The sequence below is a fragment of the Streptomyces axinellae genome, from assembly GCF_039532135.1.
Taxonomy (GTDB): domain Bacteria; phylum Actinomycetota; class Actinomycetes; order Streptomycetales; family Streptomycetaceae; genus Streptomyces; species Streptomyces axinellae.
This window is the reverse complement of the sequence record NZ_BAAARJ010000014.1, coordinates 1-57,202: the sequence shown is the minus strand read 5'-3', so window position 1 is coordinate 57,202 and position 57,202 is coordinate 1. Positions and strand designations below refer to the sequence as shown.

Below are 57,202 nucleotides of genomic sequence, written 5' to 3'. Positions count from 1 at the left end.
GCCGCTGATGATCGACGAACGCCGGTACGGGCCGGAGGGCGGCGCACTTCGTCCATGCCCTCGGCATGGCCGGACGCACGTATGCACGTATGCACGCGCATACGCAGGTAATGACGCACCATCCGACCGAGAGAAACGGCTCTTCATGCATTTGACTCCGCATGAGCAGGAGCGCTTGCTGATCCATGTCGCGGCGGACGTGGCCCAGCGGCGTCGGGATCGCGGACTGGCGCTCAACTACCCCGAGGCGATGGCCCTGTTGACGGTGCACGTCTTCGAGGCGGCACGTGAGGGAAAAACCGTCAGCGACATCATGGACTCGGGGCGGCAGCTGCTCAGCCGTGCCGAGGTGATGGACGGCGTCCCAGAGATGATCAAGAACGTCCAAGTGGAGGCCACCTTCCCGGACGGCACCAAACTCGTCACCATCCACGACCCGTTCCCGGAGGCCGCCAAGGAGCCCGAGGTCCACCCGGGCAAGGTCGAACACCCCCGGCCACCGCGCGAACCGGGCTGCCCGGCCGTCAGCGACGGCAACAGCGGTGACGGCAGCAACGGAAGCAACGGCTCGGCCTGCTGCTGCGGCGGCGAGTGCGAGGACACGGCGTCCTTCCACGAGGCGATCGAGTTCAACAGGGAGTTGCAGCAGGACGCCACCAGCCCGAGCGGTACCGGCAGGACGCGGATCAGGGTGAAGAACGTCTCCGACCGCCCCATCCAGGTCGGCTCCCACTATCACTTCGCCGAGGTCAACCCGGAGCTGAAGGTCCTCAAGGTCGAGGTGCCGGCCGGCCCGCGGTCGTCGGATCAGGGATCCGGCCGGGCAACGGGCCAGGACACGGACCGGGGGGCGCACCAGGAACTGGTGAGCTGCGCGGCGGCGAGGAACCGGCGGCTGAACATCGCCGCGGGCACCTCCGTACGCTTCGAGCCGGGCGACGAGTGCTGCGTCGAACTGGTGGAGATCCAGGGCCAGAAGCAGATCAAGGGACTGCGTGAGGTGGACCAGCCGTGAGCGACGCCACGAACTCCCCGGCGAGCACCGGACCGGACTCGAAAGCGGGCCCGAAGACGGGCCCGAAGACGGGCCCGAACGCGGACCGGAAGCCGGGTTCGAAGACAAGTCCGGGGCCGGGTCCGAGGCCGGGCAACGTGCTCAAGCGAGCCGACTACGCGGCCTTGTACGGGCCCACCACCCTGGACCGCGTCCGGCTGGCGGACACCGCCCTGACCATCGAGGTCGAGGCCGACTGGAGCGGCGGCCCCGCGCACAGCGGCAACGAGATGATCTTCGGCGGCGGCAAGGTGATCCGCGAGTCGATGGGCATGTCCCACATCTCCAGGGACGGCGACGGCAACCCGGCGCACGAGCCCGTGGACACGGTCATCACGGGTGCGCTCGTCCTCGACTGGTGGGGCGTGGTCAAGGCCGACGTCGGTATCCGCGACGGCCGGATCGCCGCCCTGGGCAAGGCGTACAACCCCGAGACGATGGACGAGATCGCGTCCTTCGAGACGCCGGCCCGCGCGCGGACAGATCACCCCGTGCCGGTCACGCCGACCAGCTTCGTCGTCGGCCCGGACACCGAGGTCATCTCCGGCAACGGCCGGATCCTCACCGCGGGGGGCGTGGACACCCACGTGCACTTCATCTGCCCCGAGGAGATCAGCGAGGCGCTCGCCTCGGGCGTGACCACCCTCATCGGCGGCGGCACAGGGCCCGCCGAGGGCAGCACCGCCACCACCGTCACCCCGGGCGCGTGGCACATCACCCGGGTCTTCGAGTCGCTGGACGCTTTCCCGGTCAACATCGGCCTGCTCGGCAAGGGCAGCACGGTGAACAAGAAAGCCCTGAACGCGCAGGTGGACGCCGGTGCCTTCGGCTTCAAGATCCACGAGGACTGGGGCGCGACGCCCGCCGTGATCGACGCGGCGCTTCAGGTCTGCGAGGACCGCGGGGTCCAAGTGGCCCTGCACGCCGACTCGCTCAACGAATCCGGCTTCCTGGAGAGCACAAAGGCGGCGTTCAAGAACCGCTCCATCCACATCTTCCACGTCGAAGGCGCCGGCGGCGGCCACGCTCCGGACATGATCGAGCTGGTCAAGGAGGCGAACGTCCTTCCCGCCTCGACCAACCCGACCCGCCCCCTGACCCTGAACACGGTCAAGGAACACATCGACATGATGGTGGTCTGCCACCACCTCAACCCGGACATCCCGGCGGACATGGCCTTCGCGGACTCCCGCATCCGGCCCTCGACCATGGCGGCCGAGGACCTTCTGCACGACATGGGCGCCATCTCGATGATGTCCTCGGACGCTCAGGCGATGGGCCGCATCGGCGAGATGATCATGCGCACCTGGCAGACCGCGCACGTCATGAAGTGCCGCTACGGCCCGCTGAAGGAGGACCTGGCCGACGCGGGCGTCCGCCCCGTCACCGGCGACACGGACCACTCGCACCACCCCGCCCGCCAAGAGCCCAACGACAACCACCGGGCCCGCCGGTACGTCGCCAAGTACACGGTGAATCCGGCGATCACGCACGGCATCGACGATCACGTCGGCTCCGTCGAGCCCGGGAAGCTCGCCGATCTGGTGCTGTGGGAGCCGAAGTTCTTCGGTGTGAGGATGCACATGGTCCTCAAGGGCGGGCAGCTCGCGTACGCGCAGGTCGGCGACGCGAACGCGTCGATCACCACGCCCCAGCCCTATCTGCCCCGCGCGGTGTGGGGCTCCACCGGACGCGGCCCGGCCGGCAACTCGGTCAACTTCGTGGCCGACGCCGCCGTAGCCGCCCGCCTCAACGGCGACCCCGACCCGGACCCCGACCCGGACCCCGGCACCGGCACCGGCACCGGCACTGAGACCGGCACCGGTCTCGGCCTCGGCCTCGGCCTCGGCAAGAAGTTCGTGGAGATCAAGAGCACCCGGGGCATCACCAAGGCCGACATGAAGATGAACGACACGATCCCCGAGAGCCTTGAGGTCGATCACAACAGCTTCGAGGTCACCATCGGCGGTGCGACCACCTCGGACGCCCGTACCGAACTCAACGGGGCGACCGTGCCGCGCACCTTCGTCACCGAAGTGCCCCTGGCGCAACGGTACTTCCTGTTCTGAAGGCCCTTGATCGCCTCTGCCCGCCTCCGACCGCCTCCGACCGCCCCTGGCCGCCTCTGACCGGCCCTCGGCCCACCGGTACGTACGTCCGAGGCGGGCGTGGCCCGGACGAGCACCCGCGCGTCCGGGCCACGGCCCCTCACCACCGGCCCTCGGGCCCTTCGGGCCCCTCGTGAAACCTCTCGTGCCCCTTCGTGAAAGCTCGTGCCCCCTCATGAAAGGCAGCCTCGCCCATGAGCCGTGCAGCCCTGCTCCTGCTGGCCGACGGCCGCTTCCCCGCCGGCGGGCACGCCCACTCCGGCGGCGTCGAGGCCGCGGTCGCGCACAAAGCCGTACATGACGCCGACAGCCTGGCGGACTTCTGCCGCGGACGCCTGCACACCACCGGCCTGACCGCGGCCGGGCTGGCCGCCGCCGCAGCCGCCGGATGCGACCCGCTGCCGCTGGACGGGGCCGCCGACGCACGCACCCCCGCCCCCGCGCTCCGCGCCGTCAGCCGCCGGCTCGGGCGGCAGCTGACGCGGGCGGCCCGCGCCACCTTCCCGTCCGACGCGCTCGACCGCCTGGCGGCCGACCGGCCCCAGGGCGCCCATCAGGCCATCGTCCAGGGCCTTGTCGCCCGCGCCGCCGGACTCGCCCCGGCGGACGCCGCCTACCTGGCCGCGTACGAAAGCGCCGGCGGACCGGCCACCGCCGCGGTACGCCTGCTGAGCCTCGACCCGCTCGACGCCTCCCGCGTCCTGGCCCGCCTCGGTACCGAGATCGACGAAGTGGCCGGGGCCGCCGCCGACGCGGCGGCCCGCGTCCCGGCCGAGGGCCTCGGCGCCCTGCCGTCGGCCTCCGCGCCGCTCCTGGACCTCACCGCGGAACAGCACGCCGCCTGGAACGTACGGCTCTTCGCCTCCTGACCACCGACGGCCCGCCGCTTTCCCCTCTCGCCCCGCCCGTCCCTCTCACCCCGCCTCACCTGGAACGGAACCGCCATGCACCTCGACCATTCCCTGCCTTCCCTCCCCCACCAGCACACCAGCGCCGGGCACATCCGGCCCGACGGCAGCCGCCGCGCCCTGCGCATCGGCCTGGGCGGCCCGGTCGGATCCGGCAAGACCGCGAGCGTCGCCGCGCTCTGCCGCACCCTGCGCGACCGTTGGTCCATCGCCGTCGTCACCAATGACATCTACACCCGCGAGGACGCCGAATACCTTCGCCGCGAGGCCGTGCTGCCGCCCGAACGGATCACCGCCGTCGAGACCGGCGCCTGCCCGCACACCGCCATCCGGGACGACATCTCCGCGAACCTGGAGGCCGTCGAACAGCTGGAGGACGCCCTCCACCCCCTCGACCTGGTGCTCGTCGAGTCCGGCGGCGACAACCTGACCGCCACCTTCTCCAAGGGGCTCGTGGACGCGCAGATCTTCGTCATCGACGTCGCCAGCGGCGACGACATCCCCCGCAAGGGCGGCCCCGGCATCACCACCGCCGACCTCCTCCTCGTCAACAAGACGGACCTGGCCCCGCACGTCGGCGCCGACCTCGCCACCATGGCCGCCGACGCCAAGCGGCAACGCGGCGCCCTTCCCGTCATCTTCACCAGCCTCACCTCGGACGAGGGCATCCGAGAGGTCGCGGACTGGGTCACGGCCCACCTCTCCCGGTGGCGCGCCGAGGCCGCCGTATGAGCCCCGCAACCGGTGCCGCCCGGCCGCGGCACGCGCCGGGACCGCCGATGTCCTCCCCCCGGCCCGAAGACCGCGCCACCACCGGTCACCCGGACGGTGTGACGGCCACCGCACGCCTGCGCGCCGCGCACAACGGGCGCGTCACCACGCTTCCGGAACTGCACAGTGACGGCCCGTTCCACCTGCGGCGCATGCGTACCGGCGACCACACCGCCAAGGTCGGCATCATCGGCGCCATGAGCGCCCCCCTCGGCGGCGACCGGCTGACGATCGACGTCACGGCCGAGGACCGGGCCGAACTGGACGTCACCACAGCCGCCGCCACCCTCGCCCTGCGCGGCCCCACCACCGACGCGGCCACCTACCACGTACGGCTCACGGCGGGGGAACACGCCACCTTGCGCTGGCTGCCGCAACCGCTGATCAGCGCAGCCGCCAGCAACCTGCGCCAGACCTACACCGTCGAACTCGCCGCCACCGCACGGCTGGTCCTGCGCGAGGAACAGCTCCTGGGCCGGGCCGGCGAGGAGCCCGGCCACCTCGTCAGCCACCTCCGCGTCCGCCGCGCCGGACAGCCGCTCCTGGACCAGCACACCGCCTTCGGCGCCCCCGAGCCCGGCTGGGACGGGCCGGCCGTCCTCGACGGATACCGCGCCGTCGGCCAACTCCTGCTCGTAGGCCCGCAGATGACCGCGCCGGACACCCCCGTCCTGCTCGGCGGCGACCCCGGCCAGGGGCACGCCGTCCTCGCGCCACTGGCCGACCCACGAGCGCTGCTGGCCACCGCCGTCGCCCCCACCTCCTCAGCCCTGCGGCACCTGCTGGACCAGGCTCACTCATCGCTCCCGGCCATTCAGGCCGGTATCCGGAGCCGCGGCGGATAGCGGCAACGGACGACTGCGACGGCAGCGCACGGGCAGCACATCGCCCCCGGCCTCACGCGAGGCCGGGGGCGATGTGCCGAACGGAATCCGAGGCGCGGGCCTCAGCCGACGGTCGCCGGGGTGCGGGCGGCGGCGGGCTCCCCGGCCGGCGCCTGGGCCGGCGCGGCGTCCTCGGCGTCCTCGCTGTTCCAGCCGTCCAGGCTGAAGCTGCGGGCGTTGGCGAACGCCTCCCGGTCCAGGATCTTCTCCTTGGCCGAGACGAGGACGGGTATGACGACCTGCCCCGCCACATTCGTCGCGGTGCGCATCATGTCGAGGATCGGGTCTATCGCCAGCAGCAGCCCGACGCCCTCCAGGGGCAGGCCCAGCGTGGAGAGGGTGAGCGTCAGCATCACCGTCGCGCCGGTCAGACCGGCGGTGGCGGCGGAGCCGATGACCGACACGAAGACGATCAGCAGGTACTCCTTGATGCCCATGTCCACATGGAAGAACTCGCCGACGAAGATCGCCGCGATGGCCGGGTAGATCGAGGCGCAGCCGTCCATCTTCGTCGTCGAGCCGAACGGCACGGCGAAGGAGGCGTACTCCTTCGGCACACCCAGGCGCTCGGTGACCTTCTGGGTCAGCGGCATGGTGCCCACCGAGGAGCGCGAGACGAAGGCCAGCTGGATGGCGGGCCAGGCGCCCTTGAAGAACTGGAGCGGGTTGACCTTGGCGACGGTGCCCAGCAGCAGCGGGTAGACGCCGAACAGGACGATGGCGCAGCCGATGTAGATGTCGGCGGTGAAGGTCGCGTAGCTGCCGATCAGGTTCCAGCCGTAGTCCTTGATGGCGGTGCCGATCAGGCCGATGGTGCCGATCGGGGCCAGCCGGATGATCCACCACAGCGCCTTCTGGAGCAGTGCCAGCACGGACTCGCCGAGCTTGAGGATCGGCTCGGCCTTCGCGCCGAGCTTGAGCGCGGCGATGCCGACGACCACGGCCATGAAGACGATCTGGAGGACCTGGAGTTCGGTGAACGGCGTGATGATGTCGGTCGGGATGATCCCGGTGAGGAAGTCCAGCCACGAACCGCTGGTCTCCGGCTTGGCGGCGTCCTTGGCGGACAGCCCGGTGCCGGAGCCGGGGCTGGTGAGCAGGCCGATGACCAGGCCGAGCGCGACGGCTATCAGCGAGGTCGCCATGAACCACAGCAGCGTCCTGGTGGCCAGGCGCGCGGCGTTGCTGACGTTGCGCAGGTTGGTGATCGAGATGGTGATCGCGAAGAAGACCAGCGGCGCGACGGCCAGCTTCAGCAGCTGGACGAAGATCTCACCGACCTTGGTGAGCGTGGTGCCGAGCCAGGCCACATCCCAGTTGCGTGCCACCCAGCCGAGGAGCACACCGAGCACGAGGCCGAGCAGGATCTGCGCCCAGAAGGGGATCTTGGGTATGCGCGAGCGGGTCGCGGACGCGCCGGTATCGGACGATACGGCGGTCCCGGACGACGAAGACGACGAAGACGGCGAGGACGACGAAGGCACGGACAGACTCCGGAAGCGTCGGAGAGCGGACTCTCAGGGGGTGGGGAGGGGGACGTCGCGGACGGGCGACAGACGGTCGCGCCGGAGGGTGGTCCGGCCGCGCGTTCAGCGACAGGTCGCCGACATGCAGCGGCAGAGATCGACGTGCAGCCGCTCCACGAGCGCGACACCGGGCAGGGCCGGGTGCGCTTCGGGTGAGGTGACTGCGGAGATCATGGCCGTCACGTTAACACTCCGTGTTTGACTTACCCAAAGCATTCCTTTGGGGTGCGGTTACGGAAAAAGTCAACGCCCCACCGGAGGAAGGGGATTCCCGGTGGGGCGCTGCTGACGATGTGACGAGGGTTACAGAGGGCGGTGCGGTGCACGGCCGCGCCGCGCACCGGGGCGGGAGGCGCCCGGTCGAGTACGCCCGATATCAGGCGTCACCAGGGCACGGGCGTCCCGTCCCAGGAGAAGAAGCCTCCCGTGGGGCCGTCGTCCGGCAGCAGGGCCAGGTGGACGGCCCCACGGGCGGCCTCGGCCGGATCGCCGCCGCCAGCGGCGGCCAGGGGGTTGAGGTCGGTGGCCCGCATGCCGGGGGCGAGCGCGTTGACCTTGAATCCGTCCTCGGCCAGCGTCTGGGCGTAGAGAACGGTGAGGGCGTTGAGGGCGGCCTTGGACGACCGGTAGGCGGCGGCGCCACCGCTTCCCGGGGTGAACTGGGGATTGGGGTTCGTGCTCCAGGTCAGCGACGCGGTGCCGCTGGAGACGTTGACGATGCGCGGATGCGGGGACCGGCGCAGGGCGGGCAGGAAGGCGTTGGTCACCGCCACCACCCCGAACACGTTGGTCTCGTACGTGCGCCGGAACTCCTCGACACCGGCGTCGGACGGCGGGGCGAGTGACGGCGAGGTCCCGGCATTGTTGACCAGCACGTCCAGGCGGTCCACCTGAGCCGCGGCCTGTGCGAGACCCTCCGGATCCGTCACGTCGAGGACCAGCGGGCGGGCGCCGTCGCCGAGTTCCCCGACGGTCCGCTGTCCGCGCCCGGGATCACGGGAGCCCACGTACACGGTGAGGCCCTCGGCCGCGAGCAGCCGGGCGATGTGCTTGCCGATGCCCTTGTTGGCACCGGTGACCAAAGCTGTGCGATCGTTCATGACACCTACCGTTCCCCGGCCGTGAGCGCTCTGCCAGGGACAGCCTGTACCAGGCAGTGGGAGACAGCTTGTCCCGGGCAGTGGGAGACAGCTTGTCCCGGGCAGTGGGAGACAGCTTGTCCCGGGCAGTGGGAGGAGGAGGCATGGCACGCCAGGAGCTGGCCCGCTTCCTGCGGGACCGCCGGGCGGGCCTGCGTCCGCACGAGGCCGGCCTGACGGCGACGGGCACCGATCGCCGTACACCGGGCCTGCGCCGCGAAGAGGTGGCCGAACTCGCCCACATGTCGGTCGACTACTACACGCGACTGGAGCAGGCCCGGGGCCCGCGGCCGTCGGCCCGGATCCTGGAAGCGCTGTCCCAGGCGCTGCGGCTCACCCCGGCCGAGCGAAGTCACCTGTTCCGCCTGGCGGGATCGAGTACGCCGCCCGGCCTCAGCGCCGTACGCCGGGTACGCCCGCATGTGGCCCGGATGCTGGAGCGGTTGCCCGAGACCGGTGCCGTCGTCACCGACGCGGCGTACGGCGTCGTCGCCTGGAACCCCCTGGCCCGGGAACTGCTCGGTGGCGATCTCGGGGGCGGGGCGGCGAACCTGGCCCGGCGCCGCTTCTTGGGCCAGGGGCGGATGTACGAGAGCTCCAGCGCTGAGGAGTTCGGGCACATCGTGGTGGCGCGGCTGCGCCGGGCCGCCGACCGCTACCCGCACGACCCGCGGTTGTCGGCCCTGCTGGCCGAACTGCACGTCGGCAGCGAGGAGTTCCGGCAAGTCTGGCGGACGCGTCCCGTCCACGCCCCGGGGCACCGCACCAAGACCCTCCACCACCCGGACGCCGGCAAGCTTCGCCTGAACTGCGATGTCCTGCTCGTACCCGAGGACGACCAGGAAGTCGTCCTGATCACGGCCGACCCCGGGTCATCTGCCGCGAAGACCCTGTACAGGCTGGCCAGGCGGGCGGCCTGAACAGCGGCCCGGCGGCGCGGGTCCCGCAGAAAGCCAGCGGGCTCAGCCGAAGCGGGCGAAGCTCAGGCGGAGCCGGTGCGGGGGCTGCCGCCGCGCGGGGCGCTCTGCGGTTGCGCCCCGTCCTCCTGGGCCTGGTTGGCCGCCAGCCGCTCCTTGGCCTTGCCCACGCCATCGACGATCTGCTCCGACATCGCGTCGCGCTGCTTGCGCAGCAGCACATAGCTGAGCGGGGCCGAAATGATCAGCGCGACCAGCACCACCCAGATCCCGTTGGAAGCACCGACCCCGGCGGGGATCACCCCGAAGTGCGCCAGCACCCCGGCGACGAGGAGACAGCCGACGAAGACGCCGATCCGCAGGGTGGTGTAACGGAGCGTCGCGTGCGATGTGGAGGTGCTCACGGTGTCTTCTCCGTGCTTCTTCGGCGTTCGGGGGCGTTTGGGCGATTCGCGATGTCTTCCAGTCAAGCACAGCCGCCACAGCGATCATCAGGCCCCCGGGCCGGAAGGGGTCTCCCGGCCCGGAACCGGTCACCCGGACCGGTACCGGTCACCCGGACCCGTACCGGTCACCCGGGCCGAGGCTCCGCGCGGCGCTGCCCCTGCCGGCGCGCTACACCCGCATCGGCTGCGGGGCCTCGCGCCGCTCGGGGTCCGGGCCCGGGTACTCGTTGAGGATCTCGTAGCGGGTGTTGCGCTCGACGGGCCGGAAGCCGGCGTCGCGGATCAGGTCGAGCAGATCGTCGCGGGTGAGCTTGGCGGGGGTGCCGAAGTCGTCCGCGTCGTGCGTGATCTTGTACTCGACGACCGAGCCGTCCATGTCGTCGGCCCCGTGCTGGAGCGCGAGCTGCGCGGTGTTCACCCCGTGCATCACCCAGAACACCTTGACGTGCGGCACGTTGTCGAACAGCAGCCGCGAGACCGCGAAGGTCTTCAGCGCCTCGATGCCGGTCGCCATCTGCGTGCGCGCCTGAAGGGTGTTGCGGACCTTGCCGTCCTTCATGTCGGTGAAGTCGTGCTGGTAGCGCAGCGGGATGAAGACCTGGAAGCCGCCGGTCTCATCCTGCAGTTCGCGCAGCCGCAGCACGTGGTCCACCCGGTGCCGGGGCTCCTCGATGTGCCCGTACAGCATCGTGCAGGGGGTCTTGAGGCCCTTTTGGTGGGCGAGGCGGTGGATGCGCGACCAGTCCTCCCAGTGGGTGTCGTGGTCGACGATGTGCTGCCGCACCTCCCAGTCGAAGATCTCCGCGCCGCCGCCGGTCAGCGACTCCAGGCCCGCGTCGATCAGCTCGTCCAGGATGTCGCTCGCGTCGAGCCCGGAGATCTTCTCGAAGTGGTGGATCTCGGTCGCGGTGAACGCCTTGAGGGAGACCGTCTCCGGCAGCGCCGCCTTCAGCTCGCGCAGCGAGCGCGGGTAGTAGCGCCAGGGCAGGTTGGGGTGGAGCCCGTTGACGATGTGCAGCTCGGTGAGGTTGTCCGCCTCCATCTCCTTCGCGAGCCGGACGGCCTCCTCGATGCGCATCGTGTACGCGTCCTTCTCGCCCGGCTTGCGCTGGAACGAGCAGTACGCGCAGGAGGCGGTGCACACGTTCGTCATGTTCAGGTGGCGGTTGATGTTGAAGTGCGTGACATCGCCGTTCTTGCGCGTCCGCACCTCGTGCGCGAGGCCGCCGAGCCAGGCGAGGTCGTCACATTCGTAGAGGTCGAGGCCGTCCTGCCGGGTCAGCCGCTCGCCGGAACGGACCTTCGTCTCGATCTCTTCGAGCCGCTCCCGCAGTCCCGCGTCCATACCTCGCGCCACCTGCCTCATCTGTCTGCTGCTCTGCTGTCTGCCGCGTGAACCCCGGCGAGCTGCGTCGTCCCGGCGAGGGGCCCGATCCGGCCGGCTCCGCGAGGGGGAAATCCGCGTTCCGAGTGCCGCGTACGAGCGTACGCCACCACTTTTCGCACCATTCGCCGGGCCGCCGGGGCCCGCGCGCCCTCGGCGGGCCGCACCCCCGGCACGTCGCGCTCACCGCCGGAGGCGCCCTCAGAGCGGGTCTTCGTCGGGCAGCTGGCCGACCCTGTTCTCCCATTTGGTGGACAGCACGATCGTGGTGCGGGTGCGCGAGACGCCCTTGGTGCCCGAGAGGCGCCGGATGGTGCGCTCCAGGTCGTCCACATCGCCGGCCCGCACCTTGAGCATGTACGAGTCGTCCCCGGCGATGAACCAGCAGTCCTCGACCTCCTGGAGGTCACGCAGCCTGGTGGCCACATCCTCGTGATCGGTCGCGTCCGAGAGCTGGATACCGATCAGCGCGGTCACCCCGAGGCCGAGGGAGGGGGCATCGACGGTGGCGCGGTATCCGGTGATCACCCCGGCCGCCTCCAGCCGGTTGATGCGGTCGGTGACGCTGGGGCCCGAGAGGCCGACGAGCCGGCCGAGTTCGGCGTAGGAGGCTCTCCCGTTCTCGCGCAGGGCCTGGATGAGCTGCCTGTCCACCGCGTCCATGGATGCCGCTGCCTCCCGTACGTAGTAAGTCGGACCACGAATCTGAAGTCCGGACCACGAATCTAAGGCATGGGGCCGGAACTCCCCCGACCAAGCTCCCCTTCCCAGCGGCGGTAGAGCGTGTGCGGCACATCCACCGCGTCCAGCACGCGGCCGGCCACGAAGTCCACCAGGTCCTGGATGTGCCGGGCGCCCGCGTAGAACGCCGGGGAGGCCGGGAGCACCACGGCGCCCGCCTCGTCCAGCGTGACCAGATGGCGCAGCGTGTGGCCGTTCAGCGGGGTCTCGCGCACGGCCATCACCAGGGGGCGCCGCTCCTTGAGCATCACGTCCGCGGCGCGCTGGAGCAGGTCCTTCGAGAGCCCCAGCGCCACCCCGGCCACGCACGCCGTACTCGCGGGAACGACCAGCATCCCCTTGACCTGGTACGACCCGGACGCCGGTCCGGCCGACAAATCCCCCGGCGACCAGTGGCGCACCCGCGCGGGATCGACGTCGAACGCGTCGGGCCGCCCGTCGGCGCCGCGCGCCAGCCAGCGGCGCAGATCGCTCTCGGCATGTGCGTCGCGGAAGGGGTGGCCGTTCTCGTCCAGGATCGTCAGCCGGGAGGCGCGGCTCACCACGAGGTCGATGTCCTCGCCCGCCGCCAGCAGCCCGCGGATGACCGCCGCCGCGTACGGCGTGCCCGAAGCGCCGGAAACCCCCACGACCCATGGCCGCCGTCCCTGATCTGTCACATTGTCGAGCCTAGTGCCCCTCCCGGCACTAGATCCCGCTGAAGCCCGGCTCGTCGCCTGCCGGGGCCCGGCTCGTACCAGGGCTGGGGCGGGGGGCCCGGGCGGGCCAGGGCGGCAGCCGGGGCCGGGAGGGGCGGGGTGGTCCGGGGCACCCGCCGCGTACCCTCGACGCATGCGTGTCACCCGAGTCCCCGCGCGCCTGACCGCCGCAGCCGCGTGCGCGACAGCGCTCGCCCTCGCCGTCGCCGGGTGCAGCGCGACGGAGAAACTCACCACCGGTCTCAAGGTGAAGCACGCCTTCGAGAAGCTCGGCGAGCAGCCCTCAGCCAGCGTGCTGGTGTCGGTGGACGGCACGGCCACCGACGCCGACGCCTTCCTGCGCGCGGCGGGCGCTCCCAAGGGCCCGAAGACCGAGCGGACGGCCAGGCTCCTCTCCCGCGGTGAGCTGACCTTCGCGGTGGGCTCGGACCGCGAGAAGACCCCGCTGAAGGACCTCAGCCGCTCCGAGCGCCTCCGCTTCGCGACGGCCCTCAACTTCGGCACCACGGACGTCCTGTCCGCCAAGTCCGTGGAGGAGAAGCTCTACGTGCGCGTCCGCCTGCGCTCCCTGGTGGCGCAGCTGAGCGACTCGGAGACCGACCGGCAGCGCGCCCGCCGGCTCGTCGCGCTCGCCAAGGACCTCCCGACCACGCTCGCCTCGGCCAAGGACGCGCTGCGGGGCGAGTGGGTCGAGGCCGACCCCGAGTCCTTCGACGACTTCGCGCGCGCGGCGCGGGAGATCACCCGGGACGAGAAGAACGGCGAGTTGGACAAGGCGCCGGGCCACACGTCCGGCAAGGCATCCGGCAAGACGTCCGACAGGGCATCCGGCGGGACATCCGGCAAGCACGGCGAATCCGTCTCCGCGCAGAACGACGAGACCAGCAAGCGCGTGGGCCGGGCCACCGCCGCCGGCCGGGCGCTCAACGGCGAATCGGAGCGGGAGTTCCTGGAGGGCCTGGAGAAGACCCTCGGCAAGTACGCGGAGTTCAAGAAGGCGGGCGAGTACGGCGGCGCCGAGCACGTCACCGTCTCCATGCCGGCGCGGCGGGCGGCCCCCGACCTGTCCCGCGCGCTGGCGGCGGTGGGCGCGCACCTGGACCCCTCCACGGTGCCGGACCGGAAGGTCAGTGCCGACCTCCAGATCCGCCGCGGCCAGCTCACCGGGCTGACGCTGGACCTGGAGCAGTTCCTGAGCGACAAGGCACAGGCCAAGGGCGTGCACCTGCCGCTGCGGATGGACTTCGGCGGCGGCGACGCCGTCCCGGTCATGGCCCCGGACGGCGCGCGCGAGCTGAAGCCGCAGGACCTGCTGGCCGCGATGATGTACGGCGCCCTGGGCACGGGCGGCATCTGACGCCATCCTGGAGGCCGGCGGGGCACGGCTCCGGAGGACGGCGGGGCACGGCGGGGGCGGGAACCAGCGGCATACCGTGTGCCGTTGTACGTCCTGACGGGTGGGGCCCCTCGCACGGGAGGCGGGCAAGCATGACGGACGGCTCGGGCGCCAAGGCCATGGCGGCGGGAAAGCTGATAGTGGGCTGGGTCGCGCTGCTGTGGGTGCTGGAGGTGGTGGACCAGGCGTCGGGGAACGCGCTGGACACCTTCGGCGTCCAGCCCCGCCGGGTGGACGAACTGGTGGATGTGATCCCCAGCTCCTTCATGCACTTCGGCTTCGAGCACCTGATGGCCAACACCCTGCCGCTGCTGATCCTCGGCTTCCTGGCCGCCCTGCGCGGCACCGGCCGCTTCCTGGCGACGGCGCTGATCATCATCGTGACCAGCGGGCTCGGGGTGTGGCTGACCGCCCCGGAGAGCAGCAACACGGCGGGCGCCTCGGGCCTGATCTTCGGCCTCTTCGGCTATCTGCTGGCGCGCGGCTTCGTGGACCGCCGGATAACCGACCTCGCCGTCGGCACGGTTGTCGCCGTGCTCTACGGCTCGACGTTCTTCTGGGGCGTGCTGCCCAGCGACTCCGGCATCTCCTGGCAGGGCCACCTCTTCGGCCTGATCGGCGGCGTCCTGGCGGCCCGCCTGACCGCCGAGCCCCGCGCGATAGGTGGGGGCAAGCCCGCCTGGCATTAGGCCCTGTCGGGTACCGCCTAGCCGACGAGGCCGCGGACGAGCAGATCGAGCAGGGCGCAGACGAAGAACGCGATGCCGATGAAGCTGTTGACCTGGAAGAACGCCCGGTTCAGCCGCGACAGGTCGTGCGGGCGCACGATGGTGTGCTCGTAGCCGAACGCGGCCGTCGCGATCAGCAGCCCCAGCCAGTAGAAGACTCCGGCGTCCGTCATCAGCCCGAAGGCCACCAGCAGCGCCACGGTCACCACGTGTGCTGCCCGGGTGGCGTGGATGGCCGCCGCCGTACCGAAGCGCGCCGGTACGGACTTCACGCCGCCCGCGCGGTCGGCGGCCACGTCCTGGCAGGCGTAGATCAGGTCGAAGCCGCCGATCCAGATGCCCACGGCCAGCCCGAGCACGACCGCCTCCCACGACCAGCTGCCGGTGACCGCGAGCCACGCGCCGATGGGGCCGATGGCCTGGGCGAGGCCCAGGATCGCGTGCGGGAGGTTGGTGAAGCGCTTCCCGTAGGGATAGACGACCATCGGGATCACCGCGACCGGCGCGAGTGCCAGGCACAGCGGGTTGAGCAGCGCGCAGGCGCCCAGGAAGACCACCACGGCGACGGCGGCGCCGGTCCAGGCCGTCCGTACGGACACCGCGCCGGTCACCAGCTCCCGGCCCGCCGTGCGCGGGTTGCGGGCGTCGATCTCGCGGTCGATGATCCGGTTCGCGGCCATCGCGAAGGTCCGCATGCCGACCATGGCCACGGTCACCAGGAACAGCTGCCACCAGTGGATGCTGCGGCTGTCGCGGAACATCGCGGTGAGCGCCGCGGTGTAGGCGAACGGCAGCGCGAAGACCGAGTGTTCGATGACGACGAGCCGCAGGAAGGCCCGTACCCGTCCGGCGTCGGCACCGCCCGGCCCCGGGCCCGGTCCGACGACTCCCTCCGCCGCGCTGCTCACAGGCCGTACTCCGTCCACCTGCGGCTCACCAGGTCGGCGATCCGGGGATCGGACTCGACCATGTGCGGCCATCCGCCGTCGCGGGTGTAGCCCTCCTCGGGCAGTTTGCGGGTCGCGTCGATGCCCGCCTTGCCGCCCCAGAACTGCTGGTAGGAGGCGTGGTCCAGGTGGTCCACGGGGCCCTCGACCACGGTGAGGTCCCGGGCGTAGTCCACGTTGCCGAGGGCCCGCCAGGACACCTCGTGCATGTTCCGCACGTCGCAGTCCTTGTCCACGATCACGATCAGCTTGGTCAGGGACATCATGTGCGCCCCCCAGATGGCGTGCATCACCTTCTGCGCGTGCTTGGGGTAACGCTTGTCGATGGCGACGATCGCGCAGTTGTGGAAGCCGCCGGACTCGGGCAGGTGGTAGTCCACGATGTCCGGGACGACGATCTTGAGCAGCGGCAGGAAGAACCGCTCGGTGGCCCGCCCCAGCGGTCCGTCCTCGGTGGGCGGCCGGCCGACGACGATGGACTGGAGCAGCGGGCGCTTCCGCGTCGTCACACAGTCGATCCGCAGCGCGGGGAAGGGCTCCTGGGGGGTGTAGAACCCGGTGTGGTCGCCGAACGGGCCCTCCGGCAGCATCTCGCCGGGCTCCAGCCAGCCCTCCAGCACGACCTCGGCGGCGGCGGGCACCTGGAGCGGCACGGTCTTGCAGTCCACCATCTCGACGCGCTTGCCCTGGAGGAAGCCCGCCAGCAGGTACTCGTCGATGTCGCCGGGCAGTGGGGCGGTGGAGGCGTAGGTGACGGCGGGCGGGGCGCCGAAGGCGATGGCGACCGGCAGCTTCTCGCCGCGCCGCGCCGCGACCTGGTAGTGGTTGCGGCTGTCCTTGTGGATCTGCCAGTGCATCCCGATGGTGCGCCGGTCGTGGCGCTGGAGCCGGTAGAGGCCCAGGTTGCGCACGCCGCTTTCGGGGTCCTTGGTGTGGGTGAGGCCGAGGTTGAAGAAGGAGCCGCCGTCCTCGGGCCAGGTGAACAGCGCGGGCAGCTCGTCGAGGTTGACGTCCTCGCCCTCGTACACGATCTCCTGGACGGGTGCTTCCTTGACCTTCTTCGGCGGCACGTGCGCCATCGCGCCGAGCTTCCCGAACGCCTCCCGGAAGCCGACGAAGCCCTGCGGCAGCTCCGGCCTGAGCAGTCCGCCGATCTTTTCGGTGATCTCGTCGTAGGAGGCCAGGCCCAGCGCCTTGAGCAGGCGGCGGTCGGTGCCGAAGACGTTCATCGCCAGCGGCATCGAGGAGCCCTTGACGTTCTCGAACAGCAGCGCGGGCCCGCCGGCCTTGTTGACCCGGTCGACGATCTCCCCGACTTCCAGGTGCGGGTCCACCTCGGCCTTGACGCGCTTGAGGTCACGGTCTCGCTCCAGCGCCCGCAGGAGCGAGCGGAGATCGTCGTATGCCATACGCCCCAGTATCCTCTCCGATGCCCGCGCCCTGAGCGCGGGGGCCGCCACGCGGCCCACTACGCTGGGCCCGTGGGCACTCGCGCGCCGGGGCCCGCACCCCACCAGTCCGGCGGCATCTCGCACCCAGGGGGCGTTCCGCGTGATCAGGTATCTGCCGATCCTTTTGATCCTGGCCGTGTGGATCTACGCGTTCATCGACTGCCTCAATACGCCCGAGAACGAGGCCCGCAAGCTGCCCAAGGTGGTGTGGGTCATCATCATCCTGCTGTTCGGGCAGGTGCTGCTCGGGCCCGTGGCCTGGTTCGCGGTCGGCCGCCCGCGCCGCAACGCGCCCTACGGCGCGACCCGCCCCCAGGAGCGGCGCTGGGTCGCCCCGGACGACAACCCCGAGTTCCTGAAGTCCCTGAAGAAGGACGAGGTTCCGGAGGCGTCGGCTCCGCAACCGGCCCCGGAGTCGGAGCCGGCACCCGAGCCCGACCCGGCCCCGGAGCCGCCCCGCCAGAAGGACGAACGCCCCCGCCCGGAGGACGAGCTTCCGCGCCGGGACCGCGACGAGGGCTGAGAGCTGAACGAGCGCTGACGGCCGAGGACCGACGGCGACGGTCCCACCTCGCGCGGCCCCTGTTCCCACCGCCGCCCCGACCCCCGACGGCGGCGGCCGGGGCGGCGATCCGGAGGCGGTGTTACGGGAGCCGCCCGGCGTACTCCGCGCGCAGCGCGCTGAAACGGTCCGGGGCCCAGACTCCGGCGGGCGAGGAGTGGCCCGGCGGCCCCGCGCGGCCCTCCAGCTCTTCCTTGAGCAGTTCGAAGTGGTGGTGCCATCCGGCGAGGCGGTCCAGCAGACATGCCGCGTCGCCGGTGAAGTCGTTGCGGAAGCGGACCCGTGTGCGGTCGTCGTCCGCGGTGCCCTTCAGGGTGAAGCCGAAGGAACCACGGTTTCCGACGGTGTACTCCGCGAGCCGCCGCCGCGACCAGGCAGTGATCCGCCCGGCGGCCGCCGCCCCTCCGGCACCGGCATCGGGACCGGAGGTGGCGCCCGCGCCCGGCCCGGAGCCCGCGTCCTCTCCCCCGTCCAGCCAGCGCAGCGCCACCGCTCCGCCGGGGCCGGGCTCGAAAGGGTGGGCCGAGGCCAGCCAGCTCCGCAGACCCTCGGGGGTGGCGACGGCCTCCCACACGGTCTCCACCGGACGCGGGAACGCCAGCTCGAAGCTGATCGTGTGCGCGTCGCCGCCCGGGCTGCTGCGTGCCGTGCCGTACGGGATCCCGTACGACTGAGAGGGGGCCTGGCTGTCGGTGCTCATAGCTCCACCTTCACCCCGCACGCACAAGTCTGCCGCCTCAGATCCCCGCGTACGAGTGTTTGCCGTTGAAGAAGACGTTCACACCGTAGTAGTTGAAGAGGAAACAGGCGAAGGCGAGAAGTGCGAGATATGCCGCTTTCCGGCCCTTCCAGCCTGCCGTGGCCCGCGCGTGCAGGTAGCTGGCGTAGGCGACCCAGGTGATGAACGACCAGACCTCCTTGGGGTCCCAGCCCCAGTAGCGGCCCCAGGCGTCGCCCGCCCAGATCGCGCCCGCCACGATGGTGAAGGTCCAGAAGGGGAAGACGGCGGCGTTGATGCGGTAGGCGAACTTGTCGAGCGAGTTCGCCGAGGGCAGCCGCTCCATGATCGAAGCGGCGGCCTTGCTGGGCTTGCCGCCGCGCAGCAGCTTGCTCTCGTAGGAGTCCCGGAACAGGTAGAGCAGGGAGCCGACGAAGCCGAGGTAGAACAGCGCACCGCAGATGATGGCCAGCGAGACGTGGATCCACAGCCAGTAGGAGTGCAGCGCGGGCACCAGCTGGTCGCTGTCGGTGTAGAAGACGGTGACCGCCAGACCCAGGTCCAGCAGGACTGTGGTGACCAGCGGCAGTCCGATCCAGCGGACCTTCTTCTTGGCGAGCAGGAAGCACAGGTAGGCGCCGACGGCGACCATCGAGAAGGCCGTCGAGAACTCGTACATGTTGCCCCAGGGGGCCCGCTGCACCGAGAGCGAGCGGCTCAGCACCCCGCCGGTGTGGAGCAGGAAGGCCAGCACGGTCAGCGAGATCGCGATCCGCCCGTACATGTCGCCCTGCTCATCGCCCCCGGCCGCGCCGGGACCGTCGGGCAGCTCGCCGCGCTTGCCCGCGCTGGAGCGGGTGACGATCTTGGGGCCGCCGCCCGCCTTCCCCGCCGCCGGCTTCTCCAGGACCGCCGTGCCGCCCTGGGACTTCACCTGGACGGAGACGCCGCCCTGCGCGGGGACGGCGGAGGCTTTCGCCGCGCTCTCCTCGCCGCCCTCGGCAGTGCGCGCGTGGCCGGTGAGCGCCGCCGCCGTGCGCGCGACCTTGCTGCGCCCGCCGAACGTCCACTCGGCGATATAGGCGAAGAAGGCCAGGACATAGACGGCCATCGCCGAATAGATCAGATAGTTGCTGATCTGGGCGAGCTGCTCGTTGGGTTCGGCTGCGAGGAAGGTCACTTGCCTGCTCCTTCGGAGGCTTCAGCAGGATCGGCGGATTCCGAGGGTTCCGCGGAGTCCGAGGATGGGGCGGGTACGGCGGGTTCACCGGCGCTCTCCGCTGTGGACGCGCCGGTCGCAGGGGTGTTGTCGGCCGCCGGGGCGCCGGCCGCGGGGGTGTCGGCCGCCGCGGGGGCCGCCTCCTGCATGTCCGTGGCGAGCGAGGCGATTTCCTCGGGCAGCCTGGCGGACTCGCTGCGTCCGAGCCCGGCCATCTCGATGACCGTACGCCCGTCGCCTCCGGTACTCGCACGCACCCACACCCTGCGGCGCTGGATGAAGAGCGAGCCGGCCAGGCCGAAGATGGCGGCCAGGGCGCCGCCGAGGGCCCAGCCGCTGCCGACCTGGTGGGTGACCTGGAAGTTGGCCCACTTCTTGACGCCCTCGAACTTGAGGCTGCCCGCGCCGTTGGGCAGCGTCATCGTCTGGCCGGGCACCAGCTTCTTGGCGAAGGGACCGCCGTCCTTGTCCTTGAACTTCGTCATGTTCTTGGTGTCGAGCTGGTACACGTTCTGCGCCGGCCCGCCATCGACGCCCAGGTTGCCGTGGTAGGCGGTCAGGAACATCGCGGGATTCTTCAAGGAGGGCGACTGGGAGAACATCGTGCCGCTCTTGGGCGCGAAGTCGGGCACGAAGAAGCCCTGGAAGCCGAGCTGGTCCTTGCGGCCCTTGGCGTTCACGTAGTCGGTGACCTTCACCACGCCGCTGGAGGTCTGGTTGTTGTCCTGCTGGAGGAAGGGGACCGGGCCCTTGTAGGCGGTGTTGCCCTTGCCGTCCTTGACGCTGACGACCGGCGCGAAGCCGTTGGCCAGCAGGTAGACCTTCGAATCCCCCATCTTCAGCGGGTGGTTCACCTTGATGGTGGTGTTCTTCTCCTTGCCGTCCGCGCCCTGCCAGAAGGCGATGTCGGCGCGGAAGTCGGTGGCCGTTCCCTTGTTGGGGCCGCTCTCCTGGTAGGAGGCGTGGAAGTCCTTGAGCCGGAAACCGAAGGGGTCGAGCTGGTCGGCGGTGAACAGCGAGCCCGACTTGAAGTCGTCGTACTGCGTGAGGGTGTTGGAGAAGCCGTCACCCTGCACGATCAGCTTGCCGCCCTCGGCCTTCCACAGCTGCCCCGCGGCGAACGCCAGCAGCAGCACGATCAGGGCGATGTGGAAGAGCAGGTTGCCCGCCTCGCGCAGATAGCCCTTCTCGGACGCGACCGCGTCGCCCTGCCGGTGCGTACGGAAACGCCTGCGGCCCAGCAGCGAGCGCGCGGCCTCCAGTACCTTCTCCGGCTCCGCCTCGGTGCGCCAGGTGGCGTAGACGGGCATCCGGTCCAGGCGGCGCGGGGCGCGCGGCGGGCGGGAGCGCAGCTGGCCGACGAACTGCCAGGTGCGGGGCACGATGCAGCCGACGAGCGAGATGAACAGCAGGATGTAGATCGCCGAGAACCACACCGAGGTGTAGACGTCGAACAACTGGAGCTTGTCGTAGAGCGGCGCCAGGGTGGTGTGCTGCTCGTGGAAGCGCTCGACCTTGGTGGCGTCCACGGGCGTCTGCGGGATCACCGAACCGGGGATGGCGCCCAGCGACAGCAGGAACAGCAAGATCAGCGCCACCCGCATCGAGGTGAGCTGCCGCCAGAACCAGCGCAGCCAGCCGAGCGGGCCCAGCGAGGGGATGTTCAGCCGCTCCTCGCCGGGTGCCGTGGACAGCTGGGCGGTGGCCGCCCGGTCGCGCGCCTCGCCCTCGGCCCGCTCCCCCTCGGGGGGCCGGTCGCTGGTCTGCCCGGCGTCCGTGCCGGTGCCGGTCGTGCTCATGGATCAGATCCCCACCGTGAAGTCGGACGACCAGACCGTGATCTCGTACACGATCCGGTCCCAGATGCCTGTGACGAGCAGGACGCCGACCGCGACGAGCATCCCGCCGCCGATCCGCATGACCCACACGTAGTGCCGCTTCACCCAGCCGAAGGCCCCCAGCGCCCGGCGGAAGGCGAGGGCCGCGAGGACGAACGGCACGCCCAGGCCCAGACAGTAGGCCACCGTCAGCAGCGCGCCGCGCTCCGCGCTCGCCTGGCTGGAGGAGAGCGTGAGCACGGCGGCGAGCGTCGGGCCGATGCAGGGCGTCCACCCGATACCGAAGAGGACCCCCAGCATCGGCGCGCCCGCCAGCCCTATGCCGGGGCGCTTGTGGATGCGGAACTCGCGCGAGGTGAAGCGCGAGAGCGGGCCCAGCGCCCCCATGAAGGCCAGCCCGAGCACGATCGTCAGGCCGCCCATCACCTTGGAGATGACGGCCCGGTTGTCCTGGAGGACCGCGCCGAAGCCGCCGAACAGCGCCCCGCCGGAGACGAAGACGGCCGTGAAGCCGAGGACGAACAGCCCGGCCCCCGCGAACATCCGCCCGCGCCGCGCCTCGGCCAGGTCGGTGCCGCTGACCCCGGTGACGTACGACAGGTAGCCGGGCACCAGCGGCAGCACACAGGGCGAGAAGAAGGAGACCAGCCCGCCGAGGAGGGCGACGGGGAGGGCGAGCAGAAGAGCGCCGTTGAGTACGGTCTCGTTCATTCCTGCTGCCGCGAGAGAGGTCATGACCGGTTCACTTCGCCGCGAGCAGGGGGTCGAGGGCCGAGCGCAGTTCCTTCTCGCTCAGCTCCTTCAGCGCCCGCACGGCGACCTTCCCGTCCTTGTCGAGGATGAGGGTGGAGGGGATGGCCTGCGGGGAGAGCGTGTTGCGGGGGAACTTGAGGATGAGCTTGCCGCTGGGGTCGTAGAAGCTCGGGTAGTCGATGTCGTAGTTCCGCTCGAACGCCTTCGCGTTGGCCTTGTCCAGGTCACGGGTGTTGATGCCGAGGAACTGGACGTCCTTGCCCTTGGTGTCACGGGCGACCTTGGCCAGGTTGGGCGCCTCGGCACGGCAGGGGCTGCACCACGAGCCCCATACGTTCAGCACGACGACCTTGCCCTTGTAGTCGGACAGCTTCAGCTTCTTGCCGTCCACCGAGGGGCCCTTGAGGTCGGGGACGGAGGTGCGCTTGCCGTCGGCCACCTTGGTGATCTCGCCCGTACCCTGCACGAACTTGGTGTCACCGGAGGCGGATCCGGTCTCTTCACCGCCGCAGGCGGACAGCAGCAGCGCACCCACGGCGGCTCCTGCGGCCAGCAGCGGGAAGCGGCGGGAAGCGCGGATCTGGCTCATGTGAAAAGTTTCGCATGAGCATCTGTGGGATCTTCCGCACCCCCCTGCTCCCCCTCCGGGAGACCCGCCCGGCCCGTCTTCGCCGCAGCTCAGGCCCCGAATCCCTTGCTCTGCCCCTTCTTGGCACGGCCGGCACCGGCACGCAGATGCGGCGGCACCAGATCGCGGGCCGGCTCGCTGTATCCCACCGCGACGATCGTGTCGCCGAGGAAGGTGAAGCTGGTCAGCGAGGCGAGCGTGCACTGCCGGCGGCGCGGGTCGTGCCACAGCCTGCGACGCTCGACGTAGCCGCGCAGGGTCCAGATCGGGAGCTGGTGGCTGACGCACACGGCCTCGTGTCCGCGCGCCGCGTCCTTGGCGCTCTCCAGCGCCGCGCGCATCCGCACGACCTGGTCGATGTAGGGCTCGCCCCAGGAGGGCCGGAAGGGGTTGCGCAGATGGCGCCAGTTCTCCGGCCTGCGCAGCGCGCCGTCCCCGACGCCGAAGGTCTTGCCCTGGAAGACGTTGCCCGCCTCGATCAGCCGTTCGTCGGCGGTGACGTCGAGGCCGTGCGCCTTGGCGACGGGCGCGGCCGTCTCCTGCGCGCGCTCCAGCGGCGAGGCGACGACGTGGGTGATGTCGCGCCCCTCCAGATGTTCCGCGACGCGGTCGGCCATCTGGCGGCCGAGGTCGGACAGGTGGTAGCCGTCCAGCCGCCCGTAGAGGATGCCCTCCGGATTCTCGACCTCGCCGTGCCGCATGACGTGGACGACGGTGACCGTCTTGTCCCGCCCGCTCCCACCCGCGGCTCCCTTGGCGCTCTTGACGGGTGCGCTGTCGGCCGCCGCGTTCTTGGCGCTCTTGGGGGGCACGCCCTCGCAGCTCACGTCACTCACACCGCTCTCCTCACGCTCGTCGCCCACGTCACCTCTGCCGCTTCTGTCGCTACCTCCGTCGCTCACGCGGCCACCGCCTCGGCGGCGGCACGGGCGGCGGCGGGCAGCGCGTCCGCGATCCGCTGGAGCGCCGCGTCGTCGTGTGCCGCGGAGACGAACCAGACCTCGAAGCCCGAGGGCGGGAGGTACACGCCCTGCGCGAGCATCGCGTGGAAGAAGGCGGTGAAACGGAACGACTCCTGCCGCTTGGCGGCCTCGTAGTCGGTGACCCCCGCCTCACCGAAATCGCCGAAGAAGACGGAGAACATGCTCCCCGCCGTCTGCACGGTGTGCGCCACGCCCTCCTTGGTGAGCGCCTCGGTGACCATCTGCCGCACCCGGCGGGCCGCGGCATCGACCTGGCCGTAGACGGCGAAGTCGTCGCGCGCCAGCACTCGCAGCTGGGTGAGCCCCGCGGCACTGGCGACCGGGTTCCCCGACAGGGTGCCCGCCTGGTAGACGGGCCCGGCCGGCGCGAGGTGGTTCATGATCTCCCTGCGCCCGCCGAACGCGGCAGCCGGAAAGCCGCCGCCCATGACCTTGCCGAACGTCATCAGGTCGGGGACGACACCGTCGATGCCGAACCAGCCGCGCTCACCGACCCGGAAGCCGGTCATCACCTCGTCGGAGACGAACAGCGCGCCGTCGGCCGAGCACAGGTCCTTCAGCGCCTGGTTGAAACCGGGCAGCGGCGGGACGACGCCCATGTTGCCCGGCGACGCCTCGGTGATCACACAGGCGACCTCCCGGGGGTAGGCGGCGAACGCCTCGCGGACCGCGTCCAGATCGTTATACGGCAGCACGATCGTGTCGCCCGCCTGCGCGCCCGTCACACCCGGGGTGTCCGGCAGACCGAGCGTCGCGACCCCGGAACCGGCGGCGGCCAGCAGCGAATCGACGTGCCCGTGATAGCAGCCGGCGAACTTGATGACCTTGGTCCGGCCGGTGAAGCCGCGCGCCAGCCGGATCGCCGACATCGTCGCCTCGGTGCCGGAGGAGACAAGTCGTACCTGCTCGACGGGGTCGATCCGCCCGACGATCTCCTCGGCGAGGGCCACCTCGTCCTCGACGGGCGTACCGAAGGACGTACCGCGCGCCACGGCCTGCTGGACGGCCTCGGTGACCTCCGGGTGTGCGTGGCCGAGAATCATCGGCCCCCAGGAACAGACGAGATCGACGTACTCCCTCCCGTCCGCGTCCGTGAGATAGGGACCCTTGCCGGACACCATGAACCGGGGCGTACCGCCCACCCCGCGAAAGGCACGGACCGGAGAGTTCACGCCTCCCGGGGTCGCGGCGGCGGCACGTTCGAAGAGCGACTGCGATACTGGGGCGCTGTACGAGTAAGTCACGAAAGCCATGGTGTCAGAGCCTTCCGTGGCAGGGGCTGGGGGCGTTTCACAGTCCGTGAGGCGGGGAGGTCTCTGACACGATGATCGGGTCGCACGTTGTCGGCAGTGCGGCTCGGATGAGCAGTCGGGTGGTGACATGCATCGCGGTGGCGGACTGGGAGAGGGGACCGGCCCCTCGGAGCCTGGCCCGGGGCGCGCTCCAGGGCGTCATCGGCGCGGTGCGGCCGAGAGCGGAAGCGCCGCGGAGCGCGGCAGCACCGCGGAGCGCGATTCCGCTGCGGAGCACGGCAGCGCTGCGGAACGCGGCAGCCGCGCGAAGCGGATCAGCCCGGTCGAGCGGATCAGCCCGGCCGGCAGCGACAGCACGGCGAAGAGCACGAGCAGCAAGGGTGGCGGCCGGGTGGGGGTGACCTACAAGTACTTCGGGGCGCCGGACGGGGCCACGGCCGCACGCGTACCCATCTCGATGCGCCCGGAGGAACTGGGCGGGGACGAGCTGGGACACGGCATGTTCACCAAGATCAAGCCGGAGACGATGGCGGCGATGGTGCTGACGGGGATCGAGGGCATACCCCTCAACCGCGTCCCCCCGCTCGAACTCGTCGTACTGCACCCCGACTACGCCGTGGTGAAGCTCCCGATGACGGTCGTCGATCCGCTGCGCGGCATCGGCGAGGAGTCGGTGGGCGCGGCGGCCTTCATCTGGTCCACCGTCCCGGACCGCTCCGGCCCGCAGGACGCGTACAACGTCTACCAACTGCTGCACCGCTGGCAGGACTTCTCCGACCGCCTCCACGAGGCGGGCCACCAGGCGTACTGCCTGGTGTGGCCCTGAGATTTCTTGAACTGCCGCTGACTGCCGCTGATTGATTCCACTCCCGGTCCGCTCGGGGTCCGTTCGCGGTCTGCCCCGGGTCCATTCGGGTCCGTTCGAGTTCGGGGCCCGGCCCCGCGTCCGCCCCGCTACGCTGCGCGCCATGTTGCACCTGCGGATGATCAGCCCGTCCGACCGGACGCCGGACGTCCTCGCCCTGCTGGAGTCGAGCGTCGGCGCCACTCACCTGGCCGTGCTGGAGGGCGCTGCACGCGATCCGGCCGGCGATGTCGTCATGTGCGACGTGGCCCGCGAGGCCGGCGACGAACTGCTCGCCCGGCTGCGCGCGCTGGGGCTGGCCGAGCACGGGTCCATCTCCGTGGAGAACATCGACCTCTCGCTGTCCGAGCGCGCCGACCGCGCCGAGGACGAGGCGCCGGGCGAGGGCGTGGATGCGGTGCTGTGGGAGTCGCTGACCGAGGCCACGCACGAGGAGTCGCGGCTGACGGTCACCTACCTCACCTTTCTGACCGTCGCCACGATGATCGCGGCCTGCGGTGTGCTGACGGACAGCGCGATCCTGATCGTGGGTGCGATGGTCGTCGGACCGGAGTTCGGGCCGTTGGCGGGCGTGTGCACGGGGCTGGTGCGGCGCAAGGTGGGGCTGGTGGGCCGCTCGCTGGCCGCGCTGCTGGTGGGCTTCCCGGTCGCGATGCTGGTCACGGGGGGCTTCAGTCTGCTGATGGACGCGCTGGGGATGTTCTCGCAGGCGGACTTCAACAGGCCGCATCCGATCAGCGAGTTCGTGTGGAAGCCCGATCCGCTCTCGTTCGTGGTGGCGCTGCTCGCGGGAGTGGCCGGGATCGTCTCGCTGACTTCGGCGAAGTCCGGTGCCCTGGTGGGCGTGGCCATCTCGGTGACCACGGTGCCGGCAGCGGCGAACGCGGCACTGGCGCTCAGCTACGGCAACCTGTCGGAGACCTGGGGCTCCTTCGGCCAGCTGTTGGTGAACCTCGCGGGCATCGTCCTCGCGGGAACGCTGACGCTGCTGGGCCAGCGGCTGTTCTGGGCGCGGAAGCGGCGGACGGCGGGACTGTGACAGGCGAACGGGCGTCCCGTCGCCGCCACTCCTCCGAGTGGTGGCGACGGGACGCCCGTGAGGCACGTCCAACGCGCCGGTGACCTGGCCCGGTTGAGACCGGATGAGGGCCGTCCGGACGGGGTTGCCCCGGACCGGCCCTCTCCGGTTCCGGGTCAGTCCTTGTCCGGGCCGCTCGACGTCTTCTTCTCGCCGCCGTTGTCCCGGCCGGCCTCGCCGGCCTCGCCGCTCTCGTCCACGACCGCGTCGGCCACGGCTTGGGCGACCTCCTCGTCCAGGACCTCCGCGTCCAGCTTGGGCGCGTCGGGGTCGATCGGGCCGATCTGGAACTCGAACTCACCGCCGTACTGCTCGTGGGCGGCGACGACCGCGCTGCCGACGGCCTCCTCGCCCCGCTCGGTACGGATGATGAGCGGGTCTCGGCGCAGGTCCTTGCTGAGCGCTATACACAACCCGATCATGACGACGGTGAAGGGCACCGCCACCAGAATGGTGAGGTTCTTCAACCCCGTGAGGGCTTCGTCCCCACCACCGCCGATCATCAGCATGACGGCGCCGACGGCCCCGGTGAGCACACCCCAGATGATGACGACGCCCCGGCTGGGCTCCATCGTCCCCTTCTGGGAGAGGGTGCCCATCACGATCGAGGCCGCGTCGGCGCCCGACACGAAGAAGATGCCGACCAGGAGCATCACGACGAATCCGGTGACACTGGCGATCGGGTACTCGTTCAGCACGTTGAAGAGCTGCGCCTCCTGGGTCTTGCCCAGGTTCGTGCCGTCGGACTGGAGCTTCATGGCGGTGCTGCCGAAGATCGCGAACCAGATGAGGCTCACGACGCTGGGGACCAGGATCACGCCGCCGACGAACTGGCGGATGGTGCGGCCCCGGCTGATGCGGGCGATGAACATGCCCACGAACGGCGTCCACGAGATCCACCACGCCCAGTAGAAGACCGTCCAGCTGGAGAGCCAGGTCGCGACGCCCTTGCCGCTGGAGGAGTCGGTTCGCCCGATCATCTGCGGAAGGTCACCGAGGAAGCTGCCCACCGAGGTCGGCACCATGTTGAGCATGAGGATCGTCGGGCCGGCGACGAAGAGGAAGAGCACGAGCAGCCCGGCCAGCACCATGTTGATGTTGGAGAGCCACTGGACGCCCTTCTCGACACCGGAGACGGCCGAGAAGACGAAGGCCACGGTCAGCACCGCGATGATGGCGACCAGCACGCCGGTGCTGACCTTGCTCGCCCAGCCGGCTTCCTCTATGCCGCTGCCGATCTGGAGTGCGCCCAGCCCCAGCGAGGCCGCGGAGCCGAACAGCGTGGCGAAGATCGCCAGGATGTCGATGACCTTGCCGATGCCGCCGTTGGCGGCCTTCTCGCCGATGAGCGGGGTGAAGACCGCGCTGATCGTCTGCCGGCGTCCGCGCCGGAAGCAGCTGTAGGCGATGGCCAGGCCGACCACCGCGTAGATCGCCCACGGGTGGAGCGTCCAGTGGAAGAGCGTGGTGGCCAGCGACGTCTCCATGCGGTCCGCGTCATTGGCCGGGTTCGTGCCGGGGGGCGCCTCCGTGAAGTGGCTCAGCGGCTCGCTCACGCCGTAGAACATCAGTCCGATGCCCATGCCCGCGCTGAACATCATCGCGATCCACGACACGGTCTTGAACTCTGGCTCCTCACCCTCCTTGCCGAGGGTGATCTTGCCGTAGCGGCTGAAGGCCAGCCACAGGGAGAAGATCACGAAGCCGGTGGCGGCGAGCACGAAGGCCCAGCCGCCGTTGTGCATCGTCCACTCCAGCATCTTGGAGGACACGTCGCTCAGGGAGTCCGTCGCGACCGCTCCCCAGACGACGAAGACGAGCGTGAGCAGCGCTGTGACGCCGAACACGACGCGGTCCGTCTGCGGGCCCCGGGCCAGTCCCCCGCGGAAGGCCGGGGCCTCCTCTGTCTCAGGTTTCACGTTTGTCTATCGCCCTTCCTCCGGTGGTCATTCCGGACCTCTCACGCGTCGCGGCGATCCGTGGCGCACGGACACCTTCTTGGATGCCAGTCATCGATTCGGGGGGCCGCTACCCGGCTTGAATGAAAGTAATCCGGTCGCACAGCACACCCAAAGCCAGACATTTATCAGTCAACTGCCCTTATTCGTAAGGGATATTGACCTCCCATCACATGTCATGGCCACGACCTGTGACCGGCAGAACGCGGTAAGCCTAGGTGCCTTGCCCGGGTGGAGTGCCTCATCCGGGCGCAAACAGAAAGGGTCGTTGTAGATCCGGAACGCGCGGACGCCCCCGGAGACGGATAGTCCACGCTTTCCGGACCCTGTGCGGCGTATCTATCGACGGAATCGCCCCGTCCGTAACTTCGCCACCATCGAACGGACTCCGGCGGCCTCGGAGCCGGCGGAGCCCGGGCGGGCCGGGAACTTCCCCGAGGAGGACTACTCCGACCCCGGAGGAGGCGGCGGCACCTCCCCCGCGAGATAGCCCTGGACCGTGGGTGCGAGCCAGCGCACCACCTCCTCCGTGGACAGCGCGGCAACGGGCGGCAGCTCCAGCACATATCTGCACAGGGCCATACCGAGAACCTGCGAGGCCACCAGCCCCGCCCGCGTTCTGGCCTCCTCCGGATCGGGGCTCAGCGCCTCGGCCAGCGGCCCGAGCTGGTCCCGGAAGATGCTCCGCATCCTCTCGGCCCCCGCGGGGTTGGTCGCCCCCACACGCAGCATCGCCTTCAGCGACTCGTCCCCCTCCCACAGGCTCAGGAAGTGCCGCACCAGCACCGCGCCCGCGTGCTCCCGGGGGAGATAGGAGGCTTCGGGCAGGTGCAGATCCAGCTCGACGGAGGCGGCGAAGAGCCCGGCCTTGTTGCCGTAATAGCGCATCACCATCGCGGGATCGATGCCCGCCTCACGGGCGATGAGGCGGATCGTCGCGCGCTCGTACCCCTCCGCGGCGAAGCTGTCGCGCGCGGCGCGGAGGATCGCGGCGCGCGTCGAATCAGAGCGGCGGGCGGGCTCTTCGGCGGGCCCTGGGGCCTCGGTGCGGGTCTCGGTGCCATCCATGTCAACAACTGTAGGCCCACAAGCGTTGACACGCCAGCCCCGACCGGCTTACGGTGGTGACAACAAGCGTTGACCAGTGGGCGCCGAGGGAGGCGCCCGGCCCGGGGAGGCAGTCATGGCACGCACCAGCACCACACAGGAAACACCCGGAGCACGGGAGCGGGCGCACGACGCGGAGGTCCTCGTCGTGGGCGCCGGCCCGACCGGCCTGCTGCTCGCGGGCGACCTCGCGGCGTCGGGCCGCCGGGTCACCCTGATCGAGCGCCGCGACGACACCACCAGCAATCTCTCGCGCGCCCTGGTCGTGCACGCCCGCACGCTGGAGCAGTTCGACGCCAGAGGGCTGGCAGAGGACCTGGTGAAGGCGGGACACCCCATCGAGAAGCTGCGCCTGTTCGGCACCGCCACCCTCGATCCCACCTCCCTTCCGACCCGCTTCCCCTTCGTCCTCGTCGTAGGGCAGTACGAGGTGGAGAGGCTGCTGGAGCGCAGGGCACAGGAGGCGGGCGTTGTCTTCCGGCACGGCGCCGAGCTGACGGCGCTGCGCCAGGACGCCCACACCGTGACGGCCGAAATTCGCGAGGCGGACGAGGACCGCACGCTGCGCGCCCGCTATCTCGTGGGCACAGACGGGGTGCACAGCAAGGTCCGCGAGGAGCTGGGGCTGCCGTTCCCCGGCAAGTCGGTGATCCGTTCAATGGTGCTGGCCGACGTGCGATTGGACGAGCCACCGAAGGCCCCCTTCACCGCGGATGCCACGGAGCGCGCCTTCGCGCTGATCGGCACCTTCGGCGACGGCTGGTACCGCGTCATGGGCTGGCACCGCGACCGCCAGTTGCCCGACAGCGCTCCGGCCGACCTGGAGGAGGTGCGGGAGTTCACCCGGCTCGCCCTCGGCTCGGACTTCGGGATACGGGAGGCCCGGTGGATCTCGCGATTCCACAGCGATGAGCGGCAGGCCCCCGCCTACCGGGTCGGCCGGATCTTCCTGGCGGGCGACGCGGCCCATGTCCACTCCCCGGCCGGCGGTATGGGGATGAACACCGGGCTTCAGGACGCCGCGAACCTGAGCTGGAAGCTGGCCGCCGTCCTCGACGCCACTTCGGCTCCCACCCTGCTGGACACCTACGAGGCGGAACGCCACCCTGTCGGCACGATGGTGCTGCGCACAAGCGGCGCGATCCTTCGCATCGCGCTCACGCGCTTTCCCGGCAGCCGGGCGGCACGCTCGCTCGCGGGCACGCTGGTCGACCGGATATGGCCGGTGGCCAAGCGCGCGATCATGACGGTCTCCGGAATCGGCCTCTCCTACCCCGCGCCCTCGGGCTCCCACCGGCTGGCAGGCAAGCGCGCCCCTGACCTGGCGCTGGCCTCGGGCAGGTTGTACGAGGCGCTGCGGGAGGGCCGGTTCGTCCTGGTGACCCCGCGCGGGGCGCGGAGCAGAGGGGAGGACACCCGCTTCATACACGAAGAGACGGCGGGCGCCGGAAGATTCACCCTCCTGATCCGTCCTGACGGCTACATAGCGTGGGCCGGCGAAGGCCCGGACCCGGCGGGACGGGAGGCGGCGCTGACGGAGTGGACGGGGCGGGCCGCATAGCCTGGCCACCATGTTCGTCGCTCGCTCGATCCTGCTGTTCGTACTGGCCGCGCTCTTCGAGATCGGCGGGGCCTGGCTCGTCTGGCAGGGGGTGCGGGAGCACAAGGGCTGGGCGTGGATCGGCGCCGGGGTCCTCGCGCTCGGGGTCTACGGCTTCGTGGCCACGCTCCAGCCCGACGCACACTTCGGCCGGATCCTGGCCGCGTACGGCGGAGTGTTCGTCGCCGGCTCACTGGCCTGGGGGATGGTGATGGACGGCTTCCGCCCGGACCGCTGGGACGTGACAGGGGCGCTCGTCTGCCTGGTGGGCGTCGCGTTGATCATGTATGCGCCGCGCGGCAGTTGAGCGGAGACCTCCAGCCGCACGTCTCGCCTCCGTCTCCCAGCCCCCACACACAGCCCGCCCCGTTCCCGCATTCGCACCGGTACGCCCACGTCGCAATCGCCCCACGGTGCACCGCTGTTGACAGCGTGGCCATCGAGCCGGTCGCCAACCCACATCACTTGGACAGAGAGGGCTCATAACGCGAAAGGGAAAAGACTGACTTTGTGCAACATAGGCACCGGGCGACCGGACGGTTGGATGACACGTGCGATAGACATTGTGTTCCGTCGCCCTGTCGGCGGAACGCGTTCCCGTCCAGGAGACCGGACGACGACCCGAGCGAGGAGGCCGACCGTGCGGCGGAGGGCAAGTACGTACGCCACATACAGGACGTACGTGAAACATACCGGGCTGGCCCTCGCGCTGGCCGGGGCCCTCACCACGCTCACCGCCTGTACCGGCCCGTCCGGCTCCGACGGCGACGACGCCAAGCCGGGCGACGACTCGTCCTCGGCGTCAGCAGCGCCGCCCGGGAAGTACCGCACGCTCCCCGAGCCCTGCGGCACCGTCAGCATCAGCCAGCTCAAGGACATGCTCCCCGGCGCCGAGGCCGCGGACGACGGGAGCGACGGCGATTCCGATTCAGGCTCCGTCGATCCCAGCCCCAGCCCCTTCAAGGGCGAGGCGACCGTGACGTACGACACCGACCGCCGTGTCGGCTGCCGCTGGAAGAATGCCACCACGCTCGGCACCCGCCATCTCAACGTCGATTTCGAGCGCGTCGTGTCCTACGACCCCGCGGTCAGCGACGACGAGCAGGCCGAGCGGCTCTACGACAAGAAGGCCAGCAAGGCCGAGATCCCCGTCACCTCGGACGGCGCCTCCGGCCAGAGCGAGGCCCCAGGCGAAGGGGAGAGCCCCGGCGGCGCGACACCCGACGGCAAGACCTCCGCCGACGGCGCCTCCTCCGGCGGCGCCAAGGACGACTCCGCCACCAAGCGGAACCACAGGTCCCCGGAGTCCTCCGACGAGGGCAACGCGTCCGAGGGCGAGGGCTCCTCCCCCAGTCCGGAAGGGGAGCTGGCCCCCCGCCCCCTGGACGGCATCGGCGATACCGCCTTCATCAACGACAAGCTGGACACCGAGGATTCCGGCCTCCACCGGGACGTCACCCTGGTCTTCCGCACGGCCAATGTGATCGCCACCGTCCGCTATGACCAGTGGGTCACGGACAAGCACCGGATTCCGGACAGCAAGGAACTCCAGGACAAAACGCACGACCTCGCTGTACAGCTCGCCGAAACGTTCGAGGAGGAGTGACCCGACAGCCGAAGCGGAGCGGGACCCCCGCGCACCGGCGCCCACCTGTGGCGCGTCACGCAGCGCACATGGCCCGTGTAGCAGCCCGGCCCCACCCTGTGGGCTGTCACACGCTGTGGGAGGTGCCACGAAACGCCCACACCACCCCATGGGCCGCGTACCGTTCCGTCAGCACAGCCGCCATCCCGGCTCGGCTCAGACTGTGAAGAATCCCGGAAGCGAAGGAACCATGCACCGAAACGCCCCGCGCAACGCCCCTCGACGGAGCAAGACCGTCAGGAACTCGCTCGCCTGTGCGGCAGTGGCGCTCCCCGTCCTGCTGGTCGCCGGCTGCTCCTCGGACTCGGACCAGGGCGCGGAGTCCGACTCCCCCTCGTCTTCCGCGAGCAAGTCGCCGAGCGCGGCGCCCGTGAAGTACAAGACGCTGCCCGACTCCTGCGAGAGCCTGTCCAAGAAGACGGTCAAGGACGTGGTGCCCAAGACGAGCAACGCGTCGGGCAAGCGCGTCGGGTCCGGAGACACCAACGACTCCAACAGCTGCCTGTGGAGCGGCCTGAACAAGTACGACTACCGGCAGCTGACGGTCTCCCTCAAGCGCTTCAACTCCGACAGCTCCCTCGGTTCGGGCGACAGGCGCTCCGGGGAGTACGTGAAGCAGCAGGCGAGCGAGATCACCAACAACAAGGAAAACAAGAAGCCCAAGAACTCCTCGGCGTCCGGGATCGGCCAGGAGGCCACGGCCGTCTCCTACGAGACCGAGAAGAAGGACTCCAAGGGCAAGTCGGAGGACTACCGCGCCGAGCGCCTGGTCGCCCGTTCGGCCAACGTCGTGGTCACCGTCGACTACGAAGGCGCCGGCTTCGAGGACGGCAAGAAGCCCAGCGCCGACGACCTGAAGAAGAAGGCCGCCAAGGCCGCCAAGGAAGCCCTCACCCACCTCAAGTGAGCCCCCGGCACGCGTTCTGACGCGACGGAGCCCGGTCCGTCCCCTCGCCACCGTGTCGCGGGAGGGCCGGGCTTCGCGCGTGTCGGCGCTTGACGGATGTGCCAGGCTGGGCCCGCCAGTTTCCGAGGGTGGGGACAACTCCTGTGCACGGCGTACAACTGACCCGAATACACCGCATACTCATCGCCGTTGTGATCACGGGCGCCATGGTGATCGCGGCGATCGGCTTCGCGGGCTCGTTCTCGGCAGTCCGCGAGCTGGCGGAGAAGAAGGGTTTCGGCACGTTCGCCCCGTTCTTTCCCATCGGGGTGGACGCCGGAATCGTCGTCCTCCTCGCCCTCGACCTGCTGCTGACGTGGATCCGCATCCCCTTCCCCCTGCTGCGCCAGACGGCCTGGCTGCTGACGGCGGCCACCATCGCCTTCAACGGCGCGGCTGCATGGCCCGACCCGCTGGGGGTGGGAATGCACGCGGTGATCCCGGTCCTCTTCGTCGTCACCGTCGAGGCCGCCCGGCACGCCATCGGGCGCGTCGCGGACATCACCGCCGACAAGCACATGGAGGGCGTCCGCCTCTCCCGCTGGCTCCTGGCCTTCCCCTCCACCTTCCGCCTCTGGCGCAGGATGAAGTTGTGGGAGCTGCGCTCCTATGACGAGGTGATCCGGATGGAGCAGGACCGGCTCGTCTACGAGACCCGGCTGCGCGCACGGTACGGGCGTGCCTGGCGCCGCAAGGCGCCCGTCGAGGCGATGATGCCGCTGCGACTGGCCCGCTACGGCGTCCCGCTGACCGAGACGGCGCCCGGTTCGCTGATCACCCGCGCCGGAGCGCCTCCGGCGCCCCACACCCACCCGACGGCCTCCGCCCTCGTACCCGCCTCCGACGCCCCCGCCACGGATCCGCCCGCACCCGCATCCGCCCCCGCACCCACCGGAATCGACGCGGAGGCCCCACCCCGACAGGCCCTGGACTCAGCGGAGCCGGCGGCGGAGACAGCGGACTCAGCCGCGTTGACGACGGCGGACGTGGGCGAGCAGTCACCGCCGCACACCCCGTCCGAACCGCCGCGCACCTCACCCGGACCAGCGCGCTCCGCGTCCGGCCCGGGCCCGGACGGGACACCCCTGCCCCAGGACGAACGGGCCCCCGCCCCGGCACCCATCGCCACGCGCCAGGCCCAGCCCTCACCCCCCTCCGCGACCGGCCCCGGCCCCGGGCCCGGGCCCACCGTCGAGTCGGCGCCTCCCGTCCCGGACTTCCCGGTCCCGGTGGCGCCCGGCCGCTACCGCACCCTCGCCACGCCCGCCCCCTCCCACGCCAGCGGCAGCGGCAGCGGCAACGGCAACGGCAACGGCAACGGCAACGGGGAGGGTCACGTGACCGCCCCCGGGTACACCGCCGAGAGCCTCTTCGCCGAACCTGCCGACTTCGTGAATCCCGTGGACCGCACGGACCCCGTCCAGCCGCAGCCCGCCCCCGCACCGGCCCCGACGCCCGCCCCCACGCCGCCTCCCCCGGCACACGAAGCGGTCGGGGTGGACGAGAGGGACGAGGGTCCCTACGGAGGCGGCGAGCTCCTAGGGATACCCGACGGAGTGCCCAGGGAAGAGGTCTACTTCGAGTCGTACCGCCAGTTCGTGGCCTCGCACGGCGCCTTTCCCACCGCCCGGCAGCTCTCCCGCACGCTCCACGACAGCCTCGGCGTCATGACGTCCGACGGCGGTCTCCTGAGCGAGGGGTATCTGCGCACCTACATGCGGGAGTTCAGGGAGCGCTACAACACCGAGATGGGCCTCGCGGGCTGACCGCCCCCGGGGTCTGAGTCCCCGGGGGCCAGGCCCCAGGACGGACCCGGACCCCGGGGCTCAGGACCCCGGCACGCCCAGGATCCGGCGGCCGGCCCAGCCGCGCAGCTGAACCCCCCTCAGCCCTCAGCCCTCAGCCTCCCAGCAGCTTGCGCACCCGCTCCGTGCCCACCGCCAGCAGCAGTGTCGGCAGCCGGGGTCCGGTCTCGCGGCCGACCAGCAGCCGGTACAGCAGCGCGAAGAAACCGCGCTGGGCCACCTTCAGCTCCTGGGTCGGCTTGGCATCCGGGGCGAGTCCGGCCTGGATCTTCGGTACGCCGTAGACGAGTTGGGTGAGCCCGTCCAGCGACCAGTGCTCCTCCAGGCCGTCGAGCAGCATCCGGAGCGAGGTGCGCTGCTCGTCCTCCAGCGAGGCCAGCAGCTCGGCATCCGGTTCGTCGCGTACGCGGGTGCGCTGCTCGGCCGGTACCTGGGTGGCGATCCAGCGCTGGGCGCGGTCGAGGCGGGGCCGGACCTCCTCCAGGGAGTGCACCGGATGCTCGGGGTCCAGTTCGCTGAGGATGCGCAGCGTCTGTTCCTCCTGGCCGCCGGTGATGTCGGTGACGGAGGCCAGCGTGCGGTAGGGCAGCGGCCTGGGCGTCATCGGCAGCGGGCCCAGCGCGGTGGACGAGGCGCGGGTGTGCGCGGCGATGTCGGCGGGCTGGGCGCTGCCGTCCGCGATCTTGCGGCCGAGCGCGTCCCACTCGTCGTAGGTGCGCTGGATCTCCTGGTCGAAGGCGACCTTGAAGGACTGGTTGGGCTTGCGGCGGGCGTACAGCCAGCGCAGCAGCGGCGCCTCCATGATCTGGAGCGCGTCGGCCGGGGTGGGCACGCCGCCCTTGGAGGAGGACATCTTCGCCATGCCGCTGATGCCGACGAAGGCGTACATCGGGCCGAGCGGCTGCTCGGCGCCGAAGATCTCCTTCACCAGCTGCCCGCCCACCACGAACGAGGAGCCGGGCGACTGGTGGTCCACGCCGGAGGGCTCGAAGACCACGCCCTCGAACGCCCAGCGCATCGGCCAGTCGACCTTCCACACCAGCTTGCCGTGGTCGAACTCGCGCAGCAGCACCGTCTCGCCGTGCCCGCACGCGCAGGTGTACGACAGTGCGGTGGTCTCGTCGTCGTAGCCGGTGACGGTCGTCAGGTCACGGCCGCAGACGGTGCAGTACGGCTTGTACGGGAAGTACTCGCCGCCACCCGCGCCCGAGCCGTCGTCCTCGGCGGCGGCGCCCGAGCCCTCGGCGGCCTCGACCTCCGCGGCATCCGGGGCGGCACCCGGCTTCTGCTGCTTCTGCGCGTTCTTCTGCGGAGCCTTGCCGCCGCCCTTGGCGTTCTTCTCCAGGGTGCGGTAGCGGTCCAGGACGGCGTCGATCCGGGCGCGCTCGCGCATCGCGAACAGAATCTGCTCGCGGTAGGCGCCCGAGGTGTACTTCCCCGTCTGGCTGATGCCCCGGTACTGCACCCCCAGCTCCAGCAGGGAGGCTTCCATCGCGGCCTTGAAGTGCTCGCCCCAGCTCGCGTACGGGCTGCCGGGCGGGGCCGGGACGGCGGTCAGGGGGCGGCCGATGTGCTCGTTCCAGGACTCGTCCACGCCCTCGATCCCGGCCGGGACCTTGCGGAACCTGTCGTAGTCGTCCCAGGAGATGAGGTGCTCGCACTCCACTCCGCGCCGCTTGATCTCGTCGGCGACCAGGTGCGGCACCATCACCTCGCGCAGGTTGCCCAGGTGGATGGGGCCCGAGGGGCTCAGCCCGGAGGCGCAGACGATCGGTTTGCCGGGCGCGCTGAGACCTCGGCGTTCCGCTTCGGCGATGACCTCATCGGCGATTCGGGAGACCCAGTCGGCTTCGTGAGTGGTCCGAGCCACGTCCGGCACTTCCTTCTCTCTACGCTCAGGTTTGCTGATCTCTGCGCTCAGGGATGCTGACGCCCCATTGTCCCACCCCGCAAACGGGGCGGCGGCCCCGTACCCGTACATGGGATACTGGCCGGCGATCCCCGACACACCAACGGAACGGTCAGCACTCCATGGCTACGGTCCCCTCACTCGCCGCTACGGTCCGCCAGCGCGTCTCGGACGCCCTCTCGGCAGCTCTGCCGGAGGCCGCCGCCGCCGACCCGCTGCTGCGACGAAGCGAGAGGGCGGACTTCCAGGCCAACGGGATGCTGGCGCTCGCCAAGAAGCTCAAGGGCAACCCGCGGGAGCTGGCCGCCAAGGTCACCGAGGCGCTGCCGGCCAACGACGAGATCAAGGACATCGAGGTCTCCGGCCCCGGCTTCCTGAACATCACCGTCGCCGACCGGGCGATCGTGCGGAACCTCGCGGCCCGCTCGGCGGACGAGCGCCTGGGCGTGCCGTACGCCCAGCACCCGGGCACCACGGTCATCGACTACTCGCAGCCGAACGTCGCCAAGGAGATGCACGTCGGGCACCTGCGTTCGACGGTGATCGGCGACGCGGTGATGCGGATCCTGGAGCACCAGGGCGAGACGGTGATCAGGCGCCACCACATCGGCGACTGGGGCACCAACTTCGGCATGCTCATCCAGTACCTGATCGAGCACCCGCACGAGCTGGACCACGCGTCGGACACGGCGGACGCGAAGGACGCGGGCGAGGCCGCCATGGCCCGCCTCAACCGGCTCTACAAGGCGTCGCGCGCGGTCTTCGACACGGACGAGGAGTTCAAGTCCCGCGCCCGCGACCGCGTCGTCCAGCTCCAGGCGGGCGACGAGCAGACGCTCGCGCTCTGGCACAAGATCGTGGACGAGTCGAAGACGTACTTCCAGGCCGTCTACGAGCAGTTGGACGTCGAGATCCGCGACGAGGACATCGTCGGCGAGAGCGCCTACAACGACGACCTGCAGCAGGTCGTCAAGGACCTGGAGGAATCCGGCGTCGCGGTGCGCTCCGAGGGCGCCCTGTGTGTCTTCTTCGACGACGTCAAGGGCCCCGACGGCTCCCCGACCCCGCTGATCGTCCAGAAGTCCAACGGCGGCTTCGGCTACGCGGCCACCGATCTGGCCGCCATCCGCGACCGGATCGGCCGGCTGAAGGCCGACACGCTGCTGTACGTGGTGGACGCCCGCCAGGCCCTGCACTTCCGGATGGTCTTCGAGACGGCCCGGCGAGCGGGCTGGCTGCCCGAAGAGACCGCCAGGCAGCTCCCCTTCGGCACGGTCCTGGGCAAGGACGGCAAGCCGTTCAAGACCCGCGAGGGCGAGACGGTTCGGCTGGTGGACCTGCTGGACGAGGCGGTGGAGCGGGCGGCGGTCGTCGTGCGCGAGAAGGCCGAGTCCGGGAATCTGGGCCTGTCCGAGGACGAGATCCGCGAGCGCGCGGCCGAGGTCGGCATCGGCGCGGTCAAGTACGCGGACCTGTCCAACTCCATGACCCGCGACTACGTCTTCGACCTCGACCGGATGGTGTCGCTCACCGGCGACACGAGCGTCTACATCCAGTACGCGTACGCCCGGATCCGCTCCATCTTCCGGAAGGCGGGCGACCGCAAGCCGGTCGCGCACCCGGAGCTGGAGCTGGCCCCCGCCGAGCGCGTCCTGGCCCTGCACCTGGACGAGTTCGGCGACGTGCTGACGACGGTCGCCGAGGAGTACGAGCCGCACAAGCTGGCCGCCTACCTCTACGAACTGGCCTCGCTCTTCGGCCCGTTCTACGAGCACTGCTCGGTACTGGACGCGGACACGGAGGAGCAGACGGAAAACCGCCTCTTCCTCTGCGACCTGGCCGCCCGCACCCTCAGCCAGGGCCTCTCCCTGCTCGGCATCCGCACACCAGAGCGCCTCTGAGCCCCGAAAGGGGCGCGGGGAACTGCGCGACAAGCGACAGAACACCCGCGCCCCGCAACGCACGACAAGGGGCAGGACCTGGACGGAGCGGGAAGCTCAGGCCAACAACCGGCCCGCCGCCTCCGCCGCCCAATACGTGAGCACCATGGACGCCCCGGCCCGCTTGAACCCCGTGAGGGTCTCCACAATCGCGGCGTCCCGGTCGATGAGCCCGGCCGCGGCGGCGTTCTCGATCATCGAGTACTCGCCGGAGATCTGGTACGAGCCCACCGGCACCCGCGCGCTCTCCGCGACGTCCCGCAGCACGTCCAGGTAGGGCATTCCGGGCTTGACCATCACCATGTCGGCGCCCTCGGCCACATCCAGCTCCAGCTCCCGCAGCGCCTCGCGCGCGTTGGCCGGATCCTGCTGGTAGGTCTTCCGGTCGCCCTTGAGCGAGGAGGCCACCGCCTCGCGGAAGGGGCCGTAGAAGGCGGAGGAGTACTTCGCGGTGTAGGCGAAGACCGTCACGTCGGTGAACCCGGCCTCGTCCAGCGCGCGACGGACGTGGCCGACCTGCCCGTCCATCATCCCGCTGGGCCCCAGCACGTGCGCCCCTGCCTCGGCCTGCGCGAGCGCCATCTGCGCGTACCGCTCCAGCGTCGCGTCGTTGTCCACCCGGCCCCGGGCGTCCAGGACGCCGCAGTGGCCGTGGTCGGTGAACTCGTCCAGGCACAGGTCGGACATGATCACCAGGTCGTCGCCGACCTCGGCGCGCACGTCCCGCAGCGCGACTTGGAGGATGCCGTCCGGGTCGGTGCCGGCCGTCCCCTCCGCGTCCTTCTTCGCGTCCTCCGGGACGCCGTAGATCATCAGCCCGCCCAGGCCCAGCGAGACCGCCTCGGCCGCGGCCTTCTTCAGCGACTCGCGCGAGTGCTGCATCACCCCGGGCATCGAGGCGATCGGCACCGGCTCGCCGACGCCCTCCCGCACGAAGGCGGGCAGGATCAGGTCGGCGGCGTGCACCCGGTTCTCGGCGACCAGGCGCCGCATCGCCGGGGTCGTGCGCAGCCGCCGGGGCCGCACCACCGGAAATCCGCCGGCGCTTGTGTTCTCGTTCACGAGCGTGCCCTTCTCCGGGCCGGGCGCTTCTCGCTCGGCCGCTTCACGTTCTCCCCGGCCTCGACGGCCTCGTTCCTGCGCTCGGCGCCGAAGTCCGCGAGGGCCTCGGCCAGCTTGTGCACGGACGGCTCGGGAGACATGACGTCCACCCGCAGCCCGTGCTCCTCGGCCGTCTTGGCGGTGGCCGGCCCGATACAGGCGATGATCGTGACGTTGTGCGGCTTGCCCGCGATGCCGACCAGATTGCGGACCGTACTGGACGAGGTGAACAGCACCGCGTCGAATCCGCCACCCTTGATGGCCTCGCGGGTCTCCGCGGGCGGCGGCGAGGCGCGCACCGTGCGGTAGGCGGTCACATCGTCCACCTCCCAGCCCAGCTCGATGAGGCCGGCCACCAGCGTCTCGGTGGCGATGTCGGCGCGCGGCAGGAAGACCCGGTCGATCGGGTCGAACACCGGGTCGTAGGGCGGCCAGTCCTCCAGCAGCCCCGCGGCCGACTGCTCGCCGCTGGGCACCAGGTCCGGCTTGACGCCGAACTCGACCAGCGAGCGCGCGGTCTGCTCGCCGACGGCGGCGACCTTGATCCCGGCGAAGGCCCGTGCGTCGAGCCCGTACTCCTCGAACTTCTCCCGCACCGCCTTGACTGCGTTGACGGAGGTGAAGGCGATCCACTCGTAGCGGCCCGTCACCAGGCCCTTGACCGCGCGCTCCATCTGCTGCGGGGTACGCGGCGGTTCGACGGCGATGGTCGGCACCTCGGCCGGGACGGCGCCGTAGGAGCGGAGCTGGTCGGAGAGGGAGGCCGCCTGTTCCTTGGTGCGCGGCACCAGGACCTGCCAGCCGAACAGCGGCTTGGACTCGAACCAGGCCAGCTGATCGCGCTGGGCCGCGGCACTGCGCTCCCCGACCACGGCTATGACGGGCTGCCCGCCATCCGCCGAGGGCAGCACCTTGGCCTGCTTGAGGGTCTGCGCGATGCTGCCGAGCGTCGCGGTGAAGGTGCGCTGCCGGGTGGTCGTCCCGGCGAGCGTGACGGTCAGCGGGGTGTCGGGCTTGCGCCCGGCGGACACCAGCTCACCGGCGGCGGCGCCGACCGTCTCCAGCGTGGTGGACACGACGACGGTCGCATCGCTCGCGCCCAGTTCGGTCCAGCATCTGTCGTCGGCGGTACGCGCGTCCACGAAGCGGACGTCGGTGCCCTGCGCGTCCCTCAGCGGCACCCCCGCGTAGGCGGGTACGCCGACGGCAGCCGCGACGCCGGGCACGATCTCGAACGGAATGCCCTCGGCGACCAGTGCGAGCATCTCGCGGGCGGCGTCCGAATCCAGTCCGGGGTCACCCGCTACCGCACGCACGACCCGCCTGCCGGCACGTGCGGCGGCTATGGCAGACTCGCCCGGGTCGATACCCGCATCGCCCGCTGCGGCAGGGGCAGTTGATGCCCCGTCCGCTCGCGGCCGAAGCGGTGTGTCCACCCCTGCGCGGGCGTGGGGGCGGACGACGTCATGGACGCGCGGGTCGGCCACAAGCACCTCGGCCTGCGCCAGCGCCTCCACGGCGCGCAAGGTCAGCAGACCCGGGTCTCCGGGCCCGGCACCCAGGAAGGTGACGTGCCCGTGTGCACCGTGCAGGTGCTGTCTCGCGACTGGCGAGTGCTGTGCGGTGCTCGACTTGTCGGCGCGCGACTTGTCGGCGGCGGTGGGGCTCAAAGTGCTCGCTCCCCCATCAGACCGGCCGCGCCCTTGGCGAGCATCTCGTCGGCGAGTTCGCGGCCCATGCGCTGCGGGAGCTGCTGGACATCGATCTCGCCGTCGGACGCCGGTACGGGACCGGTGGTGGACAACTGCACCAGCGTCTGGCCATCGGTGGTTCCGACGACACCGCGCAGGCGCATTTCGGTGACTGCCTGCCCCTCGACAAGCAGGTCGGCCAGCGCGCCCACAGGTGCGCTGCAGCCGGCCTCCAAGGCGGCGAGCAGGGTTCGCTCGGCGGTGACGGCGGCCCGGGTGTACGGGTCGTCCAGCTCCGCGAGCTGTGCGGCCAGGTGCGCGTTGGACGTCGCGCACTCGACGGCCAGTGCCCCCTGGCCAGGGGCGGGCAGAACAGCGTCCGGCGAGATCAGCTCGGCGGCCTCCTCCTTGAGGCGGCCGATGCGCTGGAGCCCGGCGGCGGCGAGCACGACTGCGTCGAGGTCGCCTGAGCGCACGTACCCGATACGCGTGTCGATATTCCCCCGGATCGGGACGGTCTCGATCTCGACCCCCCGCGACCGCGCCCAGGCATGCAGCTGGGCCATGCGGCGGGGCGAGCCGGTGCCGATGCGCGCCGTGCCGGACCCGGCCGCCGCGATCAGCGCCGCGAAGCCCAGTCCGTCGCGCCCCACCAGCACATCGCGGGGATCCGCACGCGGCGGCACCGCCGCCAGCGTGCAGTCCGCCGGCTGCGTGGTGGGCAGGTCCTTCAGCGAGTGCACGGCGAAGTCGATCTCGCCGCTGGTGAGAGCCTCCCGCAGGGCGTTGACGAACACCCCGGTGCCGCCGATCTGGGCGAGCTGCTCCTTGCTGGTGTCACCGTATGTGGTGATCTCCACCAGCTCGACGGGCCTGCCCGTGAGTCGGCGTACCTCCTCGGCGACCAGCCCCGACTGGGCCATCGCGAGCTTGCTGCGGCGGGTGCCCAGCCTGAGAGTCGGGCCGTTGGCCCTGGCTGTGGCTTCGGAGTTCATTGCCGCTCCTGTTCCGGATTGCTGACAGCGGCGACCGCCTGCGGGTCGAGGTCGAAGAGTTCACGCAGCGCGTCCGCGTACCCGGCACCGCCGGGCTCGCCCGCGAGCTGCTTGACGCGCACCGTCGGCGCGTGCAGCAGCTTGTCCACAACACGGCGCACGGTCTGCGTGATCTCCGCGCGCTGTTTGTCGTCCATCCCGTGCAGCCGACCCTCCAGGCGGGCCATTTCACCGGCGACGACATCGGCGGCCATGGTGCGCAGGGCGACCACGGTCGGCGTGATGGTGGCGGCACGCTGCGCGGCACCGAACGCGGCGACTTCCGCCGCGACGATCCCCCGCACCGCGTCCACGTCCCCGGCCATGGGGGCGTCGGCCTCTGCCTCGGCCAGCGACTCGATGTCCACCAGCCGTACCCGGTCGAGCCGGTGCACGGCGATGTCGATGTCGCGGGGCATGGCCAGGTCGAGCGCGGCGAGCGTGCTCGACCGGCCGCGCAGGGCGGCCTCGACGGCCTCGACCGTCAGCACGAGCCCGGTCGCGCCGGTGCAGGAGACGACGACATCGGCGGCGTCCAGCTCGGCGCCGACCCGCTCGATGGGCAGGGCCCGGGCTGCGAACCCGCTCCCGCGCTCCTCGGCGAGCGCCGTGGCCAGCCGTTCCGCCCTGGCCAAGGTCCGGTTGACGATCACCAGTTCGGCGACACCGGCCCGCGCGAGCGTCGTGGCGGCGAGTGACGACATGGAACCGGCGCCGATCACCAACACCCGCTTCCCGTGCGCCCATTCGTTCACGGGCGCACCGCCGGCGAGCTGCTCCAGACCGAAGGTGACCAGCGACTGACCGGCCTTGTCGATCCCGGTCTCCGAGTGCGCCCGCTTGCCCACCCGGAGCGCCTGCTGGAACAGGTCGTTCAGCAGCCGCCCCGCGGTGTGCTGCTCCTGCGCGACGGCGAGCGCGTCCTTGATCTGGCCGAGGATCTGGCCCTCGCCCACGACCATCGAATCCATCCCGCACGCCACCGAGAACAGGTGGTGCACGGCCCGGTCCTCGTAGTGCACGTACAGGTACGGGGTCAGCTCCTCCAGATCCACTCCGCTGTGCTGCGCCAGCAGCGTGGACAGCTCGGCGACACCCGCGTGGAACTTGTCCACATCCGCGTACAGTTCGACCCGGTTGCAGGTCGAGAGCACCGCGGCCTCCGCCGCCGGCTCGGCGCTCACCGTGTCCTGCAGCAACTTGCCCCGCGCCTGCGGCTCCAGCGCCGCGCGCTCCAGCACGCTCACCGGCGCGCTCTGGTGACTCAGACCGACCACGAGCAGGCTCATGCCGGCATCACGGCGGGCAGATCCCCGTCAGGTCCGGCCTCGGGCCGCTTGGTGACGGCCACCGCGGGCGGGGCCGCGGGCGGCGCGGTCTCCGTCTCGCCCTGCGGCTCCTCCCCCGCCTTGCGCTGCTCATGAAAGGCGAGGATCTGCAGTTCTATCGACAGGTCGACCTTGCGCACATCGACCCCTTCGGGGACGGACAGCACGGTCGGTGCGAAGTTGAGGATGGAAGTGATCCCGGCGGCCACCAGCCGGTCGCACACCTGCTGGGCGGCGCCCGCGGGGGTGGCGATCACGCCGATGGACACCCCGTTGTCCGAAATGATCGCTTCCAGCTCGTCGGTGTGCTGGACGGGAATTCCCGCCACGGGCTTTCCGGACAGCCCCGGGTCCGCGTCGATCAGCGCGGCGACCCGGAACCCGCGGGAGGCGAAACCCCCGTAATTCGCGAGTGCGGCGCCGAGGTTACCGATACCGACGATCACCACGGGCCAGTCCTGGGTGAGCCCCAGCTCGCGGGAGATCTGGTAGACGAGGTACTCGACGTCGTAGCCGACACCGCGGGTGCCGTAGGAGCCGAGGTAGGAGAAATCCTTGCGCAGCTTGGCCGAATTGACCCCCGCCGCGGCGGCCAGCTCTTCCGAGGACACCGTGGGCACGGACCGCTCGGAAAGAGCGGTGAGCGCCCGCAGATACAGCGGAAGACGGGCGACGGTAGCCTCGGGAATTCCTCGGCTGCGACTTGTCGCCGGTCGATGATTTCGGCCAGTTGCCACGGTGCTCCTGCCGTATGCGCGAAGCGGTGAGCGGCCATATGTGAGGCACCCTCCCGGACCGCTCCGTCTCATCCAGGCTATGCCTTTGTGAACGCGTGCACAAAGATGGTGTCCGCTTTGTCCGGCCAACGTGACCGGCGCCACACGTACCAACGCGGACACGCGGTCACACTCCTCACGTATACGCTCCTGGACGGCAAAACGCCCTCAACGATAATCGAAACAAACTCGAATCCCGACCACCGTCCCACTTGAGGACCCCGCGCTCAGCGCCCCGGACAGCGCCCTTTCACGCCATGAGCGCCCCCCGCAGCCTGTCCGGATCCACCCGCCAGAAGTCGTGCTGCTCCCCGTCCACCAGCACGACGGGGATCTGCTCCCAGTACAGCCGGTACAGCTCCGGATCCTGGTTGATGTCCTTCTCCTCCCAGGCGGCCCCTGTCTCCTCACACACCCGGACGACAACATCCCGGGCCACCTCGCACAGGTGGCACCCGGGCTTCCCGATAAGAGTCACGGTCTTCATCCCCCCATTCTCCAGCCCGCCCCGCCCCCGGCCCGGAGTTCACCCCCCACCACACCCCCGGCACCCGCCCGTAACGGCGAGACCTCACGCTGCAACCCCGGGGGGCAACCCCCGCACCCGCGGCCACCTGCCCGTAACGGCGAGACCGAACAAACTGGCTATGCTCGCAACATGGCCCTTCCCGCATGGCTCACCCCTCGCAAGCGCTCCGCCACCGCGCGCAGCGTGCTCGCCGGCGAGGCCGCCGCGGAGGCGGCGCGCAAGCAGGAGCGGGAGCTGGCGGCGCGGGCCGGCGCGGAGGGCGAGGGCGGGGAGGAGCAGGAGTTCCCCGTCGTCGGGGACGCGCACGCCGCCGCCTTCTTCGACCTGGACAACACGGTCATGCAGGGCGCGGCCCTCTTCCACTTCGGCAAGGGCCTGTACAAACGCAAGTTCTTCCGCAAGCGCGAGCTGACCCGTTTCGCCTGGCAGCAGGCGTACTTCCGGCTCGCGGGCGCCGAGAACGCCGAGCACATGCAGGACGCCCGCGACAGCGCCCTGTCCATCGTGAAGGGCCACCGCGTCCACGAGCTGATGGCGATCGGCGAGGAGATCTACGACGAGTACATGGCGGGCCGCATCTGGCCGGGGACCCGCGCCCTCGCGCAGGCACACCTGGACGCGGGTCAGAAGGTCTGGCTGGTGACGGCAGCCCCCGTGGAGACCGCGACGATCATCGCCCGCCGCCTCGGCCTCACCGGAGCGCTCGGCACGGTCGCCGAGTCGGTCGGCGGCATCTACACCGGCCGCCTGGTCGGAGAGCCGCTGCACGGCCCGGCCAAGGCGGAGGCGGTACGCGCGCTGGCCGCCGCGGAAGGGCTCGAACTGGACCGCTGCGCCGCGTACAGCGATTCGGCGAACGACATCCCGATGCTGTCACTGGTCGGCTATCCGTATGCGATCAATCCTGACAGCAGGCTTCGCGCACACGCTCGCGAAATGGGCTGGCGGCTGCGCGACTACCGCACGGGCCGCAAAGCGGCCAAGGTGGGCATTCCGGCCGCCGCCGGTGTCGGCGCGCTGGCAGGCGGCGCGGCTGCCGCGCTGGCCGTGCAGCGCCGCCGCCGATAGGCCGCTCACAAGGGCTCCCGCCCTCCCCGCGGGGCACGTCGCGGCCTGCGCGCACGCCCTGCCCGGTGGCCAATTGAGCAGTCTTACCCGGCCCCCTCGCCGGGCAGTCCCCGCCGCCCCGCTCGGCCACAACACGTCACCCGGCTGACAGATCCCGTCACCGAAGCGATCAAATCCCGCTTCCAGACCTCTACCAGGTGCGACTCCATTTCGTAACAGACCAAACCGAATCGACGATTTTGACAACTAGGTGTAGCGCTGCCTGTACGAAGCGTTATTCTCCTCAGACGCAATTCGGTACCCATACGTCCTTACGCCGGGCGAACGGTCCCGCACTGCACGTGATGGAAGCTCTGCCTCTGGGAGTCCCGTGTACCCACACGTCGGGGTTGACGCCTCGGGCCTGGCTACGCTGCGCACGACAGTCATCGACCAACTGCGTGCATTCGTCCCCACCGCGTACGCCGTCCCCGCATTCGCCGCACCAGCACCTGTCCCCGCAGGAGTCGCACCTGTCCCCGCCGGCCCCCGCTACGCCTTCGCCAGCCGAGCCGCCGGCGCAACAACCGCTTCGTCCCCCGCATCCGCCTCATCCCCGTCGTCCCCCACATCCCCCGCATCCCCCACATCCCCTTCCGCCAGCCCCTCCGCCATAACGGCCTCCCGCACCTCCACAACGAGCGGCAGACGCACACGTGGCTCCGGTACGGCCACCCGGCGCCCCGCGGCCTCGGACACCGACAGCTGCCGCATGATGGACCTCGTCGAGAGGGCCCAGGACGGCGAAGCCGAGGCATTCGGCCGCCTGTACGACCAGTACAGCGACACCGTCTACCGCTACATCTACTACCGCGTCGGCGGCCGGGCGACCGCCGAGGACCTGACCAGCGAGACCTTTCTCCGCGCCCTGCGCCGCATCGGCACCTTCACCTGGCAGGGCCGCGACTTCGGGGCCTGGCTCGTGACCATCGCCCGGAACCTCGTCGCCGATCACTTCAAGTCGAGCCGCTTCCGCCTCGAAGTGACCACCGGCGAGATGCTCGACGCCAATGAGGTCGAGCGCAGCCCGGAGGACTCGGTTCTCGAATCGCTCTCCAACGCCGCCCTGCTGGAGGCCGTACGTAAGCTCAACCCCCAACAGCAGGAGTGCGTAACGCTCCGATTTCTCCAGGGGCTCTCCGTGGCCGAAACGGCACGGATCATGGGCAAGAACGAGGGGGCCATCAAGACCCTCCAGTACCGCGCCGTCCGCACCCTGGCCAGGCTCCTTCCCGACGACGCCCGCTGAACCTCGGGGCCGCCGCCACCCGGCGTCCCGTCGAGCACCCCGGTCACATCATCGTGCCTCCGTAACCCGACTGGCGTGCCGCTCGTTGTGGGGGTTGCAGACTCCCCGCAGCCGTGGCAGAGCCGGGCTCACTCCTCTTCGAGTGGACACCCACGACGCCACAACCTTCCATATGAGGTGGGGAGTCGACCGTCCGACGAGAGGAGGTGCCGCCGGTGATCGGATCCGTGCCGACGAGCCGACGGGCAATCGCCTTCGCCCAGGCCCTGGATGATCAGGAGCGCGACGAGGGCGCGGCGGCCTACGAGGCTCCACCAGGCTCCCCGGGAGAAGGCGGGGCTCCACCGGGGCCGCCGCCCCCGCACCGCGGCGGCACCGACTACACCGACAGCACCCCACGTACCGGCCTCGTCCGTACGGGCGAGGCTGTCCGTACGGACGAGGCCGCCGGTACCGACACCAGCGCCCGCTCCGGCACCACTGACGGCGCCGACCGGTCGCTGCTGGCCCTGGCGAACGGGCTGGAGGCGCTGCCCAGACCCGAGTTGGCCCCAGAGGTCAAGAGCGTCCAGCGTGCCCAGCTGATCGCCGCCATGGAGGCGGCCTTCGCCAAGGGCGAGACCGCGGCGGAGGGCGCGCACTTCCCCGAGCAGCGCGACGCCCGCGCGGCATCCCGCGGCCCCGGCAGGGGCGCCCACCGGGCACCGGGCCTGGGGCCGCTGGGCAAGCTGCGTCCCAAGTCCCGGTTCGGCAAGGGCCTGGCGGTCGGCGGACTCAGCGTCGGCGTCGCCGCCGGCGCCCTCGGCGGAGCGGCAGCGGCGAGCACGGAGGCCCTTCCGGGAGATTCCCTCTACGGCCTCAAGCGCGGCATGGAGGACCTCCAGCTCGACCTGGCGGGAGACGACGCCGACCGGGGCTCCCTCTTCCTCGACCACGCCTCGACCCGGCTGCACGAGGCCCGCCGCCTCATGGAGCGGGACCGTTCCGGGGCGCTGGACCACGAGTCGCTCGGTGAGGTCCGCCGAGCGCTGGCCGGGGTGCGGCACGACGCCTCGGAGGGCCACCGGCTGCTGAGCGAGGCATACCGCCGCGACGGCGACATCGGCCGGATGCAGTCGCTCTCCACGTTCTCCAAGAGCCACCGCACCGGATGGACGAATCTGCGCGGCCGACTGCCGGTTCAGCTGCGGGATGTGGGCGATGAGGTCAGCTCGGTCTTCGACGCCATAGACAGTGATGTCGGCCCGCTCCGAGCGCTCTTCCCGCGCGAGCCCGAGTCCACGCCGCGCGAGCACGGTCAGAGCACGAGCGACCGCACCGGCGAGGAGCAGCCCTCGACGGAGCCCAGCCCGCCCTCTTCGGACGGCATGGACGGGCGGCGCGACGGCGGCAAGGAGAAACCGGCGCCGACCGACTCGCAGCACGAGGGCGAGGGTCTCCTGGGCGGCGAATTGCTGAACCCGTCCAAGGAGCCACAGGCCGACGGCAGATATGGGGACAAGCCCTCCCAGTCCGGCGCGGGCTCCAGCCCCGGCAGGTCCACCTCTCCCGGCATCAAGCCCGAGGTGACCCTGCCGCCCATCATCCCCGAGGTCCTTCCCGGCCTCGGCCTGGATGACGGCAGCAAGTAGACCGCGGGGAACAAGCAGGCGGCGGAGTACGGAATGCGATGCGGTGGTGCGGCTGCGAGGAAGCCGCACCACCGCATCGTCTTTCGCGCCAGTGCGATCCGATCCGCTGCCGCCGAGTTCAGAAGAAGACCGACTGCCTGCGCACCAGAAGCTTGTAGAGGGTGTGCTGAATCGTTTCCCGTACCTGGTCGGTCAGATTGAACATCAGCATCGGGTCCTCGGCCGCCTCCGGCGCATAGCCGTCGGTGGGGATGGGCTCGCCGAACTGGATGGTCCACTTCGTCGGCAGCGGTACGGCTCCCAGCGCGCCGAGCCACGGAAAGGTCGGCGTGATCGGAAAGTACGGGAACCCGAACAGCCGTGCCAGCGTCCGGGAGTTGCCGATCATGGGGTAGATCTCCTCGGCCCCCACTATGGAACACGGCACGATCGGCGCCCCGGCCCGCATGGCCGTGGAGACAAAGCCGCCGCGCCCGAACCGCTGGAGCTTGTAGCGGTCGGCGAAGGGCTTTCCCAATCCCTTGAAGCCCTCCGGCATCACCCCCACCACCTCGCCGCGCTCCAGCAGCGCCTGGGCGTCCTCCGCACAGGCCAGGGTGTGCCCCGCCTTGCGCGCCAACTCGTTCACCAGCGGCAGCATGAACACCAAGTCCGCGCCCAGCAGCCGCAGATGACGGCCGTCCGGATGGTGGTCGTGCACGGCGACCTGGAGCATCAGGCCGTCCAGGGGCAGCGTCCCGGAGTGGTTGGAGACCACGAGCGCCGCACCTTCGGAGGGGATGTTCTCCATCCCCTTCACCTCGACGCGGAAGTACTTCTCGTAGAGCGGGCGCAGCACCGACATCAGGACCTGGTCGGTCAGCTCCTGGTCGTAGCCGAAGTCGTCGATCTCGTAGTCTCCGGTGATCCTGCGCCGCAGGAAGGAGAGCCCGCGTGAGGCGCGCGCCTCCCAGTCCTTGCCGAGCATCCGGTCGAGCAGCCCTTCGGCAAGGCCCTCAAGACCGTCCGGACGCTGCGGTTCCGCGCCGCCCTGCCCCGCGCCGCCCTGCCCCGGGACGCCGGTACGCGGAGGGTCCGACGGCGCCGGGCCCTCTCGCGGGGCATCCGGTTGCGGTGCTCCGGTTCCGGAAGAGCCGTCCTGCGCGGCGCCGGGGCCGGGAGCTTCCCCCGGCGGCACCTCGGCCGCGCTCTGCCCGCCCGGTACGGAGGCCAGGGGCGACGGGCGCTGCGCCGTCCGTTCGCCCCTGCGCCGACGCCCCTGCGTGCCGTCGGCGCCCGAGCCCGGCTGCACCGGGGGCCTGGCCCGGCCGGAGCGCCCGCCCGCGGTGCCCGCGCCGCGCGAGCGGTCCCTGTCGTCGTCGAAGGGTATGACCTTCGCGTCAGCCATGCTGACGCACCTCCTCCTGCGGCTCGGCTCCGTCGGTGGCCCGCACTCCCGCCGCCGCGCCGCCCGGCAGCAGCCCTGCTATCCGGTCCACGGCCGCGGCGAGCGCCCCTGGCGGCAGCCACCCGGCCCCCCGCGCCTGGACGAAAGCCTCCAGCGTCTCCTCCGTGGTACGGCGTGGCACGAAGCCGAAAACCTCACGGGCGCGCGTGGTGGACACGACCCTCCCGTGCGTCAGCAGCCTGATCTGCTCCGGCGAGAAGTCCGTCGCGCCCACCGAGCGCAGCGCGCTCCTGCTCCAGCGGATCGCGGGCAGCAGCATCGGCACCGTCGGCCTGCCGATCCGCCGCGCACACTGCGAGAGGAGCAGGACCCCGGAACCGGCGATGTTGAACGTCCCCGCGGTCAGCGCCCCCTTCGCGGGCCCGCCCGCCGCCAGGCACAGCACGTCGAGGGCATCATCGTCGTGTACGAACTGGAGCCTGGGGTCGTAGCCCAGCACGGTCGGCAGCACGGGCAGCGCGAAGTACGCGGCGAGCGGCGACTCGGCGGCCGGGCCCAGGATGTGGGCGAAGCGCAGCACGGTGACGGCCACATCGGGGCGGCGCCGCGCGAACCCCCGTACGTAGCCCTCGACTTCGACGGCGTCCTTGGCGAAGCCCCCGCTGGGCAGGGCCTTGGGCGGGGTCGTCTCGTCGAAGACGGCGGGATCGCGCGGCGCGGAACCGTAGACACTGGTCGTCGACTTGATCACCAGGCGGCTCACGGACGGCGCCTTCTGGCAGGCACCGAGGAGCTGCATGGCGCCGATGACGTTGGTCTCCTTGACGGAGGCCCGGCTGCCGCCGCCCGGCGCCAGTGGGGTGCCCTGCACATCCATGTGCACCACCGTGTCGACCGCATGTTCGGCAAGCACCTTGCCGATGGCGGGATGACGGATGTCGGCCGGTACGAACTCGGCACCGTCCAGCTCGTGCGCGGGTGGCACCGCGTCCACCGCGATCACCCGGCCGACGTCGGGGTCGCGCTGAAGGCGGCGGACGAGACGGCCGCCGAGCGACCTGGCCACACCGGTGACGAGCACGACCTTTCCCAAGATCCCTCCCCTGGCGCCGGCCCGGGCGCGAAGACGCTCGAACGCACGGTTCCGGTGCCACCGTATCGGCTGCGCCGCCGCGCCCCGCGCCCGGGCGATCCCGCTCCGGGGCAGCCCCCGCTCCGGGCGACCACGGACGAGGCGCCGAGTGCCCCGGTTGGCCCGAGGTGCCCGGGGGATCGGGACGTGCGGGGGGCCGGGCTGCCCGGGGGCCATCTCTCGTCTCCGGCAATTGCCGGAAGAGCACGCACCGACCACCGGCACAGGGCCCGCACACAGTCGGCACACAGCAGAACCGCCGCCCCTCTCTCCGCTGAGGCGGAGAGAAAGACGGCGGTCAGTGGCGTGCGCTGCGCTCGCTCACTTCTTGTTGCGACGCTGCACACGCGTCCGCTTCAGCAGCTTGCGGTGCTTCTTCTTGGCCATCCGCTTACGCCGCTTTTTGATGACAGAGCCCACGACTACCCTCGCTCACGGATCATCCCCACTGACATGGGGAGAACTCATTTCGAATCACTCGGTGCGGGGCGTCCGAGCCCACACGACCTACATGAGGCCAGCCTACCCGCCACTGAGTAATGCTCGGAAACGAGGGCCGGGCTCCCCTCTGCGGAGCCGGTCACACTCAATGCCGGCTAAGCGCTCTCCACCCCCACATAGGATTCCTGGAGGTACTCATGGACAGCCTTCTCCGGCACCCGGAAGGACCGGCCTACCCTGATCGCCGGCAGATGACCGCTGTGCACCAAGCGGTACACGGTCATCTTGGAGACTCGCATCACCGCGGCGACTTCCGCCACGGTCAGGAATACGACCTCATTCAGAGGCCTCTCACTAGCAGCCATGTCACACCTGAACCTTCCGCACATGTCAGGCACCGGCTTCCCCTCCGGTGACTCCAGCTCGCATGTGCGCTCCTCCCCAGATTAGGGGCGTGTGATGCAAGTGAGGAAGAGGAGCAGCGACCGGCCTCCTACCGTGACAGACACGCTCGATTGAGTACATAGCAAGTAAGCGGGCGGTAGTAATCACACCGCGCAGCGTCATCACCTGGAGTCGTCGGCTCTTGCCCCCGACTCCCGCTCCCCGCTCGGCACATCGTCCCGCGCGGCCCCCTCCCCCAGTGGCGCCGAAGAGGGGCTGACCTGGCACGCAGACCGTTTCTCGCCTCGGCAACCTCCCGTGGACACAGGGGGTTCCCCCTCGCCCCCGCATCTTCGCCGCCTCCCGCATGACGAGGGGAGCGCACGTGCACGCGGGGCGTACGGCCCCCTGGACGAGCGCCGGTTCTGCGGAGGGACGCGACCGCCCGTACGTAGGAGAAGGCGCACTGACGTACCCCAAATGGGATCGCTATGTCGATACGTCTCCCCTGCGGTGATGCTAGGAAGAGGCCCCCTTCCGCCGACAGGAGTGGGGCCAATGTGGCGTAGAAGACCAGGAGTCAGCCAGGGGGGCCTGTGCCCGGGGTCCGCCCGATTCGACACACGCCAGCCCTGCACAGATGTTCGGCAAGGTGGTCGGCAATCGGCATCCACCCGGCTCATTCAGTGCGGTGATCCCGGCAACGCTCTTCGGAACTGCCGATACCCCACACTCCGCCGCCACCAACCCGGGCAGTTCCGGAAGGACTCCTTCACATGCGCCCGGAGCACCCCTTGGCACACGCCCCGCCCCGGCCCGGCAGCACAGCCCGGCCGACGCCTGCTCCCAACACCCCAACGTTCCAACACCCCAACAACGCCCCAACGCCCCAACGCCCCAACGCCCCAACGCCCCAAGATCCCACCGCCCCCGACGCCCCACCGCCCTATGGCAGCAGACCGTGCGCCGGGAACACCGAGCGGCGAGTGGCCCGTACGGCCTGGTCGAGCCGGTCGGCCGGGTCGTACCCGGCCTCCTCCCAGCCCCTCCAGTGCGGCTCCCGCCCATCGGTCATCCGCCACGGCGCCGTCGTGCCGCGCGTGCGCGCGTAGACCTCCTGCCGCCACTCCTCCGGCAGCGCGGTCTCCTTCGGCACCGGAGCCCCCGCGGCGATGGCGACCAGATGCGTCCACGTGCGCGGCACCACATCCACGACGGCATAACCACCGCCGCCCAGCGCCAGCCACCGGCCCTCGGCATGCTCGTGCGCCCACGCGTGCGCGGACTCGGCGGCCAGCCGCTGCGCATCGACGCTCACCGCGAGATGCGCCAGCGGATCCTCGAAGTGCGTGTCGGCACCGTGCTGGGAGACCAGCACCTGCGGCCGGAACGCGCCCAGCAGTTCGGGCACCACGGCGTGCAGCGCCCGCAGCCAGCCCTCGTCCCCCGTGCCCGGCGGCACCGCGACGTTCACGGCGGAGCCCTCGGCGTTCTCGCCCCCGCGCTCCTCGGGCCACCCGGTACCGGGGAACAGCGTGCTCGGATGCTCGTGCACGGAGATGGTCAGAACCCTGGGGTCGTCCCAGAAGACCGTCTGCACACCGTCCCCGTGATGCACATCCAGATCGACGTAGGCGACCCGCTCCGCACCCAGCTCCAGCAGCCTGGCGATGGCGAGCGCGGGGTCGTTGTAGATGCAGAAGCCGGAGGCCGAGCCCGGCATCGCGTGATGCAGCCCGCCGGCGAAGTTGACCGCGTGCAGCGCCTTGCCGTGCCACAGCGCCTCCGCGCCCCCCACCGACTGGCCGGCGATCAGCGCCGAGATCTCGTGCATGCCGGCGAACGCGGGATCGTCGGCCGTGCCCAGCCCGTAGCGCTCCTGCGCGGAGGACGGATCGAGGGAGGCCGCGCGCACGGCGTCGAGGTAGTCGGGGTGGTGCACCAGACGCAGCGACGAGTCCCCCAGCGCCTTCGCGGCGACGACCTCCAGCCCGGGCGCCCGGTCCACCTCCAGGGCTGCCACCAGGCTCCGCGTCAGCGCCAGCCGGACCGGGTCCATCGGATGACCAGGGCCGAAGTCATAGCCCGTGACGTCCTCATCCCACATCAACTGCGCGCGCCCGCTCATGCCCGCCACCGTATCGGCCCCGCCCCTCGAACGTGGAGGCGTAGCCGAGTGTCACCAGCACCAGAACCATCGGCACCAGCATCGCTCCCCGGTAGCTCCACGCGCCGCCCAGCGCCCCGACGAGCGGCGAACCCACCAGGAAGCCCACGTAGTTGAAGATGTTCAGCCGAGCGACGGCCCTATCGGAAGCGTGCGGAAACAGTCGTCCAGCGGCGGCGAACGTCTGCGGAACGATCACGCACAGCCCCAGACCGAGCACCGTGAACCCGGCGATCCCGACCCACGCCCCGGGAGCGAGCGCGACCACGGCGAATCCCAGCGCCGCCCCCACCGACCCCGCCCGCACGACGGCAGCGGCCCCGAACCGCCGCACCCCCAGGTCACCGACGGTGCGGCCGAGCAGGGTGGTGACCATGTAGACGTTGTACGGCACGGTCGCCAGCTGCTCCGAACTGCCCAGCACGTCCTGGAGGTACTTCGCGCTCCAGTTGGAGACCGTCGAGTCCCCGATGTAGGCGAACGCCATCACCAGACAGAGCGGCAGCAACAGCCTCCCCGAGACGGCCCGCCCACCCGACGGCCCCTCGCCCTGCCCCGGATCCCCCGCGGATCCGCGCTCGTTCACATACCAACGACTGGCCACCAGCGACAACGGCAGCAGCACCGACACCACTGGCCCGTACAGCACCACCAGTGACAGCTCCCAGTGCGCGCCCGCCCAGGCGAGCGAGGCGCCGACGATACCGCCAAGGCTGTACGCCGCGTGAAAACTCAGCATGATGCTGCGGCCGTACGCCCGTTGCAGGCTGACGCCGAGCATGTTCATCGACGCGTCCAGCATGCCCACGGCCAGCCCGAAGGCCGCCAGCGCAAGGGCGATCCCGAGGAACCCCCGCCCACCGCTCACCCCGACAAGTGCCAGACAGACGGCCACCTGCGACCACCGCAGCACTCCGCCCGGCAATACCCGCTGTACCAAGTGCTCGGCCGCCACGCTCCCCAGGCCGGCCAGTACGGGAACGGCGGCGAGGAAGACCGGAAGCAGCGCGTCGGATACCCCGTAGCGGTCCTGGATCGCCGGGATACGCGTCACCAGCAGTGCGAAGACCGCGCCCTGGACGAAGAAGCCGATGGCCAACGCCACCCTGCCATGGGACAGCCGACCCTGAGTCATGGACGCTGAGCGTAGAACTCGCTGCTACGCGTGGGTAGATGCGTGACGAGAAGAGACCAGCCGCCGAGCCGTCATGAGCCCGACCTGTTTTTGGGCATAAAAAAATAGCCCTGCCGGCCAGTGGCCAACAGGGCTATCTCTAAAAGAAGTTCGGCGGTGTCCTACTCTCCCACACGCTCCCGCATGCAGTACCATCGGCGCTGAA

Annotated in this window: 51 protein-coding genes and 1 pseudogene; 21 read left to right on the top strand and 31 right to left on the bottom strand. The window is 70.6% G+C overall.

Annotated elements, in window-relative coordinates; all coding sequences use genetic code 11:
- Positions 1-145: 145 nt before the first annotated feature.
- The 6 genes and pseudogenes from ABD339_RS21225 to ABD339_RS21200 form a co-directional block, all read left to right on the top strand.
- Positions 146-439, top strand: a pseudogene (locus ABD339_RS21225) (urease subunit gamma); the annotation flags it as partial.
- Positions 440-640: 201 nt separating this feature from the next.
- On the top strand, positions 641-1,015 hold the full coding sequence (locus ABD339_RS21220; protein WP_344568111.1) for an urease subunit beta: 375 nt from the start codon (positions 641-643) through the stop codon (positions 1,013-1,015).
- Between the two features lie 137 nt (positions 1,016-1,152).
- Positions 1,153-3,123 carry an urease subunit alpha gene (gene ureC, locus ABD339_RS21215; protein WP_344567987.1) on the top strand — a complete coding sequence of 657 codons (1,971 nt, stop codon included), beginning with the start codon at positions 1,153-1,155 and terminating at the stop codon, positions 3,121-3,123.
- Positions 3,124-3,356: 233 nt separating this feature from the next.
- Entirely contained in the window at positions 3,357-4,031 is a 675-nt protein-coding gene (locus ABD339_RS21210) for an urease accessory protein UreF (RefSeq protein WP_344567986.1), read from the top strand.
- A gap of 75 nt (positions 4,032-4,106) precedes the next feature.
- The gene (gene ureG, locus ABD339_RS21205; protein ID WP_344567985.1) at positions 4,107-4,802 is read left to right on the top strand and encodes an urease accessory protein UreG; all 696 of its coding nucleotides are present in this window, start codon (positions 4,107-4,109) and stop codon (positions 4,800-4,802) included.
- 47 nt (positions 4,803-4,849) lie between these two features.
- A complete protein-coding gene (locus tag ABD339_RS21200; RefSeq protein WP_344567984.1) occupies positions 4,850-5,686 on the top strand; it encodes an urease accessory protein UreD in 837 nt (278 codons plus the stop codon).
- 101 nt (positions 5,687-5,787) lie between these two features.
- Here ABD339_RS21200 and ABD339_RS21195 read toward each other — a convergent pair whose 3' ends face one another.
- Positions 5,788-7,119, bottom strand: coding sequence for a dicarboxylate/amino acid:cation symporter (locus ABD339_RS21195; protein ID WP_425576051.1), 1,332 nt, complete (start codon positions 7,117-7,119; stop codon positions 5,788-5,790).
- Between the two features lie 515 nt (positions 7,120-7,634).
- Positions 7,635-8,351 carry an SDR family oxidoreductase gene (locus ABD339_RS21190; RefSeq protein ID WP_344567982.1) on the bottom strand — a complete coding sequence of 239 codons (717 nt, stop codon included), beginning with the start codon at positions 8,349-8,351 and terminating at the stop codon, positions 7,635-7,637.
- 143 nt (positions 8,352-8,494) lie between these two features.
- On the opposite strand from ABD339_RS21190, the gene ABD339_RS21185 reads away from it, so the two are divergent.
- Positions 8,495-9,310 (top strand): helix-turn-helix transcriptional regulator, encoded by an 816-nt coding sequence (locus tag ABD339_RS21185; RefSeq protein ID WP_344567981.1) that lies wholly within the window; start codon positions 8,495-8,497, stop codon positions 9,308-9,310.
- A gap of 62 nt (positions 9,311-9,372) precedes the next feature.
- Here ABD339_RS21185 and ABD339_RS21180 read toward each other — a convergent pair whose 3' ends face one another.
- The 4 genes from ABD339_RS21180 to ABD339_RS21165 all read right to left on the bottom strand — a co-directional run bounded on the left by ABD339_RS21180 (position 9,373) and on the right by ABD339_RS21165 (position 12,537).
- Positions 9,373-9,711 (bottom strand): DUF4229 domain-containing protein, encoded by a 339-nt coding sequence (locus ABD339_RS21180; protein WP_344567980.1) that lies wholly within the window; start codon positions 9,709-9,711, stop codon positions 9,373-9,375.
- 211 nt (positions 9,712-9,922) lie between these two features.
- A complete protein-coding gene (gene mqnE / locus ABD339_RS21175) occupies positions 9,923-11,098 on the bottom strand; it encodes an aminofutalosine synthase MqnE (protein ID WP_344567979.1) in 1,176 nt (391 codons plus the stop codon).
- Positions 11,099-11,338: 240 nt separating this feature from the next.
- On the bottom strand, positions 11,339-11,800 hold the full coding sequence (locus ABD339_RS21170) for an Lrp/AsnC family transcriptional regulator (RefSeq protein WP_344567978.1): 462 nt from the start codon (positions 11,798-11,800) through the stop codon (positions 11,339-11,341).
- A gap of 62 nt (positions 11,801-11,862) precedes the next feature.
- Positions 11,863-12,537 (bottom strand): UbiX family flavin prenyltransferase, encoded by a 675-nt coding sequence (locus ABD339_RS21165; RefSeq protein ID WP_344567977.1) that lies wholly within the window; start codon positions 12,535-12,537, stop codon positions 11,863-11,865.
- 172 nt (positions 12,538-12,709) lie between these two features.
- Between ABD339_RS21165 and ABD339_RS21160 the strand changes: the two genes are divergently transcribed.
- On the top strand, positions 12,710-13,933 hold the full coding sequence (locus ABD339_RS21160) for a hypothetical protein (protein WP_344567976.1): 1,224 nt from the start codon (positions 12,710-12,712) through the stop codon (positions 13,931-13,933).
- 131 nt (positions 13,934-14,064) lie between these two features.
- Positions 14,065-14,661 carry a rhomboid family intramembrane serine protease gene (locus ABD339_RS21155; RefSeq protein ID WP_344567975.1) on the top strand — a complete coding sequence of 199 codons (597 nt, stop codon included), beginning with the start codon at positions 14,065-14,067 and terminating at the stop codon, positions 14,659-14,661.
- 17 nt (positions 14,662-14,678) lie between these two features.
- Here the strand turns inward: ABD339_RS21155 and mqnP are convergent, their stop codons facing one another.
- Positions 14,679-15,608 (bottom strand): menaquinone biosynthesis prenyltransferase MqnP, encoded by a 930-nt coding sequence (mqnP, locus tag ABD339_RS21150; RefSeq protein WP_344567974.1) that lies wholly within the window; start codon positions 15,606-15,608, stop codon positions 14,679-14,681.
- A complete protein-coding gene (locus ABD339_RS21145) occupies positions 15,605-17,056 on the bottom strand; it encodes a menaquinone biosynthesis decarboxylase (RefSeq protein WP_344567973.1) in 1,452 nt (483 codons plus the stop codon). The genes mqnP and ABD339_RS21145 overlap by 4 nt, the downstream gene beginning before the upstream one ends.
- Before the next feature lie 142 nt (positions 17,057-17,198).
- Between ABD339_RS21145 and ABD339_RS21140 the strand changes: the two genes are divergently transcribed.
- The gene (locus tag ABD339_RS21140) at positions 17,199-17,621 is read left to right on the top strand and encodes a PLD nuclease N-terminal domain-containing protein (RefSeq protein WP_344567972.1); all 423 of its coding nucleotides are present in this window, start codon (positions 17,199-17,201) and stop codon (positions 17,619-17,621) included.
- Between the two features lie 121 nt (positions 17,622-17,742).
- Here ABD339_RS21140 and ABD339_RS21135 read toward each other — a convergent pair whose 3' ends face one another.
- The 8 genes from ABD339_RS21135 to ABD339_RS21100 all read right to left on the bottom strand — a co-directional run bounded on the left by ABD339_RS21135 (position 17,743) and on the right by ABD339_RS21100 (position 25,421).
- Positions 17,743-18,360: an SRPBCC family protein gene (locus ABD339_RS21135; RefSeq protein ID WP_344567971.1), complete on the bottom strand. Its 618-nt coding sequence runs from the start codon at positions 18,358-18,360 to the stop codon at positions 17,743-17,745.
- 37 nt (positions 18,361-18,397) lie between these two features.
- Positions 18,398-19,558, bottom strand: coding sequence for a c-type cytochrome biogenesis protein CcsB (gene ccsB / locus ABD339_RS21130; RefSeq protein WP_344567970.1), 1,161 nt, complete (start codon positions 19,556-19,558; stop codon positions 18,398-18,400).
- Positions 19,555-21,396, bottom strand: coding sequence for a cytochrome c biogenesis protein ResB (resB, locus tag ABD339_RS21125; protein WP_344567969.1), 1,842 nt, complete (start codon positions 21,394-21,396; stop codon positions 19,555-19,557). Before resB ends, ccsB begins: the two co-directional genes overlap by 4 nt.
- 3 nt (positions 21,397-21,399) lie before the next feature.
- Entirely contained in the window at positions 21,400-22,170 is a 771-nt protein-coding gene (locus ABD339_RS21120; RefSeq protein WP_344567968.1) for a cytochrome c biogenesis CcdA family protein, read from the bottom strand.
- 7 nt (positions 22,171-22,177) lie between these two features.
- A complete protein-coding gene (locus ABD339_RS21115; protein WP_344567967.1) occupies positions 22,178-22,777 on the bottom strand; it encodes a TlpA family protein disulfide reductase in 600 nt (199 codons plus the stop codon).
- A gap of 89 nt (positions 22,778-22,866) precedes the next feature.
- Positions 22,867-23,517 carry a histidine phosphatase family protein gene (locus ABD339_RS21110; protein WP_344568110.1) on the bottom strand — a complete coding sequence of 217 codons (651 nt, stop codon included), beginning with the start codon at positions 23,515-23,517 and terminating at the stop codon, positions 22,867-22,869.
- A 197-nt stretch (positions 23,518-23,714) separates the two neighbouring features.
- Positions 23,715-25,052, bottom strand: a complete 1,338-nt coding sequence (hemL, locus tag ABD339_RS21105) for a glutamate-1-semialdehyde 2,1-aminomutase (RefSeq protein WP_344567966.1) — start codon at positions 25,050-25,052, stop codon at positions 23,715-23,717.
- A gap of 198 nt (positions 25,053-25,250) precedes the next feature.
- The gene (locus ABD339_RS21100; RefSeq protein WP_344568125.1) at positions 25,251-25,421 is read right to left on the bottom strand and encodes a hypothetical protein; all 171 of its coding nucleotides are present in this window, start codon (positions 25,419-25,421) and stop codon (positions 25,251-25,253) included.
- On the opposite strand from ABD339_RS21100, the gene ABD339_RS21095 reads away from it, so the two are divergent.
- Both ABD339_RS21095 and ABD339_RS21090 read left to right on the top strand, forming a co-directional pair.
- Positions 25,366-25,878, top strand: coding sequence for a hypothetical protein (locus tag ABD339_RS21095; RefSeq protein ID WP_344568109.1), 513 nt, complete (start codon positions 25,366-25,368; stop codon positions 25,876-25,878). The genes ABD339_RS21100 and ABD339_RS21095 overlap by 56 nt on opposite strands.
- A gap of 142 nt (positions 25,879-26,020) precedes the next feature.
- Entirely contained in the window at positions 26,021-26,956 is a 936-nt protein-coding gene (locus tag ABD339_RS21090; protein ID WP_344567965.1) for a DUF389 domain-containing protein, read from the top strand.
- A 155-nt stretch (positions 26,957-27,111) separates the two neighbouring features.
- Here the strand turns inward: ABD339_RS21090 and ABD339_RS21085 are convergent, their stop codons facing one another.
- A complete protein-coding gene (locus ABD339_RS21085; RefSeq protein ID WP_344567964.1) occupies positions 27,112-28,914 on the bottom strand; it encodes a BCCT family transporter in 1,803 nt (600 codons plus the stop codon).
- Positions 28,915-29,397: 483 nt separating this feature from the next.
- The gene (locus tag ABD339_RS21080; protein WP_344567963.1) at positions 29,398-30,021 is read right to left on the bottom strand and encodes a TetR/AcrR family transcriptional regulator; all 624 of its coding nucleotides are present in this window, start codon (positions 30,019-30,021) and stop codon (positions 29,398-29,400) included.
- 115 nt (positions 30,022-30,136) lie between these two features.
- On the opposite strand from ABD339_RS21080, the gene ABD339_RS21075 reads away from it, so the two are divergent.
- The 5 genes from ABD339_RS21075 (at position 30,137) to ABD339_RS21055 (ending at position 36,017) form a co-directional block, all read left to right on the top strand.
- Complete coding sequence (locus ABD339_RS21075) at positions 30,137-31,621, top strand: FAD-dependent monooxygenase (protein ID WP_344567962.1); 1,485 nt, start codon at positions 30,137-30,139, stop codon at positions 31,619-31,621.
- A gap of 10 nt (positions 31,622-31,631) precedes the next feature.
- Complete coding sequence (locus ABD339_RS21070; protein ID WP_344567961.1) at positions 31,632-31,967, top strand: YnfA family protein; 336 nt, start codon at positions 31,632-31,634, stop codon at positions 31,965-31,967.
- 375 nt (positions 31,968-32,342) lie between these two features.
- Positions 32,343-33,266, top strand: a complete 924-nt coding sequence (locus tag ABD339_RS21065; protein WP_344567960.1) for a hypothetical protein — start codon at positions 32,343-32,345, stop codon at positions 33,264-33,266.
- Between the two features lie 229 nt (positions 33,267-33,495).
- Positions 33,496-34,212, top strand: a complete 717-nt coding sequence (locus ABD339_RS21060) for a DUF3558 domain-containing protein (protein WP_344567959.1) — start codon at positions 33,496-33,498, stop codon at positions 34,210-34,212.
- A 206-nt stretch (positions 34,213-34,418) separates the two neighbouring features.
- The gene (locus ABD339_RS21055; protein ID WP_425576050.1) at positions 34,419-36,017 is read left to right on the top strand and encodes a DUF2637 domain-containing protein; all 1,599 of its coding nucleotides are present in this window, start codon (positions 34,419-34,421) and stop codon (positions 36,015-36,017) included.
- 133 nt (positions 36,018-36,150) lie between these two features.
- Here ABD339_RS21055 and lysS read toward each other — a convergent pair whose 3' ends face one another.
- Positions 36,151-37,926, bottom strand: coding sequence for a lysine--tRNA ligase (lysS, locus tag ABD339_RS21050; RefSeq protein ID WP_344567958.1), 1,776 nt, complete (start codon positions 37,924-37,926; stop codon positions 36,151-36,153).
- Between the two features lie 161 nt (positions 37,927-38,087).
- On the opposite strand from lysS, the gene argS reads away from it, so the two are divergent.
- Positions 38,088-39,866 (top strand): arginine--tRNA ligase, encoded by a 1,779-nt coding sequence (argS, locus tag ABD339_RS21045; RefSeq protein ID WP_344567957.1) that lies wholly within the window; start codon positions 38,088-38,090, stop codon positions 39,864-39,866.
- Positions 39,867-39,962: 96 nt separating this feature from the next.
- Here argS and hemB read toward each other — a convergent pair whose 3' ends face one another.
- From hemB to ABD339_RS21015, 6 genes are all read right to left on the bottom strand, one after another.
- Positions 39,963-40,967 carry a porphobilinogen synthase gene (gene hemB / locus ABD339_RS21040; protein WP_344567956.1) on the bottom strand — a complete coding sequence of 335 codons (1,005 nt, stop codon included), beginning with the start codon at positions 40,965-40,967 and terminating at the stop codon, positions 39,963-39,965.
- Positions 40,964-42,598, bottom strand: a complete 1,635-nt coding sequence (locus ABD339_RS21035; RefSeq protein ID WP_344568107.1) for a bifunctional uroporphyrinogen-III C-methyltransferase/uroporphyrinogen-III synthase — start codon at positions 42,596-42,598, stop codon at positions 40,964-40,966. Before ABD339_RS21035 ends, hemB begins: the two co-directional genes overlap by 4 nt.
- Positions 42,599-42,672: 74 nt before the next feature.
- Positions 42,673-43,692 (bottom strand): hydroxymethylbilane synthase, encoded by a 1,020-nt coding sequence (gene hemC / locus ABD339_RS21030; RefSeq protein WP_344567955.1) that lies wholly within the window; start codon positions 43,690-43,692, stop codon positions 42,673-42,675.
- Positions 43,689-45,020: a glutamyl-tRNA reductase gene (locus tag ABD339_RS21025; RefSeq protein WP_344567954.1), complete on the bottom strand. Its 1,332-nt coding sequence runs from the start codon at positions 45,018-45,020 to the stop codon at positions 43,689-43,691. Before ABD339_RS21025 ends, hemC begins: the two co-directional genes overlap by 4 nt.
- On the bottom strand, positions 45,017-45,796 hold the full coding sequence (locus ABD339_RS21020; RefSeq protein WP_344567953.1) for a redox-sensing transcriptional repressor Rex: 780 nt from the start codon (positions 45,794-45,796) through the stop codon (positions 45,017-45,019). The genes ABD339_RS21025 and ABD339_RS21020 overlap by 4 nt, the downstream gene beginning before the upstream one ends.
- 289 nt (positions 45,797-46,085) lie before the next feature.
- The gene (locus ABD339_RS21015) at positions 46,086-46,322 is read right to left on the bottom strand and encodes a glutaredoxin family protein (protein WP_344567952.1); all 237 of its coding nucleotides are present in this window, start codon (positions 46,320-46,322) and stop codon (positions 46,086-46,088) included.
- 171 nt (positions 46,323-46,493) lie between these two features.
- On the opposite strand from ABD339_RS21015, the gene ABD339_RS21010 reads away from it, so the two are divergent.
- The 3 genes from ABD339_RS21010 (at position 46,494) to ABD339_RS21000 (ending at position 50,351) form a co-directional block, all read left to right on the top strand.
- Positions 46,494-47,432 (top strand): HAD family hydrolase, encoded by a 939-nt coding sequence (locus ABD339_RS21010; RefSeq protein WP_344567951.1) that lies wholly within the window; start codon positions 46,494-46,496, stop codon positions 47,430-47,432.
- 370 nt (positions 47,433-47,802) lie between these two features.
- On the top strand, positions 47,803-48,720 hold the full coding sequence (locus ABD339_RS21005; RefSeq protein WP_344567950.1) for an ECF subfamily RNA polymerase sigma factor, BldN family: 918 nt from the start codon (positions 47,803-47,805) through the stop codon (positions 48,718-48,720).
- 215 nt (positions 48,721-48,935) lie between these two features.
- The gene (locus ABD339_RS21000) at positions 48,936-50,351 is read left to right on the top strand and encodes a DUF5667 domain-containing protein (protein WP_344567949.1); all 1,416 of its coding nucleotides are present in this window, start codon (positions 48,936-48,938) and stop codon (positions 50,349-50,351) included.
- Between the two features lie 118 nt (positions 50,352-50,469).
- Here the strand turns inward: ABD339_RS21000 and ABD339_RS20995 are convergent, their stop codons facing one another.
- The 6 genes from ABD339_RS20995 to ABD339_RS20970 form a co-directional block, all read right to left on the bottom strand.
- Positions 50,470-51,738 (bottom strand): lysophospholipid acyltransferase family protein, encoded by a 1,269-nt coding sequence (locus ABD339_RS20995; protein WP_344567948.1) that lies wholly within the window; start codon positions 51,736-51,738, stop codon positions 50,470-50,472.
- Entirely contained in the window at positions 51,731-52,831 is a 1,101-nt protein-coding gene (locus ABD339_RS20990) for an NAD-dependent epimerase/dehydratase family protein (protein WP_344567947.1), read from the bottom strand. Before ABD339_RS20990 ends, ABD339_RS20995 begins: the two co-directional genes overlap by 8 nt.
- Before the next feature lie 360 nt (positions 52,832-53,191).
- Complete coding sequence (locus ABD339_RS20985; protein ID WP_003948845.1) at positions 53,192-53,290, bottom strand: 30S ribosomal protein bS22; 99 nt, start codon at positions 53,288-53,290, stop codon at positions 53,192-53,194.
- Between the two features lie 176 nt (positions 53,291-53,466).
- The gene (locus ABD339_RS20980; protein WP_326688750.1) at positions 53,467-53,676 is read right to left on the bottom strand and encodes a helix-turn-helix domain-containing protein; all 210 of its coding nucleotides are present in this window, start codon (positions 53,674-53,676) and stop codon (positions 53,467-53,469) included.
- A 965-nt stretch (positions 53,677-54,641) separates the two neighbouring features.
- Positions 54,642-55,823 carry an acetoin utilization protein AcuC gene (locus ABD339_RS20975; protein WP_344567946.1) on the bottom strand — a complete coding sequence of 394 codons (1,182 nt, stop codon included), beginning with the start codon at positions 55,821-55,823 and terminating at the stop codon, positions 54,642-54,644.
- On the bottom strand, positions 55,792-56,997 hold the full coding sequence (locus ABD339_RS20970; RefSeq protein WP_344567945.1) for an MFS transporter: 1,206 nt from the start codon (positions 56,995-56,997) through the stop codon (positions 55,792-55,794). Before ABD339_RS20970 ends, ABD339_RS20975 begins: the two co-directional genes overlap by 32 nt.
- Positions 56,998-57,202 lie beyond the last annotated feature (205 nt).

Excerpts from the sequence above, each read along its gene's own strand:
- ABD339_RS21210 (WP_344567986.1), top strand. The coding sequence starts at position 3,357 with ATGAGCCGTGCAGCCCTGCTCCTGCTGGCCGACGGCCGCTTCCCCGCC.
- ureG (WP_344567985.1), top strand. The coding sequence starts at position 4,107 with ATGCACCTCGACCATTCCCTGCCTTCCCTCCCCCACCAGCACACCAGC.
- ABD339_RS21200 (WP_344567984.1), top strand. The coding sequence starts at position 4,850 with ATGTCCTCCCCCCGGCCCGAAGACCGCGCCACCACCGGTCACCCGGAC.
- ABD339_RS21190 (WP_344567982.1), bottom strand. The coding sequence starts at position 8,351 with ATGAACGATCGCACAGCTTTGGTCACCGGTGCCAACAAGGGCATCGGC.
- ABD339_RS21185 (WP_344567981.1), top strand. The coding sequence starts at position 8,495 with ATGGCACGCCAGGAGCTGGCCCGCTTCCTGCGGGACCGCCGGGCGGGC.
- mqnE (WP_344567979.1), bottom strand. The coding sequence starts at position 11,098 with ATGGACGCGGGACTGCGGGAGCGGCTCGAAGAGATCGAGACGAAGGTC.
- ABD339_RS21170 (WP_344567978.1), bottom strand. The coding sequence starts at position 11,800 with ATGGACGCGGTGGACAGGCAGCTCATCCAGGCCCTGCGCGAGAACGGG.
- ABD339_RS21160 (WP_344567976.1), top strand. The coding sequence starts at position 12,710 with ATGCGTGTCACCCGAGTCCCCGCGCGCCTGACCGCCGCAGCCGCGTGC.
- ABD339_RS21155 (WP_344567975.1), top strand. The coding sequence starts at position 14,065 with ATGACGGACGGCTCGGGCGCCAAGGCCATGGCGGCGGGAAAGCTGATA.
- ABD339_RS21145 (WP_344567973.1), bottom strand. The coding sequence starts at position 17,056 with ATGGCATACGACGATCTCCGCTCGCTCCTGCGGGCGCTGGAGCGAGAC.
- ABD339_RS21135 (WP_344567971.1), bottom strand. The coding sequence starts at position 18,360 with ATGAGCACCGACAGCCAGGCCCCCTCTCAGTCGTACGGGATCCCGTAC.
- resB (WP_344567969.1), bottom strand. The coding sequence starts at position 21,396 with ATGAGCACGACCGGCACCGGCACGGACGCCGGGCAGACCAGCGACCGG.
- ABD339_RS21120 (WP_344567968.1), bottom strand. The coding sequence starts at position 22,170 with ATGACCTCTCTCGCGGCAGCAGGAATGAACGAGACCGTACTCAACGGC.
- ABD339_RS21115 (WP_344567967.1), bottom strand. The coding sequence starts at position 22,777 with ATGAGCCAGATCCGCGCTTCCCGCCGCTTCCCGCTGCTGGCCGCAGGA.
- ABD339_RS21110 (WP_344568110.1), bottom strand. The coding sequence starts at position 23,517 with ATGCGGCACGGCGAGGTCGAGAATCCGGAGGGCATCCTCTACGGGCGG.
- hemL (WP_344567966.1), bottom strand. The coding sequence starts at position 25,052 with ATGGCTTTCGTGACTTACTCGTACAGCGCCCCAGTATCGCAGTCGCTC.
- ABD339_RS21090 (WP_344567965.1), top strand. The coding sequence starts at position 26,021 with ATGTTGCACCTGCGGATGATCAGCCCGTCCGACCGGACGCCGGACGTC.
- ABD339_RS21080 (WP_344567963.1), bottom strand. The coding sequence starts at position 30,021 with ATGGATGGCACCGAGACCCGCACCGAGGCCCCAGGGCCCGCCGAAGAG.
- ABD339_RS21075 (WP_344567962.1), top strand. The coding sequence starts at position 30,137 with ATGGCACGCACCAGCACCACACAGGAAACACCCGGAGCACGGGAGCGG.
- ABD339_RS21070 (WP_344567961.1), top strand. The coding sequence starts at position 31,632 with ATGTTCGTCGCTCGCTCGATCCTGCTGTTCGTACTGGCCGCGCTCTTC.
- ABD339_RS21060 (WP_344567959.1), top strand. The coding sequence starts at position 33,496 with ATGCACCGAAACGCCCCGCGCAACGCCCCTCGACGGAGCAAGACCGTC.
- ABD339_RS21055 (WP_425576050.1), top strand. The coding sequence starts at position 34,419 with ATGGTGATCGCGGCGATCGGCTTCGCGGGCTCGTTCTCGGCAGTCCGC.
- argS (WP_344567957.1), top strand. The coding sequence starts at position 38,088 with ATGGCTACGGTCCCCTCACTCGCCGCTACGGTCCGCCAGCGCGTCTCG.
- hemC (WP_344567955.1), bottom strand. The coding sequence starts at position 43,692 with ATGAACTCCGAAGCCACAGCCAGGGCCAACGGCCCGACTCTCAGGCTG.
- ABD339_RS21025 (WP_344567954.1), bottom strand. The coding sequence starts at position 45,020 with ATGAGCCTGCTCGTGGTCGGTCTGAGTCACCAGAGCGCGCCGGTGAGC.
- ABD339_RS21015 (WP_344567952.1), bottom strand. The coding sequence starts at position 46,322 with ATGAAGACCGTGACTCTTATCGGGAAGCCCGGGTGCCACCTGTGCGAG.
- ABD339_RS21010 (WP_344567951.1), top strand. The coding sequence starts at position 46,494 with ATGGCCCTTCCCGCATGGCTCACCCCTCGCAAGCGCTCCGCCACCGCG.
- ABD339_RS20995 (WP_344567948.1), bottom strand. The coding sequence starts at position 51,738 with ATGGCTGACGCGAAGGTCATACCCTTCGACGACGACAGGGACCGCTCG.
- ABD339_RS20980 (WP_326688750.1), bottom strand. The coding sequence starts at position 53,676 with ATGGCTGCTAGTGAGAGGCCTCTGAATGAGGTCGTATTCCTGACCGTG.
- ABD339_RS20975 (WP_344567946.1), bottom strand. The coding sequence starts at position 55,823 with ATGAGCGGGCGCGCGCAGTTGATGTGGGATGAGGACGTCACGGGCTAT.
- ABD339_RS20970 (WP_344567945.1), bottom strand. The coding sequence starts at position 56,997 with ATGACTCAGGGTCGGCTGTCCCATGGCAGGGTGGCGTTGGCCATCGGC.